This window comes from Methylophaga sp. F7, from assembly GCF_056863975.1.
Genome location: NZ_CM166511.1, coordinates 630,001 through 687,671, shown reverse-complemented (window position 1 = coordinate 687,671; position 57,671 = coordinate 630,001). Strand labels below are relative to the sequence as shown.

Below are 57,671 nucleotides of genomic sequence, written 5' to 3'. Positions count from 1 at the left end.
TTTCGCCAATGCCTGACCTGCTTCCACTGCAGTTGGATCACGATCCAATCCTAATAAACGACCGTTTGCTGAAAGTTGTTGGAGAATGGCACGAGAGTGACCACCACGACCAAAAGTCGCATCCACATAGATACCGTCAGGCTGAATAAACAGTCCCTCGACGGTCTCTTTCAAAAGGACCGGTTGATGTGTTGGGAGTTGGTTTGTCATGACTCCGCCCTATATCGACAGCGTTTCGAGTTCGGCTGGCAGTATTGCGTCAAAGTCTTCCTGAAGACATGCGTCCATCAATGTATTCCAGCTTTGTTCATCCCACAGCTCAAACTTGTTTCCCTGACCAATCATCACGATATTTTTATCTAAACCTGCGAATTCACGTAGTTTTGCCGGCAACAAGATGCGACCGTTGCTATCCATTTCACACTCGGTGGCATAGCCGAGCAGCATGCGTTTGAGGCGACGAACCTGAGGATTCAAACTTGGTAGCGCAGATAGTTTTTGTTCAACCGTTTCCCATTCTGGCAGTGGATAAACCTGTAGACAGTGGTCTGAGTGATCGATGGTGATCACCAAACGGCCCTCGCAGCAGACATCAAGATGCTTACGGAACTTGGCTGGAATGGCCATCCGTCCTTTTGCATCCAGATTGAAAGTTGCTACGCCTCGAAACACTGTTAGTCCTCAAATTGAAGGATCCACAAAGATCCACTTTTCCCCACTTTCCGACACTATAGGAGTGCAACATAACGAAGTCAAGCATCAAAATTAAGAAAATCCTCTTTTTACGACAAGGACTTAGCGCAATTTCATGAAAGTGGGGAGAAAGTGGATCAAGGTGAAAACGAGGACTTATTTCTTATCAAAAAACTGGCATCGGAAGTTAAAGTAGATTCTAGAATAAAGGCAGAATTTGACTCGCAGAAAAAATATTTTCAGATGGGTGAAACAGAAAAAGTTTGAGATGGCCGATAAGCCGGGTTCTGTCGTGGACAATCATTCATCTGGGACAGATGTCACCATCTGCCTCAAGCAACCTACCCGGGAACCATGCGGGCCGCATGTCATGCCGAAGCATTTGTTCCTCTATTTGGTCTTGCTCCTGGTGGGGTTTACCATGCCACTTCTGTTACCAGAAGCGCGGTGCGCTCTTACCGCACCCTTTCACCCTTACCTGAACTTACATTCAGGCGGTTTACTCTCTGTTGCACTGGCCGTGGACTTACGTCCCCCAGGCGTTACCTGGCACCTTACCCTTTGGAGCCCGGACTTTCCTCACTTTTGCAAGCGCGATTGTCTGGCCATCTCAACGCACTATTTTACCGGAGCAGCATTATTTTTGCTGAAGTTTCAACGCCATTTCATAGGCTTTGTTTTTCTTGATACCGAGAATGGAGGCTGTAATGGCAGCAGCCTGTTTTAAAGACACCTCATCTAGCAGGATTTGTAACACTCTGACCTCTTCCGCCTCATCGCTATCGACAACTGCCGCCTGCCCCTCAACCAGCAACACAATCTCGCCTTTTTGGTGATTAGCATCATTGATAACAACGTCCACTAACTCTGCCAAAGGCAAGGTGACAATGGTTTCAAACATTTTGGTCAGCTCACGTGCCAGACAGGCTTTTCGATCGCCACCAAAGACTGTCAACATATCCTGCAAACTGGCTACCATGCGTTTAGGGCTTTCATAAAAAATCAGCGTACGGGGCTCATTTGCCAGACTTTTTAGGGCCTGGAGGCGTGCGGTCGATTTTGGTGGTAAAAAGCCTTCAAAGGCAAAGCGTTCTGCAGATAATCCTGAAGCGGATAACGCAGCGATAACGGCACACGCGCCCGGAATAGGAATTACTTTAATTCCCTGTTCACGCGCCATATTGACCAATCTATAACCAGGATCACTGATTAAGGGTGTGCCGGCATCCGAAATCAGAGCAATTGATTCACCTGCGGCAATGCGTGATAACAATAATTCACTGCGTTGCTGTTCATTGTGTTCATGCAATGAAATAGTGGAGGTTTCAATTCCATGATGCTGCAACAGATATTTGCTATGGCGGGTATCTTCAGCGGCAATCACATCTACTGAGGACAGAACTTCAATAGCGCGCGCTGAAATATCCGCCAGATTTCCAATTGGGGTGGCAACGATATAAAGTGCGGCTGTTGTATCTTTCACGGTAACTATCCTGAAAAAAATATTGATTCTGGTCGTAATATACGCGAACAGGTAAGATGATGCCTTCTCCGAACTAAATTTGATGTAGCTTATGACGCAACGATTTTCCGCCCTGTTTATGTTGTTGGTATTACTGGCTTTAACCGCCTGCCAACCGATATCAATGGATACCAAACCATCAGCCCCAGAGATGACGTCGTTAATTTCTGAAGCAGAAAAACAGGGGGATTATGCGGTTGCTGCAGAAGATTATCTTGCCCAAGCAGCGGAATCTGAAGGTGCACTCAAATCGGCATTTCAATATCGCGCGGCAATGATGCAGTATGAGTTAGGTGAACTGGCTGAAGCAGATGCACTGCTCGCTGAAACCAACCTCGAACAACTTTCCTCACGTGAACAACTCACAGCCAATATGCTGCGCGCAGATATCGCCTTATTGAATCTGGATGGTCAGCAAGCACTAACCCATTTGGACAAGATTGATTTTGACAGTGCCAATGAAGCACAACAAAAACGCATTCTGGAACTGAGAATCACCGCTTACGATTTGACTGAAAACATGCTGGAAAAGGCTCTGGCTCATATCAAGTTAGATCCAATGCTGCCTGAGAGCGAACGGGAAAATAACCATCTCGCGTTGTGGCAGACATTACTGAAAATGACTCCACAGGCATTGGATTTATACAATCCTGGCCAACCACCCGCTGAAGATAGTGGTTGGTTTGCTCTGGCGTATGCCTTTAAGGCTTATGAAAATAATCCCGAAGCCATGGAAGTTGCGATTGAAGACTGGCAATACAGTTATCCAAATCACCCGGCTGATATTGAACAATTAAAAAAATCTATCAAAACGCCTCTTCGCCTTCCTCAACAACTGGATTTGATTGGTATCCTGTTACCTGATTCCGGCCCGGCGGCAAACGCTGCTCAAGCTATTCGTCAGGGCATCATTGCTGCCCATTTCAACGCTCGTTCCAATGTACGTTTGCAATTTTACGATGTTCAAACCGATAACAATGCTAATTCCAATAACGTGATATCACAATACGATAAAGCCGTTGCTGATGGTGCAAATATCGTTATTGGGCCGCTGGATAAAACCTCCGTTGAGTTGCTTGCGGCACATGACACATTAACGATTCCTGTGCTGGCTCTTAACCGAATCAATGAAGATATTGAGCAGAATAATTTTTTCCAGTTTGCTCTGGCGCCTGAAGATGATGCACGAAACCAGGCGGAATATGCCAATAAAATGGGATATAAACGGGCAATTGTCTTAAGTCCCCGCAGTGATTGGGGGGACAGGGTTGCTGAAGCATTTACCAATGAATGGCGCGATTCAGGCGGGCAACTTGTCACTCGTGCTAAATATGATGAAGCAGAAAATGACTATTCTCATATTCTGACACCAATATTGGGAGTAGACAGCAGTGTTCAGCGTTACCAAAACCTGCGTCGCACACTGGGGAAATCCCTGGAATTCGAACCAAGAAGACGTCAGGATGTAGATTTTCTGTTTATGGTGGGCAGGCCTTTAAAAGCACGCCAGCTATTAACCCAGTTACGTTTTCACCGCTCAGGTAAATTGCCAATTCTCGCTACATCCCATGCCTATGGTGGTGAGGCTAATGCACAACAGGATATTGATCTGAATGGGTTAATTTTTACCGATATTCCCTGGATGTTTACCGAGCAATCACAACAGGATCCTGCCTATACTGCTGTGCGTCGACAGGCCTCTGGTGATGTCGGCAGCTTTATCCGTTTAGCAGCATTGGGGGTTGATGCCTATCGCATGATTCCTTTCCTGACAGCGATGAGTGGTTCAGAAGATGAAAAATATAATGGAGCCACAGGGATACTGACTATTAATGAACAGGGTCAGATTGAACGTACTATGTCCTTTGCCACCATACGTAATGGATTGATTGAACCATTAAACATTGAATAAAGCCTATGGCAGAACATCTCCAGTCTGGTAAGCAGGCAGAACAATTAGCCTGTAACTACCTGGAAAAGCAGGGTTTAAAGCTTGTGCAGCGAAATTTTTATTGTCGTCGGGGTGAGATTGATTTGATCATGCAGGATGGACAAACCTTAGTCTTTATTGAGGTGCGTTATCGTCGTAATGGTTATCATGGAAGCGCTCTGGAAAGTATTACAAGCCGTAAACAATCACGTATCATCACCACAGCCCAACATTATCTGATGCAATCGGGATGGGCACACAACTGTCGATTTGATGCCATCGCCATCACCGCAAATCAACCCGATCAAATATTATGGATTCGCGATGCTTTTCAACTAAACTAACAGCATTTTTCAGCACCCACCCAACGAGGAAAATATTCATGTACCAATTCAGACTGGTTTTCTTACTGATACCCATTTTATTGTTGCAAGCCTGTGCAGCAGCAGTTGTGGGCGGTGCAGCTACCACGGCTGCGGTTGCCTATGACCGTCGGACAGCAGGCGCCATCCTTGACGACCAAAGCATCGAAATCAAAGCCAAATATGCCATTTTCCAGGATAAAGATCTCTATAACCAGAGCAATATTAATGTGACCAGTTATAACGGCTTCGTATTGCTCTCCGGCGAAACACCTACTGAATCACTTAAACAAAAAGCTACTACTTTGGTTAAAGATATTCCTAAAGTACGCAAAGTCTACAATGAGCTGGCGATTTCAGGCCCTAGCGCTTTAACTTCCCGTAGCAGCGACAGCTGGATCACCACCAAGTTAAAAACAAAAATGACCCAGGACGAAAATGTTGACCCTTTTTATGTGAAAGTAGTGACAGAAAGAGGCATCGTTTATCTTATGGGTAAACTCACCAAGGCTGAGGCAGATCAGGCTGTAGCCGTTGCTCGCTCTACCAAGGGTGTATTACGCGTAGTAAAAATATTCGAATATATAGATTGATTAATCTGTGTCATCAAAGCCCCTCTCCGAGGGGCTTTTTTTAAAACGGTTTCACTACGGCCAGGATCATTACAGCAATTAAAATCAGTACAGGCATTTCGTTAAACCAGCGATAAAACACGTGACTGTGTTGATTTTTATCCGCGGCAAACTGTTTAAGCATTCGTCCACACATACCATGATATGCAAACAGTAATACCACCAGCGTCAGTTTGGCATGCAACCAGTGCATGGATTTTAATTGCTCCAGCGTGTAATAACTCATCAGCCAGATCCCCAGAACCAAAGCAACAATGGCACTTGGTGTCATGATGCCCCGGTAGAGTTTGCGCTCCATAATTTTAAAACGATCCCTGCCTTCCTGGTCTTCACACATGGCGTGGTACACATACAGCCTTGGTAAATAAAACAATGCGGCAAACCAGGTGACAACCGCCATTAAATGGAACGCTTTTACCCATAACATCTGCTATGACTCCTTATCAAAAAGAATGATAGTATCAGTCATATTAAACTGGAGATCACCGATGTCGGATGAACGAAGATATTTTAGTCGAATCCCTTTTACGGCGAATGCTCATATTTTAACGACTGAGGGTGATATGTATCTGAATTGTCGGGTCATTGATGTGTCACTTAATGGGCTGTTGATTGGCCGGCCAGAAAACTGGGCAGGCAAACTGACAGATCATTTTACCGTTGATTTGTTGCTCGACGAGGCACAGGTGGTGATTAAAATGCAGGCAGAAATGGCGCATATGGATGCCAACAGCATCGGTTTTCATTGCAAACTAATCGACCTTGACAGCATTACCCACCTGAAAAAACTGGTGGAATTAAATCTCGCTGACGAAGGCTTACTGCATCGCGAACTCTCGGCCTTAGTGGATATGCCCGAAAACTGAAGCCGTAATTACAACCAGCCATCTTTCAGTGCGTCAATGGCCTGTTGCAAATGATGTACAGCAATAACTTTAAGCCCTGGAATTGCTTTTCTTGGCGCATTGGCTGCAGGAACAAGTGCCACTTTAAAGCCATGTTTTCCTGCATCACGGATCCGTTCTTCCCCGGCCTGAACTGGCCGAATTTCTCCGGTTAGCCCCACTTCACCAAACACCACCCAGTCCTGCGGTATGGCTTTATTTCGTAAACTGGAAATCACCGCTGTCAGCACTGCCAGATCGGCACCGGTTTCGCTTAATTTCACGCCACCCACAACATTGATAAATACATCCTGATCATGGCAGGTAATACCACCATGTCTGTGTAGAATTGCCAATAACATGGCCAGACGATTTTGTTCCAGGCCGACTGAAACACGTCGTGGATTGCCCAACGGACTTTCATCAACCAGAGCCTGGACTTCAACCAGCATTGGCCGGCTGCCTTCTCGAATCACTGTAATCATACTGCCAGGAACGGCTTTTTCGCCTCGCGACAGAAATATCGCTGAAGGATTACTGACTTCTTTCAGGCCCAGCTCGGTCATGGCAAATACGCCGAGTTCATTGACCGCGCCAAAGCGGTTTTTGACAGCACGTAAAATACGGAACCGTGTCGAACTGTCACCTTCAAAATACAATACGGTATCAACCATATGCTCCAAAACCCTTGGCCCGGCTAAAGCTCCTTGCTTGGTAACATGTCCCACCAGAATCATCGTGATGCCACTGGATTTGGCAAACCTTACCAACTGGGCTGCACTTTCACGCACCTGTGCCACTGTTCCGGGCGCCGATTGCAACAATTCGGTAAATACCGTTTGAATCGAATCAATAACCATCACCTGCGGTTGACGCTGATGAGCAATAGCCATCATTTGTTCGGCATGAGTCTCTGCCAGTAAATCAACCGGGGTTTCCTGCAACTGTAAGCGTTCAGCACGCAAACGAATTTGCTGTAACGATTCTTCCCCACTGATATAAAGCGGATTAATACCACTAAGCTCGGCCATACTAGCCATAGCTTGCAGTAATAGAGTTGACTTACCAATCCCGGGATCGCCACCAATAAGCACGACAGAACCGGTTACCAGCCCTCCACCCAGAACCCGATCCAATTCCGGCAGTCCGGTAGACCAACGCACTGCCTGTTCAGAAGTAATGCTTTTTAATGCCTGTACAGTATTTTGTTGCTGGCCGGCATAACCCGTATGTTTGTTCATTGCCGTGGAAGGTTTGGCGCTACTCTGCACGGATTCTTCAAGACTGTTCCATGCACCGCAATCTGCACAGCGCCCAGCCCATTGTGGGGTCTGAGCGCCACACTCACGGCAGACATACACTCGCTTGGCTTTAGCCATTCAAATATTCCCTTTGAACTCTCGGTGTCACACAGGTTAATAATTCATAGGGTATGGTTCCGGCTTTATCGGCTAACCATTCAACCGCCAACTCGTTGGCCCCCCAGATAATCACCTCATCATCCAGTTGCGCCTGGGGACAATCATTCAGATTGACGCAGACGGTATCCATCGAGACGCGACCAATAATCGGCACATCTTTACCTCGAATCAAGACTTTGCCAAGATTGGATAAATGACGACTGTAGCCATCACCGTAACCAATACTGACCACGCCCATACGCACGGGTTTATCAGCGGTCCACTGACCGCCATAGCCGACTTCATCCCCAGCTTTTAATTGCTGCGTCGCAATCAATTTGGAGATCAATTGCATGACCGGCTTGAGTCCAACATCAGCCCCTGATTTATTGGCAAATGGTGAGGCGCCATACAACATCAGACCGGGCCTTATCCAGTCATAATGCGATTCAGGCAAACTTATAATCGCTGCTGAATTAGCCATACACACTGGCAAGCCTGTTGTTTCAGCCAGATTTTTCATAACCGTTAATTGTTGGATATTACGTGCATCATTTAATACATCCGAGTTGGCAAAATGACTCATTAAACCAAGCTTGCTCACCAGATCTGAACGTTGTTCAAGTGCATCAATAATCTTTATTACGTCCTGTTGCGGTAAACCTAGACGGTGCATACCGGTTTCCAACATCAGCCATAAAAAAGGTAATGGCTGATGGATTTGCGCTTTTAATAAAAACTCAAGATGCTGTTGCTGATGCAAGACCGGCGTCAACTCAAATTCAGCAGCCAACTGCCATTCTTCTAGGGTGCTGACACCTTCAAAAATGGTAATCGGCTGGACAAATCCATGTTTTCGTAACGTTAATGCTTCACTAAATCGGGCCACTGCAAATGCATCACTTTGCATGAGCGCCTGAGCAACCTGAATGACGCCGTGCCCGTAAGCATCAGCTTTAATGACCGACATCACTTTACTGTTTGGGGCGAAATGACGAACTTGTTGCAGATTATGTTTCAGTGCTGCCAGATCGATTCGGGCAAACGGATAGCGACTCACGATTCATTATCACCGTAATCTTGGTAGTACGCAGGGGCAAAGTTTTCAAACCGGGTGTATTTGCCCTGAAAGGTTAATGCCACGGTGCCAATAGGACCGTTACGCTGTTTACTGATGATGATTTCAGCTTTGCCTTTTTCTGCAGAATCTTCGTTATACACTTCATCACGATAGATAAACACAATGATATCGGCATCCTGCTCAATCGCACCTGACTCACGTAGATCCGACATAACCGGACGTTTATTTGGTCGCTGCTCCAGTGAACGGTTTAACTGGGATAACGCAATCACCGGCACATTGAGCTCTTTGGCCAGTGCTTTTAATGAACGGGAAATTTCTGAAATCTCATTGGTACGATTTTCTGCCTGACGACCGTTGGCACTGCCACTCATTAGCTGCAGGTAATCGACAATGATCAAACTCAGGCCATGCTCACGTTTTAAACGTCTCGCCCGGGCTCTCAGTTCAGAGGGAGTCAAACCACCGGTATCATCAATAAACAGCGGAGCTTCATTTAATAACGCTATGGCTGAGGTTAAGCGTGGCCAGTCATCATCGTTTAATCGACCAGTACGTAAACGATGCTGATCGATTCGACCTAGCGAAGACAACATCCGCATTGCTAATGAGTCAGCAGGCATTTCCATACTGAATACGGCAACGGGCTGTTTGCTGTGAATCGCGGCATTTTCAGCAATATTCATTGCAAAGGTGGTTTTACCCATCGACGGTCGACCAGCGATAATGACCAGATCGGCAGGCTGTAAACCAGATGTCTGATCATCAAAATCAATAAAGCCGGTTGGTAAACCGGTGATACCGCTATCCTGTTCAAACAGCGTATCAATTTTATCGACGACCTTACTCAGAACATCTTTGACCTGAATAAAACCCCCGCCACGTTTGGCACCTTTTTCTGCGATTTCAAAAACGCGTCGCTCAGCAGTATCGAGCATTTCTTCGCTATTACGGCCTTCAGGCGTAAATGCCATATTAGCAATATTATTACCAATCTGGATAAGCTGACGCAGAATCGAACGTTCACGAACGATCGAGGCGTAGGCTTTGATATTTGCAGCACTGGGAGTATTGCGCGCTAAGGCACCGAGATAAGCCAATTCACCGACTTTATCCAGTTCACCGCGCTGATTGTGCCATTCTGCCAACGTGATCACGTCTACAGGATTGGCTTGTTCCATTAATTCGGCTATGCCACGGAAAATAAGTTGATGGTCGTGACGATAGAAGTCCTGCTCAACCAGGAGATCAGATACCTGTTCCCAGGCACTGTTATCAAGCATCAAGCCGCCTAAGACCGATTGTTCAGCTTCAACTGAATGCGGCGGGACCTTCAGGGCCTGAGTTGCGCTGTCTTGATAGCTTTCTGGATAAGTTATCTGTTCCACAGCATTCGTCCAAGCTGGTTAAACAAGCATTTGATTCCATATTAGCGAATCACAAAATTACTGGGACATGGAACACCATGTCCCAATTTTTAACTAATTTTTACTGCTCTTGCTCTTTGGCAATCGCTTCTGCTTCTTCACGTGCAGCATCACGTGCTTTACGAGCTTCTTCAGCAGCAGCAATGGCAGCCAGCTCAGCTTCAGAAGTGATATTGACTTTCACACTCACAACAACATCAGCATGCAATTGCACATCAATGTTGTATTCACCAGTGTGGCGTAAAGGTCCTGTTGGTAAACGGACTTCATTACGGTCTACATCAGCGCCTTTTGCATTGACCGCATCAGCGATTTCTGCAGCAGTAACCGAACCGAATAATTTACCTTCAACACCAGCGTTAGCCATGATATCGACTTCACCAGCTGCAACCAGCTTTTTCTCACGTTCCTGAGCTGCAGTAAGTAATTTGGCAGCAGCCGCTTCAAGTTCAGCGCGACGAGCTTCAAATTTTTCTCTGTTGTTTTTGTTGGCAGGCAAAGCCTTACCCGCAGGAACCAGGAAGTTACGACCATAGCCAGCTTTTACACTAACTTCATCACCCAGATTACCCAGCTTTTGAACTTTTTCCAGCAAAATTACTTGCATCGTTCTAACCCTCATTCGCAGTCTCAGACTGCTTATAAAATAACCGCGTTACGCGATTGCGCGTTTGCGAAAATTAAACCATTGTTCCAATATGCCCAGTGTGGCAGTTAAAATCATCATTTGTGGCAGCATTAACACCATCAGCACATACATTACGACTAACCAGGCGACTGACTTTTGTTTCAATCGAACGATTGCATGTGCAACCGCAATACCTTGTAATGCAAAAAGCACTAACAGCACCGGTAAACAATCAACCAGCAACGTCAAAGACCCCGCCATTCCAGTCAGGGAAAGCCCCATCAAGACGGCTGTCACAGTCGCCAGTGTTTTACCCAGAGTAATTTGAGTAAACTCACTGCCAAATGCACCCTCGTTATATAACGAGGCTTGCCATGCACGGCCAATCAAAATGCCCAGAATAATATTGACACTTACTGCTGCGGCAATCAGACCGGTCATCATGCTGGCCATTTGTACCAGAAAGTTTTGCGTTTCTGTGGCGTTCATCTGCCAACCGGATTGTTCAGATAGTAATTGAACAAATGGTGTCAGCATTTCCTGCCACCACAATGCCGGATTAGGCAAAAAGATATGTGATATCAGTACCACCAGAATACCGACTCCGGCCGCAGCCAGAAGCGCCCGTTCCAAAGAACGACTGTATCCCAGCACCAGGGTCACCAGATAAGCCGGTAACCAACTGGTCAGCAATAACGCCAATGCAATCCAGAGTTGTCCGAATAACAGTCCGGCGACGGCAGCAAACACTACCAAGGTTGCGGCCATTACCCGGAGGCCTTCTTGAGGGCCTACACGTAATGTGGCCAGCACAATTACCCCGCTAGCGAGATAATTGAGTGGTGGGAGCAACATTGCAGCGACCGATAGCAAAGCAGCTGCCAAAGCAGCCTGCCAGCGACCTTTCATTGCAAAATCAGCGATTCCCCGCAACATAATATTTTGATCTTAACCTTACAACTGAAAAGCTAAATTACTTGTGCATGTCACAGTAAGGCAGCAATGCCAGAAACCGTGCACGTTTGACACAAGTTGACAGCTGACGCTGGAAACGAGCTTTAGTACCGGTAATACGACTTGGAACGATCTTGCCTGTTTCAGTAACGAAATTCTTAAGCAGGTTTACGTCTTTATAATCGATTTGTTTCACACCTTCAGCGGTGAAACGACAAAATTTTCTACGTCTGAAAAAACGTGCCATCGTGATATCTCCTGATTAGGCTTTTGAAGCGGGTTTTTCGTCGTCTTTGCGCATCATAGGAGAAGCTTCTGTAACAGCTTCGTCCATGCTGACAACAAGGTGACGGATAACGGCATCATTAAAACGGAAAGCAGTTGTGACTTCGTTCAATTGCTCAACATCACATTCAACATTCATCAACACATAATGTGCTTTGTGAACTTTGTTGATTGGATAGGCCAATTGACGGCGGCCCCAGTCTTCCAGACGGTGAACCTGACCACCAGCAGCGGTCAAAGTTTGGGTATAGCGCTCGATCATACCGGGCACTTGTTCGCTCTGATCAGGGTGGACCAGAAACACGATTTCGTAATGTCTCAATTTGAGCTCCTCACGGTTTATACAGCTTGCTGAAAAATTTCAGAAAGCAAGGAGTTTTACCTATCAAAGGCAATCTGGCATTTTACTTTATTTTACTACCTGCTCACAAGCGGCGTTGACGATCCGCTTCAAATAAGCAGACGCCTGCAGCAACAGATACGTTGAGACTCTCGGCGGCTCCCTGCATCGGGATATACATAACCTGATCACAATGATCTCTGGTCAACCTGCGAATACCCTGCCCTTCAGCTCCCAAGATGATCGCTAACGGCCCCTTGAGATCGGCTTGGTAAAGACTTAACTCGCTCTCCCCAGATGTGCCGACCAGCCAGATCCCTCTTTGCTGCAGATCCCTTAATACCCGCGCAAGATTGGTCACCTGAATAAACGGCAGGCGCTCAGCAGCACCACTGGAAATTTTGATTGCTGTCGGCGTTAACCCTGAGGCACGATCTTTGGGTGCAATCACGGCATGCGCTCCGGCCGCCTCCGCGGTACGCAGACATGCGCCCAGATTATGAGGATCCTGGACACCATCCAGAATCAACAAAAACGGTGTTTGCTGTAAATTATCCAGTATTGTGTCTAGATCCGTTTCATCCAACACAGCTAATGGATGACAGCGGGCAACACAGCCCTGATGACGACTTTCCGGCACCATATCATCCAGTTGATGACGTTGGGTTTTATGTAAACGAATCCCCTGATCGCCAGCCAGCTTGTAAATGGTCTCCACACGTTGATCATGGCGTTCGTCAGCCACCCAGATTTCGGCCACACGTGAAACAGGCGACTCAAGAGCCGCCTGTACCGCATGTAAACCAAAAATCAAATCCTGAGATGGTGCCTGATTTCTTTCTGATGTGCCTTTACGGCGTTTGGTAGGCTTCAGCTTCCTGTCCCTCAACAATAGGTTTAACAATAATTTCTACACGACGATTCAACTGTCGCCCGGCTTCGGTATCATTTGTGGCTCGCGGCTCAAGTTCACCACGGCCCATTGGTACCAGACGTTCTTTCAGCACACCTCGTGACGCAAAGTAGTTTGTTACCGATTGCGCCCGGCGTTCAGAAAGTTGCTGATTATAACTTTCTGAACCTTTGCTGTCGGTATGTCCAATGACATGAATTATCGTTTTCGGATAACGCTGCAACACATCAGCGACTTTATTCAGAGTCGGTTCAAAGGCAGGTTTGATGGCTGAGCTGTCAAAGTCAAAAGAGACTTCATTAGAAATATCAATTTTTAAGGATTCATCCTGCAATTGTTGAATTTGCAATTCATTGCGCGCCTGTTCATCGGCCAGCGCCTGATTCATTTCACGCTGCTGATTATCCATATATCGACCAACACCTGCACCTGCCAGAGTACCTACTGCGGCACCGGCAATAACACCACCAGCTCCATCATCAATCGCGTACCCGATTATTGATCCTGCAGCTGCGCCAATGGCAGCGCCACGCTTAGTTCGCATGTTAGGATCATCTGCGGCACAACCAGACATCATGATTGCGGTTGAGATTGCTGAGACTAATAAAACTTTTTTCATTGTTATGACTCCTCACTATTGCGTTGCATTCTAGACCCTACGTCATATGGTGACTATACTTGTTTTTAATCTTTACATACGAGAACCACTGCTCATGGACCGTGACTTTATTGCTGTCAGAATTGCCATCCTAACGGTTTCAGATACCCGGACTGAATCCGATGATGTATCAGGAAAAACCTTAAAAGACCGTTTGCTTGCTGCAGGCCATGAGCTGGCTGACAAAAAGATTGTTACAGATGATATTTATCAGATACGTTCTGTTATTTCGCAATGGATATGTGACGAAAAGGTGGACGTTATTATCACCACTGGTGGCACAGGACTAACGGGTAGAGATGGCACACCGGAAGCTGTCAGTGTTTTATTTGATAAAGAAATCACCGGTTTTGGTGAGCTGTTCCGGCAGATTTCCTATGACATTATTCGCACATCGACTGTGCAATCCAGAGCAATAGCCGGCGTGGCAAATGGCACGTTTATTTTTTGTCTGCCTGGTTCTTCAGGCGCTTGTAAAAACGCTTGGGATGATATTTTACAATACCAACTGGATGTTCGGCATCGTCCCTGCAATTTTGTTGAACTCATCCCACGATTGCGTGAGACATGATTCAACTGCAATTATTTTCTACCGCTGGTTGTCATTTATGCGAATTAGCGGTGGAGCAAGTTCATAACTTACCAGCTGCTGACAACATTCAATTGCAGATTATCGAAATTGGTGATGATGATCAGCTGGTAGAGCAATATGGCATCCGCATCCCGGTGATTAAATTTTCTGACGATAGTGAATTGAACTGGCCCTTCACACAGCAAGATATTCTGCAGAAAATTGCTGCTGCAGATCTGGAACTTTAAGTCGACTCACCGCTCTTAACTTTACTGTAAGTTAATCGCTCCGGAGTCACTTGATGAAAGCGTTAGTCTGGCCTCTTTTGGTTTTCTGGTCTGTTTCGACACCAATAATTGCCGCCGAATTTCCGGCTATCCCGGGCCAACGTTATGACGTGGGAGGTTACCAGTTACACATCAATTGCACTGGCTCAGGAAGTCCAACCGTTCTGGTGGATGTAGGGCTTGGCGATGATTCTACTGACTGGCTGCCAATTCAGCAGGCAATTTCTCAAAATTCCCGGATTTGTATATTTGATCGTGCCGGCTATGGCTGGAGTGATTTTGGTCCTGCGCCCAGAACCAGCAATAGAATTGCACAAGAACTGGAAATCTTATTAGAGGAAGCCGATATACCTGCTCCATATATTCTGGTTGGACATTCATTTGGTGGATACAATATTCGTATCTTTGCCGCTAACAATCCGGATATGGTTGCCGGCATGGTATTGGTTGACGCATCGCATGAAGATCAATACAACCAGTTTAAAATTAAACTGCCTAATAATTTCAATCGCCGCGGTACGATTATGATTTTGCCCAAATCGACTGACAGCATGGCGCATGCCAATAAGCCACCAATGTTACGTGAACGAGCATTTCATGCTGCCCGAGCAGAAATTTCTGCTCTCGAACAAAGCGCAGTTCAAGTTCAACAGAATTCTGCTATGCCTGTCGTGCCGCTGATTGTCATCAGTCGCGGTAAACCTGAATGGTATGGGGATCTGGTAATGCAGCAACGCGAAAAAACCTGGATTAATCTGCAGCAGGATCTCACGCATTTATCGCCCATCAGCCAACATATGTTTGCCCATCAGAGTGGTCATGCGATTCCCCATGAACAACCCGAAATCATCATTGAAGCCATAGAAAAGGTGCTGACCCAGGCGAACGCCCGCAATATCCTTTAAAAACAGTTATACTGAGCGCTTTTTTAGCTGGATAACATGACTGTTCTTTACATTGATTCGGATGCTGCGTTAACACAATTTTGCTCGGAAATTCAGCACAGCAAATGGCTGGCCATTGACACGGAATTCCTTCGCGAAAAAACCTATTATCCCCAGTTGTGCCTGATCCAGATTGCCAATGACGATACCATTGCCTGTGTTGATCCCATCGCTATAAAAGATCTCACTCCTTTGCTGGATTTACTTTATCAACCGGATATAACACTGGTTTTTCATGCAGCCCGGCAGGATCTGGAACTGCTGTATCTGTTAAAAAATTCCCTTCCACCAAATCTGTTTGATACCCAGCTGGCCGCGACTATCCTGGGGGATGGCGATCAGATTGGTTATGGCAACCTGGTTAAACAACGTCTTGACGTCAGCCTTGATAAAGCCCATTCCAGAGCCGACTGGACACAGCGTCCATTAAGTCCTGAACAATTGGAATATGCAGCAGATGATGTACGTTATCTGCGCGAGCTTTATCATCAAATGTCTGCCGATCTGGAAAAACAACAGCGTACGGAATGGCTTAAAGAAGATTTTGCCGCCCTGTCCAATGCAGATAATTACGTTGCTGATCCTGAAACAATCTGGCGCAAAATTCGTGGCGCGGGTAAATTAAAAGGTGTTCAACTGGCCATATTACAGCAACTGGCAGCATGGCGTGAACAGCGCGCAATGGAGCGGGATCGCCCAAGGCGTTGGATTCTCAAAGATGAAGTGATGCTGGATCTGGCAAGATTTGCCCCTGAAAAACCGGAAAAACTCAGTCAAATCCGTGGGCTTGAAGCGCGTGATATTGAACGCAGTGGTCGAGCTATTATTGACGTTATCAGCAAAGCCAAACAAACTCCGCCCGAACAATGGCCAATATTGCTTAAACCTGAACCACTGAGCAATCAGCAGGAAGCTCTGATTGATGCATTGATGGCATTATTACGCAAATTCTGTGATGAGCAATCGATCACTCCAATTGCCGTGGCCAGCCGTAAAGACATTGAAAAGCTGGTACGTGGGGATAAAGATCTTACTTTATTAAATGGCTGGCGATATCAAATCGTTGGCCATCACCTGACTGATTTTATCAGTGGTCATCTGTCAGTTACTGCTGATGCACAACAGATTCATACAAAAGAGGTATAGCAACATGTCGGTACTTATCTGTGGCTCATTTGCCTACGACAATATTATGGTTTTTCCAGACCAATTTAAAAATCACATTCTGCCTGATAAAGTGCATATGTTGAATGTGGCGTTTCTTGTACCTGAATTACGCCGTGAATTTGGTGGTTGTGCCGGTAATATTGCTTTCAATATGAAACTGTTGGGTGATGAGCCAGTACCGATGGGAACAGTGGGCAGCGACTTCGCTACCTATGCGGCCTGGATGGATAAATTTTCGATTATCCGTCGTCATGTGCATGTTAAAGACGATCATTTCACTGCACAGGCTTATATCACTACCGATATTGATGATAATCAGATCACTGCTTTTCATCCCGGGGCAATGAACCTGGCTCATGAAACCAAAATCACCGAAGCGCAAAATATCAAGCTGGGCATTATCGCTCCAGATGGTCGTGATGGCATGATTCAACATGCCCAGCAATTTGCGGATGCCGGCATTCCATTTATTTTTGATCCGGGTCAGGGTTTACCGATGTTTGATGGTGAAGATCTGCTGCAATTTGCCAGACAGGCAACGTATATTGCTTTGAATGATTATGAAGCCCAGTTATTTGAAGATAGAACTGGTCTGCCACCCGAAGAAATAGCCAAACTTGTTGAAGCATTAATCATTACCCGTGGCGCTCAGGGCTCACACATCTACACAGAAGGTAAACGTATAGATATCCCATGTGCTAAAGCTGAAAAAGTTGTAGACCCAACTGGTTGTGGGGATGCTTATCGTGCAGGATTATTACACGGTATTTTGCATGGCAAGGATTGGGAAATGACTGGGCGTATCGCCTCGTTATTGGGCGCCATTAAAATTGAACAACATGGCACGCAGAATCATCAATTTACTAGTCAGAGTTTTGCTGAACGGTTTGAACAGAACTTTGGTATGCAATTAAGTTAAATACATTGTAGCTCTGAGACTGCAATCTGGCAGTTTCAGAGCAAATAATAGCTAAGCTGTAATATAAACGCGGCTAACACGCCAGCGATTACATCATCCAGCATAATGCCAAAACCACCATGTAATTTACGGTCGGCCCATGATATTGGCCATGGCTTCCAGATATCAAAGAATCTGAACAATACAAAGCCCAAAAGCATCCACTGCCAACCTGCTGGCGCGGCAATCATCGTCACCAGATAACCAACAATTTCATCCCATACCACAGCAGAAGGATCGTCCTTTTCAAGCCAATTTACTGCTTGCTGACAAATCCAGATCCCGGCGATAAAAGCAACTACCGTAATGAGTAAATAACTTAACAGCCCGACATCTTGTATCAACCAGTAGATGGGTAATGCGACTAATGTACCCATGGTGCCCGGTGCTTTGGGGGATAATCCCGAACCAAAGCCATAGGCCAGCAAACAGGCTGGTCTTTTGAGCAACTGTGAAAAAGTGACCTTATTATGCGAAGTGGTCATAGCCTGCCTTTATTTCTGAGAATGCCTGCCATTCACCTTGGGCATTCTGATAAAACATACCTACATCTTCAGTGATTTCACCAATCACTTGAATCATCTCAGGAAACTGTTGTTTAAGTTTCGCCACATTGCCCGCCGTCGCGGTAAAGCATAATTCGTAATCATCACCACCCGTCAAAGCCAGTTGCGTTGCCATTTCTGTGGGCAATTTTTTTAAGGCATCAGAAAATGGTAAAGCAGATATATCCAGCTTTGCCCCTTTTCCACTCGCATTAAGTATATGATTCAAATCAGCCAATAAACCATCTGAAATATCAATCGCCGCATGTGCTTTGCCGACCAGTTGCTGACCTATTTGATTACGCGGTGTCGGCATTTCCAACCGTTGTAATAGATATTCAAAATCTGTATCAGTTAACAATCCTGTTTCTAGTTGCCCCAATCTAAACTGCAGCCCTGCGGCGGCATCCCCCAGACATCCGGTTACACAAATCAAATCGGTTGATTCAGCAGCACTACGCTGCAATATATTTTGCTTGGCTACATGCCCATGCACCTGAATGGTAATGGTTAATGGACCACGGGTGGTATCCCCGCCCACCAGCTGGATTTGATATTTTTTAGCGATATATGCCAAGCCGGCTGAAAACTGTTTTAACCAGTCATCATTGATTTCAGGCAAGGTTAAGGCCAGAGTGAACCAGGCAGGTTGAGCACCCATAGCGGCCAGATCACTGAGATTGACAGCCAGAGCTTTGATACCCAGACGATACGGATCAACATCGGCAAAAAAATGTATGCCTTGTACCAAGGTATCAATTGAAACTGCCGTATAGGTATCCTGAGGATTGTTTAAAACGGCACAATCATCACCGATCCCCACAATCACATCTTCGCGATGAGTCGTTAACGCATGGAAATACTGCTGAATCAGTGAAAATTCGGGAGAAGGTTTCATTCAAAAAAAGCCCCGTCTGGATGATTTTATCTTTTCGGGGCAGTTAATCAATTCGCTTTTTTCTGAGCGCGAGCGGCTTTGGCAGCCTGATATTCTGGCTGGCGTAAACGGGCGCCCATTTTATCGAGAACCCCGTTAACGTATTTATGGCCCTGTTCACCCCCAAATGATTTGGCCAGTTCAACGGCTTCATTCAAGACCACGCGATACGGAATATCCGGACGGTGCATATATTCAAAAACGGCCAGACGTAATACTGAAATCTCAACAGGGTCAACAGTGGCTAAACTTCTGTCTACCGCATGGGTCAGTTCGGCATCAATGGTATCGATTTCTTTAGTAACACCTTCCACCAGAAGTTGAAAATAGTTTTTGTCGATTTTATTGGCGTATTCCGCCATGACAAAATCCATCGTGTCTTTTTCAGGAGCCTGATTATTGACCAAAGATTGATAAAGCGCTTGCACGGCAGCACGTCGAGCCTGAGTCCGGGGCAGTCCACCAGCCATTTACTTGGCAGCTCCGATTTGGCGCAACACGTTAACCATTTCAATCATGCCCATCGCTGCTTCAGCACCTTTATTACCGGCTTTAGTGCCAGCACGTTCAATCGCCTGTTCGATGGTATCAACAGTCAACACACCAAAAGCAATTGGAATATCCAATTGCAACGTCAGTTGGCCCAGCCCTTTTGAACATTCCCCAGCGACATATTCAAAATGCGGAGTACCACCACGAATCACCGCACCTAATGCAATGATTGCATCATACTTGCCTGTTTTACCCATACGTTGCACAGCCAGCGGGATTTCAACGGCTCCAGGAACGCGGGCAATTTCAATATCTTTTTCCGCAGCACCATGACGTAATAATGTATCTACTGCACCGGCAATCAGATTATCAACAATAAAATCATTGAAACGGCCTGCAACGATACCTACTCGTATGCCTTTTGCGGAAAAGTCACCTGAAAAGGTTTTGATATTGCTCATATTTCAGAAATGTCCAAAAGAAAAAAAAGATATTGTACTGTGTTTAAAAATGAATGCCTAACAGTCAGTTACAGCCAGCGCTGTTTTTCAGCAGCCGTTTTATTGCCAGTATGCGGTAATCCATCGGCATCAGCTTCAACAACCGTCCATTGATAAGGCGTTTGATCAATTCGCACAGCCGTTAATTGCTCGCCCCAGACCGCGCCACTATCCAATGAAAACACATTGTCATACTGACCGGTGCCCAGTTGTGACCAATGGCCAAAGACTATTTTGTCATTGACGCTGGCGCGATTGGGCATCATAAACCAAGGCTTCTGATCCTCTGGTTTATCCTTGGGCGCGCCTTTGAATTTCAGCGCCAGGCTGCCGTCTTCATTGCAGTATCGCAGACGTGTAAAACAATTGGTAATGAAGCGTAATCTATCCCAGCCGGTTAACTCAGCAGACCAGCGCTTGGGTTTGTTGCCATACATATGTTTAAAAAATTCACGCCAGTCGTCTGATTGAAGCACCGATTCGACTTCAGCGGCTCTTTCCAATGCCTCATCGATGCTCCACTCAGGAGGTAAGCCAGCATGCACCATTGAAAACTGTAATTCCCTATCATGATAAAACAAGGGTTGTTGGCGTAACCAGTTAATCAATTCATCACTGTCTTCAGCGGTCAAAACCGGTTCAATGGTATCCAGCCGATGAGTGAATTCATTATTTCCCGCAGCGTGGGCCAGCATATGCAAATCATGGTTGCCCAATACGACTTTTGCTGACTGCTCACCTAACTGTCGCACAAACCTGAGGGTGTCTAACGATTTTGGACCACGATTAACCAGGTCACCAGCTAACCAGATTTGATCCTGCTGCGGATCAAATCTCACAACCTCAAGTAATTTGATCAGCTCATCAAAACATCCCTGAACATCACCAATTGCATAGACAGCCATAGGATTAACGAATTAACGGCGACGGTATAACGGAACAGGTCTGAGCACTGTTGCCTGATAACTGTCACTGAAATCATCGAATGCCGCCAGGGCTTGCGTCAGATGGTCAGGGTTGGCCAGTTCAAAACTGTTGATACCGCATTGCGACATATAAAACAGCTGGTCGTATAGCACATCACCCTGGGCACGGATTTCACCTTTAAACTGGTACCTGTCACGCAACAGACGGGCGTAGGAATAGCAACGTCCATCAGTAAATGCTGGAAATAACAGTACAATCAGTTGAAAACGAGCCAAATCCGGCACAATTTCCTCAAGTGGGTCGTCGCCGGAAAGCCGAATGCCCAGACCACCTTCATGCTGGCTCAACGTTTCGTGCTGTTCCTGCCAACGGGTTATTGAAACCGTAATGTTGCCAGCAACCAATGCAGCTTCATCATCAAGATGCTGCCAATTGTCGTCAACGATCTCGCGATCTTTAATGATCTTCTGCATAAACACGCTCCTTGAAAGGATCTACGCCAACACGTCGTACCGTCGCGAGGAAGCTCTCATCTTCATGGCGCAGATCGATATAAGCATCCAATAAATGGGCAACAGTATCGACCACATCCGCTTTTGGAATCGCCCGGCCCAGACGCTCACCAAGTGACGCATCTGCTTCTGAACTTCCACCCAGAGTAAACTGATACCACTCTTCGCCTTTCTTATCGACGCCCAGAATACCTATATGCCCCACGCTTTGATGGGCACAGCCATTCATGCAGCCAGAAAACTTGATTTTGATATCACCCAGATCATGCAGATAATCCAAATCATCAAACCGTTGAGCAATCCCTTTGGATAACGGGATTGAAGTCGCATTGGCCAGACCACAATAATCCAGTCCTGGACAGCAGATAATATCGGTCAGAGTATTAATATTTGGTGTAGCCAAATCCTCTGCATTGAGGCGCAGCCATAAGGCATACAAATCCGCTTGTTTCACATCGGCAAACACCAGGTTTTGAGTGTGAGTGGAACGCACTTCACTAAAGCTGAATTCATCCGCTAAATCTGCTACTACTTCAAGTTGTTCGGAAGTAATATCACCTGGAGCCTGGCCCGGTTTTTTCAATGAAACATAGACCGCACTGTAACCTGGAACTTTATGGTCGGCAGTATTTTGTTTAACCCAAAGGGCAAATTCTTTATCTTGCGCGACTAAATCAGCAAAACTGCTATCAGAATCAGCCGCATCCCGTTCATAAGCCGGCTCAGTAAAATACTGTTTTACCCGTTCAATTTCTTTTGTATCCAGTTTTAACTGATCGCGAATATGTACCCACTCAGCCTCGACCAATTCGCGGATGTGGTTAATACCATGTTCCCGAACCGTGATCTTGATACGGGCTTTATATTTATTATCACGACGACCTAGGCGGTTATAAACACGCACTATGGCTTCGAGATATGACAATAGATCCTGTTTTTCCAGGAAAGGACGAATCTGTTCACCAATGATTGGTGTACGACCTAAACCACCGCCTACAAGGACTTCGAAGCCAACGTCGCCTTCGTGATTTTTTACCAGATGCAAACCGATATCATGCAACTTGGTTGCTGCACGATCTTCTTTTGAGCCTACAACAGCAATTTTAAATTTGCGCGGTAAATAAGCAAACTCAGGGTGGAAGGTAGACCATTGGCGAATCATCTCAGCCCATGGGCGTGGATCTTCTATTTCATTGGCATTCACCCCGGCGAGCTGATCCGAAGTGGTATTACGAATACAATTACCACTGCTTTGAATGGCATGCATCTGGACCGTCGCCAGCTCCGCCAGAATATCTGGCACATCTTCCAGTTTGGGCCAGTTCATTTGAAAATTCTGTCGTGTAGTGAAATGCACAAAGCCTTTATCATAACGGCGTGCAACTTCTGCAATTTTACGAACCTGACGGGATGACATCATGCCGTAAGGAACAGCGACTCGCAGCATCGGAGCATGGATTTGAATATACAAACCATTCATCAGGCGTAACGGACGGAATTGCTCTTCAGTCAATTCACCGGCAAGAAAACGACGGGTCTGATCGCGAAATTGAGCTACCCGCTGATCTATCATCGTTTGATCATACTTATCGTACTGATACATTTATGGTCTCTAAACGGTTTCAATGGACCGCACATTATAACGATGACGACATATAACAGGAAATTATAAATGGCTATATCGTTATTAATTGCCGCCCAAAAAGCCACTAAAGCTAACCAAGTCAGTCCATGATTCATCGACGATAACAATAGCTTGGGAGGATGAATATATCTGAAAACCGATACCTTCTGCGATAAAAGCTTCGCTTCCAGACCGGTCGGACTGATGGGGATTTGCCGACACCACAGATTTGAGATGTGCCATATTACGCAAAAAAACTTACTGCACTGTAAGCAACGCAACCAGATAAAATGGTTACGGCGAATATTGGGTGTCAATTGCACCTTTCTGCTAAACAACAGCCAGTAAACTATTGGATTGAGCTATTGGCGGAGCAAATCGATAATGTCTAAACCAAAGCGTATGCAACAACGAGTGTGGATCATATTTGGCTTTGCCATTCTGATCTTTATGGGCAGTTTTTATGAGCCCGCACCGCAGAATAATCCCCCCGCAACGGCCAGTAATATTGAACAGCTCATTGAACAACGGCAAAGTGATGTTCAAATTGAGGTGTCGGGTACAGTCACCCGGCTACTTTCCGACGACAACGACGGTAGTCGACATCAACGTTTTATTATTGAATTAGCCAGCGGACAAACCCTGTTAATTGTTCACAATATCGATTTGGCACCCAGAATTGACGATATCAGAGAAGGTGATGAAGTCCGTGTTTACGGTGAATATATCTGGAATGATAAGGGCGGCTTAATTCACTGGACCCATCATGATCCGGCCAACCGTCATCCGCATGGCTGGATAAGACATCAGGACAGGCTCTATCAGTAAGGCTATGGAAAACAATCAAATTCTGGAACTAGCCACCAGCTTTCCACCAATTATTGGCACAACACCGAAAATCCTTATTCTCGGTTCCATGCCAGGGCTGGAATCATTAAAACAGCAGCGTTATTACGCCCATCCACGCAATGCGTTCTGGCCAATCATTACGTCGCTTTATGGTCACTCGGAGAAGTTAGACTATTCACAACGCTGTGAGTTATTAAAACAGCAGCAGATTGCTGTGTGGGATGTGTTGAAAAGTTGTTATCGACCGGGGAGCCTGGATCAAAATATTGAAACGCAGTCAATGATTGCTAATGATTTTGTGGCTTTTCTGCAGCTTCATCCATCAGTAACACAAATCTTTTTTAATGGTGGTAAAGCAGAACAGGTCTTCAAACGCTATGTGGCAAAACAACTGGAAGCTGCGAGAATTTCACCGTTATTCCACAGGCTACCCTCCACCAGTCCTGCCCATGCCGCTATGAACTATGAAACAAAACAACGGATTTGGCATCAGGCCTTATCAGGGGCTATTACCCCTTCATAGCCGCCAACAGTGGTGGATATGAAAGATCAGCAAGCCCTAGCGCCACCAATCGGATGATACTGTTGCTAAAGATTCAAAACTTGGCCTGGCAAAATAAAATCCCTGGAATAGTTCAATTCCCATCTCTTGCAAAACGTGCAGTTCATCTGCAGATTCGATACCTTCCGCAATCACGGTAATATCTAAATCATCGCAAACCGCAATAATACCGCGAGTAATGGTCTGCCGGACTTTATCGTTATGAATATTGCGCACCAGGGCCATATCCAGCTTCACCAGATCGGTCTGCATATCTGCCAGCAGGTTCAAACCTGCATAACCGGCGCCAAAATCATCTATCGCCGTGATAAAGCCCTGTTGCTGATAAGACTGGATAATATCCTGCAGATGAGCGTGATCATTTATCTGCTCACCTTCAGTTACTTCAAAAATAATCTGTTCGATGGGAAAATTGTAAATTTCAGCTGCTTCCAGCGTTGTCCTTATACACAGTTCGGGTTTATAAACCGCATTGGGCATAAAGTTGATGCTGAGTTTGCTCTGAATATTGAGCTCTGCTGCAAGTTTGATGGCTTTGACCCGACAGGCCTGGTCAAAACGATAGCGATTATCTTGATTAACGTTCTCAAAAACCTGACCGGCCCCCTGTCCTTCCAAGCCTCGAACAAGAGCCTCCTGTGCATAAACCGTTTGGCTGGTTGTATTGACTATCGGCTGGAATGCCATCGAAAAATCGAAGCCCAATAAACCACTGTTTAAACACTCACCACAACCTATCTTTCGAAAATCTGCTTGTTCTTTCATTATTCACCAATCCCGGTTCCGCAGAATGTAACCTAAATCACTGACTGCTACTCAAACCGGTTCACATTATTCGCAAAAAATTTACAAAGTAACTTTAACAATCCTGTACAAGATTGCAAAAATGAAGGAAGGCTTCAATAACATAAAGCAAACCGCATCCATGTAACGGAAAAATTTAACGGGATTTGAATGATTCAAAAGCGGGAGTTTTAGTAATTGTTGCAGAACAATTGATCATAAAATCAGGCCGCAAGCACGGCCTGATTTATTTGGATTTTACTTCAGCAGATCACTGATATCTTTGGCATCCCAATGCGGGAAGTGCTTACGGATTAAGGCGTTCAATTCAACCTCGAATGCAGTGATATCAGTTGAAGTTGCAGTATCATTGGTGATGCCGCTAATGGCTTCAGTAATCATGCCAGCGCCAATCGTAACATTAGTCAGACGATCAATAATAATAAATGCACCGGTGGTACGATTACGTTTATATGCATCAAACACAACAGGTTTATTTAATGAAAATTCACATAAACCGATTTCATTGAGTTTCAGCTCAGTCACAACATTATGCGCCAGCGTATTTACATCAATCTGATGATCAATTTGTGTCATGACACCTGTACTGTCAGAAACGCCGACCTTGATGTTAAATTGTTTATTAGCCACCAGTGGTTGCTCTGTCATCCATACAACCATGGCTTTAAAACGACTGGATACATGTGGCTGATGATCACGATGCACAATCATATCGCCACGACTGACATCCACTTCATCCTGCAGGGTAACGGTAATTGATTCACCCGGTACGGCATGATCCAGTTCACCGTCGTAAGTGACCAATGCTTTTACTTTGCTTTCTCTACCCGAAGGCAATACTGTGATTTCATCTCCCGGCTTAAGGATACCGGCTGATAAAGTGCCACAGTAGCCACGGAAATTCAGATTCGGTCGGTTGACATATTGCACCGGGAAACGCGCGTCTTCGGTATTGGCATCTTTCCCAATCTCGATATTTTCCAGCAGCTCCATCATGGTGCTGCCCTGATACCAAGACATGTTTTCACTTCTGTTTACTACATTATCACCGTTCAAGGCAGACATCGGTACAAAGTGAATATCTTCAATTTCCAGTTCACGGGCAAATTCGCTATACGCTTTGCGAATATCGTTAAACACCTGTTCGCTGAAATCCATCAAATCCATTTTATTAATGGCCACGATGATATGTTTAATACCCAACAATGAAGCAATAAAACTGTGGCGGCGGGTCTGCGTCTGCATACCATAACGGGCATCAATCAGAATAACCGCCAACTGACAGGTTGACGCACCGGTGGCCATATTACGGGTATATTGTTCATGCCCTGGTGTATCGGCAATGATAAATTTACGTTTGGTCGTAGAGAAATAACGATACGCTACGTCAATGGTAATACCCTGCTCACGTTCGGCCTGTAAACCATCTACCAATAAAGCCAGATCAACCTGATTTCCTGTGGTTCCGGATTTGACACTGTCACGTGTCACTGCTTCCAGCTGATCTTCATAAATCATTTTGGAATCGTGCAACAATCGCCCAATCAGCGTGCTTTTACCGTCATCCACATTACCGCAGGTCAAAAAACGCAGCAGTTCCTTGTTTTCGTGTTGTTTGAGATAGGCTTCGATATCGGTCGCAATCAGCGCATCAGTTTCATATGTCATGTTGAGTGCCTGGTTTAATTATCTTTACGGGTCAAGATGCCAATCAATTTGAGCATCGTATTCAATTCTATTTATTGGTTAGAAAGGAACTTAATAATCCTTTCACCAACAAAATCAGAAATAACCTTCCTGTTTCTTTTTCTCCATCGAGCCGGCTTCATCATGATCGATGGCCCGTCCTTGACGTTCAGAAGTTGTTGTCAGTAGCATTTCCTGAATGATTTCTGGCAAGGTATCGGCATCGGATTTCACCGCACCGGTCAGTGGATAACAGCCCAGTGTGCGGAAACGGACTTTTTCCATCCGGATTTTTTCACCTTCCGGGATACGCATACGGTCATCATCGACCATGATGGTCAGGCCATTGTAATTGACCACTGGACGCTCGGCGGCGTAATACAGCGGTACAATCGGTATCTGTTCCAGATAGATGTATTGCCAGATATCCAGCTCTGTCCAGTTCGACAGCGGGAAAACACGAATGCTTTCACCTTTATTAACTCTGCTGTTGTAAATGTTCCATAGCTCAGGGCGTTGTGCTTTAGGATCCCAGCGATGGTTTTTATCGCGAAATGAATATACACGCTCTTTGGCACGAGACTTTTCTTCATCTCGTCGAGCACCACCAAAAGCCGCATCAAAGCCATGTTTACTCAGCGCCTGTTTCAAAGCATCCGTTTTCATGATGTCTGTATAGCGAGGATGGTCGAATGGGTTGATACCCGCTTCAACACCTTCCTGATTGGTATGTACGATAAGGTCCAATCCCAGCTCTTTTGCGCGCTGATCACGGAACCTGACCATTTCCTGAAACTTCCAGGTGGTATCAATATGCATCAACGGAAATGGCGGCTTGCCTGGATAAAATGCTTTCATGGCCAGATGCAGCATGACAGCAGAATCCTTACCAATTGAATATAGCATGACCGGATTTTCAAACTCAGCGGCCACTTCACGCATAATATGAATACTTTCGGCTTCGAGCTGTTTTAAGTGTGTCAGTTGTTTTTCAGTCATAATTTTTCTCTGTTACTTAGCCTTTACGTGTAAGCCACATTCTTTGGTTTCAGGATTTTCCCACCACCAGCGACCAGCCCGGATATCTTCGCCTGGGGTAATCGCTCTGGTACATGGCGCACAGCCAATACTGGCATATCCCTGATTATGTAATTCATTAAATGGAACATCAAAAGCGCGGATATATTTCCATACTTCGCCATTTGACCAGTCCGTCAGTGGACTGAATTTCTGTAACTCATGGTCTGCATCCCATTCAGATACCGGTAACTCATTTCGAGTAACCGACTGTGAGCGACGCATTCCCGTCAGCCAGGCCTTTTTACCAGCCAAAGCACGATTTAACGGTGCAACTTTGCGTATTCCACAGCATTGTTTTCGCAGGTCGACACTGTCATAAAATGCGTTTGGTCCATTATGTGTCACAAACTGTTCAATACTCAGGGTATCGGGATAATAAACCTCAACCTCAAGCTGATAGTGCTTTTTAGCCTGCTGCATTAAATCATAGGTTTCTTTGGGCAGTCGACCTGTATCCAAAGTGAAGATGCCGATTTGCGGTGCAAATTTGGCAATCAAATCCATTAACACCATATCTTCAGCGCCATAACTGGTCGCCAAGACTGCAGGGCTATAATCAGCCTCAATCTGCTCCAGCAACTGTTTTACAGCATCAATTTTCAGTTGAAGCTTTTCATTAATTTCTGTCATTTTGAATTACTTTTTCATTCGTTTAGTTTGTTAAAGCAAACATTTGATCCCAACCATTAATAAAATGATTGCCAGCAACGGCCGTAAAATCTTATCTGAGATTCTCACCCCCAGATGTGAGCCAATATAAATGCCTGGTAACGATCCCATCAGCAAATAAGATAATAATGACCAATCTACCGTGCCCACTGCAGAATGGCCTAATCCGGCCACTGCCGTTAAAGGAACAGCATGTGCGATATCGGTTGCCACAATTTCGACACCACGCATCTTCGGATAAAGAAATAATAAAACAACCGCTCCCAATGCGCCGGCCCCTACCGAAGATAATGTCACCATCACCCCTAACAAAGCACCGATAATGACGGTTGCCGGCGCCTTCAAGGCTTCATCCTGTCGTAAACGATATAGATAATTCACTAAAGGATGCCCCTGACGTGCTTTCATTATCCCGGCCAGCCAGTTTTTCAGCAGTAATGCACTAGACGTTAAAATCAAAGCGATGCCCAGAGCAACCGTTATCAGATCATTGTGCTTACCTTCATGAACACCGGTTGCACTGAGAAACCATAAAGTCAGCAAGGTAGCTGGTAGACTCCCTGCAGCAAGCCGCCAGACCACACGCCAATGCACCACGCCATGACGCCAATAAGCCCAGATACCACCTGCTTTAGTTACTGCCGCAAACAATAAATCTGTCCCTACAGCGATTGCAGGTTGGATACCATACCCAAAAATCAGAATTGGGGTCATCAACGATCCGCCACCAACGCCTGTCATCCCGACCATAATGCCTACGCCCAGGCCTGCCAGCAAATAACCCCATTCCATTAATAAATTGACCTTTACCCTGCTTAGTTTGCAGCAAGTTTACCAGTTGGCAATATTCAATCAATGAATATTATTTTCTATCTATATAACTTATGAGAATATAAAGAAATCCTTGCCATTTGAACTGAGAGCCAATCTTTAACATAGCCTTAACCTAAATTGACTGACACTGCTAATTGTTCACATTTCTTTCACGGTGTATAGACGAAGCTCTAACTCCAACTCCACTCTGGGATGAGAGGCTGAAGATGACAACTTATAGAATCTTGTTAGTTATGACAGCAGCATGTTCTGCATTGATAACATCTTTTTTTATTAATCCTGCCGATTCAAACCGGGTGTTTGAGCCTGCACAGATTATTTTTCCACCGGCTTCGATTCAAGCGCCGGAAACCTCTGATAATGAGGTTATAGAAAATGCAGATCCACTCACTTTGGCCATAAAAGTGTGTTTTCAAGATAAATGTGAATACCTGGCACAGTCTGAGATGCAAAATATTTTAACCCGGGAAGGTGAATCTATGGCTGAAAGCGAACAGTATCAAACAACTGTGCCTTTCCAGCTTCCTCAGCAAGGTGTTCCAATCATTGAAATGTAAAACGTAACGCACCATAACTGGTCTTTTATCACTAAAAACTTATATATTTACTCTTACTAATAATAATTACGGATATAGCGGATGAAGTTGCAACAATTGAAATATGTTCGCGAAGTGGCTCGTCGTGGCCTCAGTATCTCTGCAGCGGCTCAGGCACTGCATGCTTCTCAGCCAGGTGTAAGTAACCAGATTCAGTTACTGGAAGATGAGCTGGGGCTGCTAATCTTCGAACGACATGGGAAACGTTTATCGGCTATCACACCGCTGGGAGAATCCGTTATTGCCATGGCTGAGCGGGTGTTACAGGAAGTAGACAATTTACGTGAACAGGCGGCTGACAGTCGTCATGAGAAAAAAGGCACACTTTCAATCGGCACCACACACACTCAGGCACGTTATGCTCTGCCAAAAGCTATCAAGGCCTTTTCAGAACAATATCCCGACGTGCACTTAAATATGGTGCAAGGTACTCCACCTGAAGTTGCTGAAATGGCGGCCACCGGTAAAGTGGACCTGGCGATAGCAACCGAGGGATTATCAAAATTTGATAATCTGGCGATTTTGCCCTGCTACGAATGGAATCGTACCGTGATTACGCCACCGGGGCATCCGCTTTTGAATGAAAAAAAACTCACTCTTGAGGCTATTTCACAATATCCAATACTGACCTACGTAATGGGCTTTACCGGTCGCGCGCAACAGGATCAGTCTTTTATTGAACGTGGTCTTAAACCTAACGTTATTTTTACCGCCACTGATGCTGATGTAATTAAAACCTATGTTGAATTGGGCCTTGGTATTGGCATTATAGCCAGCATGGCATTTGATCCAGTAAAAGATGCTCCTTTACAGGCATTGGATGCCAGTGGTTTATTTAAACCAAGTACGACCCACATGGGAATTCGTAAAGGCAGTTATCTTCGCGGTTACAGTTATGCTTTTATTGAGTTTTTTGCTCCCCATCTGCAACGCTCAACTATTCAGAACGCGATCGCTTTGTGAATTTTTCCCTTTAGCATTTCGGAAGGTGATGGTAGTTTAATTGGGCTAAATGTTGGCATTACAAATGAAATATAAGAAGGAAATATGATGAAAGCTGTATTGAAAGTTCTGGTAACAGGCTTATTCCTGTTACCTGCGCTGGTATTTGCTCATGGCGCTTCACGTCTGCAAGTTGAAGAAACGGTGTTGATTAATGCTGATGCTGAAACGGTGTGGAACATGGTTAAAGATTTCGACAGCCTGCATAAATGGCACCCAGCCATTATTTCTACTAAAGCAGAAGGTGGGAATGAACCTGGCGCGACACGCGTTTTAACCCTTAAAAATGATTCAACCATCACTGAAACGTTGAAAAAGTTTGACGAAGAATCCATGAGCTTTATGTATCAGATTGATGAAATGAGTTCGGTTGGACAGGTTGATATTGAAGGCGAAATGCATGATATCCCTGCAGTGCCTGTCAGTAAGTATAAAGCCTGGTTAACTGTAGAAGCTGAAGGCGACCAAACCAAGGTCACCTGGTTGGCCAAATTTTTCCGTGGCTATACCGGCAAACATCATGAGCCTAAAGAATTAAATGACGAAACGGCTACCAATGCTATTGAAGGTATTTTCCGTTCAGGCCTAGACACTTTAAAAGCCAAAATTGAAAATTAAGTCAGTAGTAACTTGAACTTTAAGGCGTCTTCGGACGCCTTTTTTTGTATCATCTGAACAATCAAAGATGGGAAAACATCACTTTTTTCTGTATATTTCACCTACTTGCTAATACAAGCCTCGGGGTGGTCGAAAGGCCTGAGATTCACCAGTTGGTGAAGACCCGATGAACCTGATCCAGATAATACTGGCGTAGGGACAGGCGGCAAACCCTTCTTGCTAGATCAATGCAAATGGCGTGATCCCCTGTTCTTTTTAAGAATTTAAAAAGGATAGTCATGAAACTCACCCTGCTTTCCATCGCAGTCACCAGCGCATTATTTTCTCCCGGCGCAGTTGCACAAACCGAGACCGATAGCACTGATTTACCGTCCATGCTGGTCAGTGCAGATTTTCGTCCTGCAGAAGCCCAGGATATTCCCGTCAGTCTGACAACATTCGATGAGGAAATCATTGAATCACGTGGTGCCCAGCACATTGAAGATGTTCTCAATCTTGCACCCAATGTAAATCTTTCCAGCGGCGCTTCCCGTGGTCAGTTTTTTCAGATCCGTGGTATTGGTGAACGCAGTGAGTTTCTTGCTCCCCTAAACCCATCGGTAGGACTTTATATTGATGGTATCGATTTTAGTCGCAGTGGCGGCGCAGCCACACTATTTGATATTGAGAAAGTAGAAGTATTACGTGGACCTCAGGGTACGTTGTATGGAGCCAATGCATTAGCCGGTGTTATCAATATGCAAAGCAAACAGGCCACCAATGATCTGGATATGAATTTTCAGTCAACCGTAGGCAATTACGATACCCGAAGTGTCGGTGTAGCAGTAGGCGGTCCATTAATTAAAGACACTTTACTGGGGCGAATAGCTGTGCATACCCATCGTTCAGATGGCTACATGGATAATGATTTTCTAGGTCGTGACAATACGCAAAATCAGGATGAAATGACTGCCCGCGGACATTTGAAATGGCTGGTCAATAATGACCTGACCATTGATCTGAATTTGCTGCATTTAAATATCGACAATGGTTACGACGCATTCACGCTTGATAACAGCCGTAACAGTCTTTCAGATGAGCCTGGCAATGACAAACAGCATACCAATGCATTTGCACTCAAATCCGACTGGCGAGCAAGCAGTAAAGTGCAATTACAATCTACTTTGACCTATTCCAAATCTGATTTGGAATATAGCTATGATGATGACTGGTCGTATAAAGGTCAGTTTGATCCCAGTTTATTTCCTTACAGTGGTTTTGATCAGTACAAACGCGAACGGGAAAACTACTCTATAGAATTCAGAGCCCTTTCCAATGAAGAGGGTCGTATTTTTGCTGATACAACTGATTGGTCAGTAGGTATTTATCTGGCCGATCAACGCCAAGATCTCAAGCGCAAATACTTCGATAACGATACACCTGATGTCTACCCTCTAAATAACACTTATGAAACATCTAACAGTGCCATTTTTGGGCAATTAGATACCGCTTTAACGGAAAAACTGACCCTGATAACTGGCTTACGTGCTGAACATTGGGACGCTGATTATGACGATTCGCAAGGATTGGATCTGGATGACAGCGATGTGTTATTCGGGGGAAAGTCGGTTTGAATTATCAGTTCCGTCCACAACACCTTTTATACACATCATTATCCCGTGGCTACAAAGCTGGGGGGGTTAACACGGAAGCAGATCTGGCGCCAGGCTTACGCAAATTCAATAATGAATATTTATGGAACCTTGAAGCCGGTATGAAATCACTATGGCTGAATGGAAGCTTGGTGACCGATATCACGGCATTTTATGGTTTGCGAAAAGATGCCCAGGTAAAAACCTCTGTAGGTGTGCCACGCGACAGTGGTGGTACCCGTTTTATTGATTATCAGGATAATGCAGCGAAAGGCCGCAATATGGGGATTGAAGCAAGTGTTGATTGGTTGATCAATGAACGCTTAAGAACCTTTGCGGCAGTAGGTCTGTTGCATGCGACATTTGACGAATATGACAACCCTGAACTGGATGAGTCTGGATTAAATATTCAGGGCAGGAGGCAAGCTCATGCTCCTGCCTACACATTTAGTATTGGCAGTGAAGTCTATCTGACCCCACAATGGAATCTTCGCGCCAATGTTGAGGGCAAGGATGAGTTCTATTACTCCAACAGCCATAATGCGAAATCCAGTTCTTACGCCATTACCAATGCAAGTTTGCAGTACCAGCAGCAAAACTGGACATTTACCCTGTGGGGTCGCAATCTGTTTGATAAAGACTATTACACTCGCGGCTTTTTCTTTGGTATCGATCCATCAGCTGGCTATGAAGATCGAGTTTATACCCAATATGCTGATCCCCGTACTTTCGGTATGACTGTATCTTACGACTACTAATTTAACTGAGGTGCTTTAGTGCCCCTCCTTTCTTAAGGAAACTATCATGCGAATTTCTGTAGATATCAGCCTTTATCCGCTGACAGAGCAATTTGTTAAACCAATTCTGGCGTTTATTGCCAAGTTGGAAAACAATCCAAAATTGATCGTGCACCGTAATACATTGAGCACGCAGATTTTTGGCGAGTATCGTGATGTGATGGATGCGATGGACAGTGAAATTGAAGCGGTGTTTGCCCAGATGCCGCATAGCGTTTTTGTATTAAAACTGATCGGTAACGATCGTCATCAAGTCAAAGACTAATGTCTGAATCAGGCTGGTGGAATATTACGCTAGCTGGGCTGGCGTCAATGAGTGGCTGGGAAGTATTTGCCGCTCTGCTGGGAATTGGCTATATCCTGTTTGCTGCCCGAGAATCACAATGGTGCTGGCCATTAGCGTTTATCAGTACCATTATTTACACCATCCTGTTTTGGGAAAACCAGTTGCCAATGCAGGCCCTGCTAAACCTGTATTACATTGGTATGGCGATCTATGGCTTTATTCTCTGGCATCGTCATGAAAATCAGACCGCAGAACTGAATATTCACAGCTGGCCATGGCAATATCATCTGATCTTTATTGCCACTGGTGGATTTCTCAGTTTAGTGTTTGGCTATTACCTATCGGCTCATGCTACTCAATATCCCTATCTGGATGCATTTGTGATGGTGTTTTCGGTGATGAATACGTTATTGATGGCACGTAAAGTATTGGAAAACTGGTTATATTGGCAAGTTATCAACAGCTCAGCCATTGTGCTTTATGCATTAACCGGCTTTTACGCCACTATCGTGATGTTCAGTATTTATCTGTTTCTCGCTATGGCGGGGTATTTCAAATGGCGTAAGTTATTAGCAGCCCAACACCAGACTCGAACGGCTTAACTAAACCGTTCGGGATGGTTGAGCCAGGAATTCAAATCTGTCTCACCTAAAACATTCATCAAAAATAGTAATAATCGATAAGGCAACCGAACATTCGTCAGATCTGGGATGACCTGATAATTCTGATATTCAGCAGCAAACTGTTCTGCCTGTGATTGATCCAGCAAATATTCGAGCAAAACAAATTCTAACGTTCTTGGACCATAGACAATCGCATCCAGATCAACCAGTGCAGAAAGCTTATCTTGCTGCATCAAAAACTGATCCCACCGTAAATCGGGCATGATGGGCACAAATGTGTTTTCACATAGTAGTTCGGCCTGCTTCAAGGCCTGTTGTAAAACAGTTTGTTCAATTGAATCAGATTGTTGCTGCAAGGTTATTTTCAGACGCCGCGGCCAATCTTCTGCTGTATATTCTGGCTGTTGCAGACTCCCCCATCGTGGATGCTGCTGCTGATGCATCAAACCGATATGGTTAGCCAATGATTTAATCGTCAACGCTGTTACGGAAGATGGATCCACATCTTCACCAGGTAACCAACGAGCCAGCACGAATTCCGCTGCCATCGAATTAATCAGTGACGGGATGACCAAAGGACTAATAGTGGAAATACGTTGATAAACTTCTGCAATATTCCCCAATGATGTCGGAAAATTGATGGCAAACAGGCTATTCATTTTTTGCCAGAAAGCCGACTGCTCGATATTGGCATGATCACACAGCTTCAAAACCATCGGTCCATCGACGGTTTCACAAAACCAGAGTTGATGACTACTATCGCTAAACTGGGCAGGTATTCTACTTGGCGGCTTTTGCAGGTCCGGCAAGGCTTTTTGCTGCTGTTGTGAAAGCGATGGGTAGTTTACCAAGGCAACACTTCACCATTCATATGCCAGAAAGTACCGCTATTATCAATATTCAACTCTGCCATCCGATCCAGCAAGCCTTTTGCTGATTCATCCGCATCAATCAGACCACCATGTCCGGTCATATCAGTTCTGACCCAGCCCGGATGCAATATAGCCACCGCAATACCTTTGGGTTTCAAATCAATAGATAACGATTTGCCTGCAGCATTAACAGCAGCTTTGGACATGCGATACGCATAACTACCACCGGAGTCATTATCGGCGATAGATCCCATACGGCTGGTAATTATGCCTACCTTGCTACCCTGGGACATATGCTCAACTAACGCCTGAGTGGTTAACAAAGGACCAAGACTGTTGACTTCAAACATGCTTTTAAAACTATCAATGGCATTGGAGTCGATATCATTAAGCCCGAGACCTGCCGCGATACCGGCATTGTTAATCAACCAGTCGATCTTACGATCGCCAAGTTTTTCGGAAAGCGCTTTAAGACTTATAGGGTCGCTGACTTCTACATCTTCAATAATCTCTACATCCAGTTCAGCTAAAGCTGGAGAGCGATGGCGACAGGTCGCAATCACATCAAAGCCACGTTCTTTTAATTGCCGGCATAACTCAAACCCGATACCTCGGTTGCTACCGGTGACAAGTGCGGTTTGTGACATATCCTGCTCCTTAATTATGCTTATGAAGGTTTTTCATTGTAGTCGTTGAGGGTGACAACACAACGCCTGCTTCGGTGACAATAGCGTTTATCAGCTCTGCCGGTGTGACATCAAAGGCCGGATTCGACACCTTCACCCCATCCGGCGCAATTTGCTGGTTGGCAATATGAGTCACTTCCCTTGATGGCCGTTGCTCGATTTCGATTTGTTTTCCGGTTTCAATTTGCCAATCAATAGTTGATAACGGTGCGACTACCATAAATTTTACCTGGTGGTATTTTGCTAATACGGCTAATGAGTATGTACCGATTTTATTCGCCACATCCCCATTGGCAGCAATTCGATCTGCACCAACAATAACCCAATGGATATTACCAGAAGCCATTAATGAAGCCGCAGTGTCATCTGCCTGCAAAGTCGCGGGAATTTTGCCCTGCATTAATTCCCAGGCAGTTAAGCGCGCACCTTGCAACCAAGGACGAGTTTCATCCACATAGACGTGTTTTATTTTGCCATCTGAATACCCCTGACTTATTACACCTAATGCAGTCCCCACTCCGCCAGTCGCCAATGCACCAGCATTACAATGGGTTAATACCATACTGTCGGGAGCAATCAAATCCGCTCCCAGTTTCCCCATGGTTTGGTTGGCCGCAATATCCTGCTGATGAATGCGGAGAGCGGCTTCCAATAAGGCAGTTTCTGGAGAATAGGTTTCGGGCAAGTTGAGATAAATCGCTGTCATTTGTTCGATTGCCCATGACAGATTTACCGCTGTAGGACGCGATGCTGCGAGTTTGGCCAGAGGCTCATACATTGCCTGCTTCCAGTATACACCCGCCTTATTCCAAGCATCCCGGGCAGCTAAAACCACGGCATAAGCTGCTGTTATGCCAATTGCCGGTGCGCCTCTCACCACCATTTCACGTATAGCATCACTCACCTCACTTGCATGTTCGTATTTTAGCCAGAGTTGCTGTGTTGGAAGTAAACGCTGATCCAGCAAATGCAGCTGTTGGTCTTGCCATTTGATGGGTTGAATCATTTCACTGGTGCTTTGCACTGTGTTCTCCTGCCGATGGCGGTTATAATCGAACGCTATGAAAAACGTCGATCTGATCATTAATGCCCGCTGGTGTCTGCCGATGACGGCAGAACAACTCATTCTCGAAAATCATTCTATTGTTATCAATGAGGGCAATATTGTAGCGCTATTACCGCAAAATCAGGCGGAACAGCTTTATCAAGCTACTCAGACACAAGATATGGCTGAACATTGCGTGATGCCGGGATTAATTAACAATCATGGCCATACCGCTATGACATTATTCCGCGGTTTAGCTGATGATCTACCTCTGATGACCTGGCTAAATAATCATATCTGGCCCGCTGAGCAACAATTTGTTGGTGATGCTTTTGTAGAATCCGGTTCTGCTCTGGCTATCGCCGAAATGATTCGTGGTGGTACCACCTGTTTCAGTGATATGTACTTCTTTCCCGAAGCAACTGCCCGGGTGGTTGATAGCAGCGGTATCCGTGCCAGCCTCGGAATGGTTGTTCTTGAGTTTCCCACAAACTGGGCAAAAGATGTAAATGAGTACTTACATAAAGGCCAGGCCCTACATGATAAGTATCGGCACCATCCGCGTATAACCACCAACTATGCACCACATGCCCCTTACACGGTTTCAGACCAAACCCTGCAAGCCATTATCATTAATGCCGAAGAACTGGATTTGCCAATCCAGATGCATATTCATGAGACCGCTGCTGAGGTATCAGACAGTGTGGCCCAGTATGGTAAACGTCCATTGGCAAGGTTAAAAGATTTAGGCCTGCTTTCCCCACGTTTGATTGCGGTACATATGACGCAGTTGACGGAAGAAGAAATGGACTGGTGCGCCGAAGCGGGTGTTCACATTGTGCATTGTCCAGAATCTAATATGAAACTTGCCAGTGGATTTTCTCCAATCGCCGAGCTCATCAAGCGTGGTGTCAATGTCAGCATCGGTACTGATGGCGCGGCATCTAATAACGATCTGGATATGTTTGCCGAAATGCGTCAGGCCGCGATGTTAGCAAAAGGTGTGGCAGGTGATCCCAGTGTGGTGCCTGCATATCAGGCATTACAGATGGCCACCATTAATGCTGCTAAATCCCTTGGCATTGATTCCGTCACCGGTTCACTTGAAATAGGTAAAGCCGCTGATATTATCGCTATCGATCTCAGCGACATAGAAACACAACCTTTTTATGATCTACCGTCACAATTGGTTTATGCCACTGGGCGCGATAAAGTTTCTGATGTCTGGGTAGCTGGAAAACAATTATTAAAACAACGCCAGCTCACCACATTAAATGCACAACATGTCTCTGCCCAGGCCCAACAATGGGCAAAAAAAATAAGGTCTGTCTCATGACAAAACATAACGTCGATCCAGCAGAAGTCGCTAAATTCGATGCACTGGCATCGAGCTGGTGGGATCCGGAAGGACAATCCAAACCGCTGCATGAAATTAATCCGCTGCGGCTCGCGTTTATTAATGAAAGAGCTCAGTTGAAGAATACCAAGGCAGTAGATGTAGGTTGTGGCGGTGGTATTCTCACTGAAGCCTTGGTCAAAAGCGGTGCTGAAACTTTTGGCATTGATATGGGCGAAATGCCACTCAATGTCGCTAAACTGCATGCGCTGGAAGCTGGCCTGAAAATCAAATACGAACTGACGACCGCTGAAGCCATGGCGGAAAAACATCCGGATGAATTTGATGTCGTAACCTGTATGGAAATGCTGGAACATGTGCCCGATCCACAGGCGATTATTAATGCCTGTGCGACAATGGCAAAACCGGGTGGTGATGTGTTTTTCTCCACCTTGAATCGCAATCCAAAAGCCTATCTATTAGCGATTGTCGGTGCTGAATATATTGCCAAAATGCTGCCCAAAGGCACCCACGATTACGCACGTTTTATTCGACCGGCGGAACTGGCACGTTGTTGTCGCGAGGCTGGTTTGCATGTATATGACATCACCGGTATCAGCTACAATCCGCTGACACGTCGTTATAAACTCAGCAGAGATGTTGATGTTAATTATCTTGTACATTGTCGACGGATCTGATGTTTATTTCTCCCTTTAATGTCGTGCTGTTTGATTTGGATGGCACATTGGTCGATACGGCACCTGATCTGGGCTATGCATTAAATACCTTATTAGAACAAGAAGGTCATCAGCCGCTGGATCATGCACGAATTCGTCCTGTGGCCAGCCATGGTAGTGCCGGTCTATTAAAACTGGGATTTGGCATTGAAAAAGAAGATCCTGTTTATCCGGCCCTACAACAGCGATTTTTAAGTCTTTATGCAGAAAATATCGCCCGCGAATCCGCTTTATTTATCGGCATGCAACAAGTACTTGATGGTCTTGCAGCCAATGAGATTCGTTGGGGAGTGGTTACCAACAAACCGTCCTTCCTGACAATGCCACTCATGGAAGCATTGCAATTAACCGATTCTGCCGCGTGCATTGTTAGCGCCGATACCACACCCTATAGCAAGCCGCATCCAGCGCCAATGTTACATGCCTGTGAGCTGCTGGATGCCAAGCCTGTGGATTGTATTTATATTGGTGATGCAGAACGTGATATTCAGGCAGCACATAATGCCCAAATGCGTTCCGTCGTCGCTTTATATGGTTATATTTCCGAAACTGATGAGCCGGAGTCCTGGCAGGCAGACTGTCTGATTAATCATCCACATGAGATTTTACAATGGATTTAAGTCCCGAGTTTTTTTTGCAACACCAGGACTTATTGATCGTTTTGTTGGTTGGTATTTTGCTGGGCATTGTTATCGGTCTGTTTATTCGCAGTGGCAAAATTCGCACACTGGAAAAAAACAATGCTGAGCTGGATCTGACATTACAGCTGGAGCAAAAAAACAAACGGCAAATGGACGAGCTTCTATCTCAAACCCGTGAGCAATTAGCCAATACTTTTAATCAACTTTCCAATGAAGCGTTAACACGAAATAACACCAGCTTTTTGCGACTGGCTGAAGAAAATCTGAAACGTTTCCAAAGTGAAGCTAAAGCGGATTTGGGGTCGAAAGAAAAAGCCATTGAGCAAATGCTTAAACCAATCAATGAAGCATTGCAGCAGACCAGCAAGCAAATTCAGGAAATTGAAAAGGATCGCAAAGAGGCTTACGGCAGCCTGAATACAACCATTACCCAAATGAACCTGAGTCAACAACAGTTGCAGCAGGAAACTCAAAATCTGGTGCAGGCACTACGCCGCCCAGAAGTCCGCGGCCAATGGGGAGAAATGACCCTAAAACGTCTGGCAGAGCTTAGTGGAATGGTGGCACATTGTGATTTTTACGAGCAGACACATACTACCACTGAAACAGGTAGTATCCGGCCCGATATGATTGTTCGCCTACCGGAAAAACGCGAAATCATTGTCGATGCTAAAACACCGCTGGATGCTTATTTATCGGCTATCCAGGCCAAAGATGATATGACCCGTAAACTGGAATTAAAGCGTCACGCTCAAATCATTCGCGGCAGGATTAAAGAACTGTCCCGCAAAAATTACTGGGCGGAATATTCTCAGTCTCCCGAATTTGTCGTGTTATTTATTCCTGGCGAACAATTCCTCTCGGCAGCATTGGAAGTGGATCCTGCCCTATTGGAAGACAGTATGAGTCAGAATATTATTCTGGCCACCCCCACCAACTTCATTGCCTTATTACGAGCCGTTTCCTATGGCTGGAAACAACAGGCATTGGCAGAAAATGCTGAAATCATTCGCGAACTTGGCGAAACACTTTATAAACGATTGGCTACTTTTGGTAATCATTTAAGCAAGCTGGGTAACAGTCTTGGCCAAAGCGTCAATCATTTCAATAGTGCTGTCGGCTCACTTGAGCGTCAGGTATTGCCGGGCGCGCGCAAGTTCATCGAGATGGGTATCAGTACCAAGAGTCAGATCACTGACTTACCTCCTCTCGAGCAGCAGCCACGCCAGGTGCAAGACAAAAACGATGCCGACTGATCGACAAGTTCAAGCCGCCTACCACTATTGCCAACAATTCGCGCGCGGTCACTACGAAAATTTCCCTGTTGCCTCACTTCTATTGCCAAAAAAACTGCGATTGCCGGTAGCGGCAATCTATACCTTTGCAAGACAAGCCGATGATATTGCTGACGAAGGGGATGCGACGGCAACGACAAGACTGCAACAGCTGGATGAATTCCATCGAGAACTTCAAGCAATAGCAAACCAAAATCTGACCACTGTTGCCCCGCTTTGGATAGCGCTGGCTGATAGCATTCAGCAGCATGACTTGCCTGTTTTACTATTTGCAGATCTGCTGAAAGCTTTTCGACAGGATGTCAGCGTGAAACGATATGCGAATTTGGCAGAGGTGCTTGAATATTGTCGTTATTCAGCTAATCCGGTAGGCCGTTTGGTATTACATCTCAATAACAGTCTTACCGACTCACAGTTGCATCAATCAGATTGCATCTGCACAGCGTTACAGTTGATCAATTTTTTCCAGGATATCGAGCAGGATTATCTGGAGAAAAATCGTATCTATTTACCGCAAGATCGTCTTGAAGCCGCAGGCATTGATGATTCACAACTGCTTGCCGGAGATACAAGAAAATTGTCTGTAGTTCTGCGCCCTCTTTATCAATATACGATGCAATTGATGCAAGAAGGGTATCAGCTTGGTATGACATTAACCGGCCGCCTCGGCTGGGAGATTCGTGCCATGACATTGGGTGGCATAGAAGTTCTATCATTGTTAATTCAGCAGCCAGACAATGAACTGCTTAGCCGACCAAGATTAACCAAACGGCAACATCTCTGCGTCCTAATAAACGCCTTATCAAAGCGTCGTTATCTTGCTCGCACGAACTGCTTGCTGCAGCAAAAGCATCTTCCTTTTTAACAACAAAAGCTTGCACCAGACTTTGAAAATCTTCTAATTAACTGCTCTGTTAGTTCTTATGCCTCGCACAAATTCATTAATTGTCATTACCGAGGGAATAAGGAATTAATATGCCTGCAAAAAAAGCATCTTCTTTCGCTAGCTTTATACTGTTCCTGCCGCTGAATACAAACCAGAGCTGAAACCTCTCTCGGCATTACAAAGCAAGTAGAAGCGCTTCAGCAGCAATTCAAAGCAGCTTAGAGCTGTCAAAAGGCCGAACAAAGTGCAGAACAAGCAGAAGTTTCAGTGGTCAATGAAAATTGGTGGTGCTATGCGTGCTAATTACGTTATCAGTGATTATCCCAGAAATGACTCTGGTGCTGCCTCGCGTGCTGGTGAAGATGGAGGATATATTAAGGTGGCAGACACCCATTATTCAGCGAACGATGAATACCGAAATATGCTCATGCTCTGCCAGATGGCTGGCATTGGCATGGAACAGATGATTCATGAAACCCGGAACATGTGATGCCATGACTACCAGGTCAGCACCGACTTCATTACCGACTTTTTCCAGCGCCCGATCCAGTTCTGCCACTGGATCATTGCAAGTCACGGCTTTTGACTCCATCGGATAACCACATTGTTCAGTGTGTGACTGGGTGAACTGATCCAGTTTCTGTGCGAACTCCTCCGGATTGTGAGCAACGCTGCTCGGGGCGGAGCTTACTACCCCAACTAGTATGACTTTAGAGTGGTATAGCTTACCAATATCAGCAGCGGTTCTGATTGCTTTTTCCATGGTGGCGGCATGTTCCAGATCTACCGGAACCATAATAGTTGAATACATGACTTTATCTCCTGCTCTGTCATTGAGAATCAAAGTAAAATTAAATTCCATTGTAATCCCCCCAATAAATAATTGAGTTCAAAAGTAGAATTTTCTCGTAAACTAAAGCGCAGGAGATTCTGCATGAAGACATCAAAATTTACAGATAGCCAGATCATGGCGATCCTCAAACAAAACGAAGCAGGGATAAGTGTTCAAGATCTTTGTCGAGAGCACAGCATCAGTAGTGCCACCTTTTACAAATGGCGAGCGAAGTATGGCGGCATGGACACCGCAATGATAAAGCGCCTCAAAGAGCTTGAAGATGAAAATCGCCGTTTGAAGAAAATGTATGCTGAGGAATGCTTGAAATCGCAGATCCGCCAGGAGGCACTTGAGGGAAAGTGGTAAAGCCATCTCTGCGTAAAGAGATGGCGCAGCAGGTCGTCGCCAAACTCGGCCTTAGTATTCGCCTTGCCTGTGAGATCTTCGGGATCAGTGAAACCTGTTATCGCCACCAAGCCAAGCTATCCAACGAAAATGCCGTTATTGCTGATTGGCTATTACGTTTAACCACTGCTAATAAACGCTGGGGCTTTGGTTTGTGTTTCGATCATTTACGTAATGTTAAAAAATTTAGCTGGAACCATAAACGTGTTTATCGCTTATACCGTGAGTTAGAACTGAACTTACGCATTAAGCCCCGGCGGCGGATTAAACGGGATAAACCTGATGCACTGAGCGTTCCGACTGGCATGAACCAGGTATGGTCGATGGATTTTATGTCTGACGCACTGGATAACGGTCGTAAGTTTCGTACATTCAACGTCATTGATGACTATAACCGCGAAGGCTTGTGTATTGATGTGGACTTTTCTATGCCGAGCCAGCGAGTTATTCGGTCATTAGAACAGGTCATGGAGTGGCGTGGTAAGCCTGCTGCAATACGATGTGATAATGGTCCGGAAAACATCAGTCAGGTGCTGATTGATTGGGCAAATAACCAGAAGATCACCCTGATGTATATCCAGCCGGGTAAGCCAACACAGAATGCTTACGTCGAACGCTTTAACCGAACCGTACGTCACGAATGGCTTGAATTACATTTATTTGAGTCTGTTGAACAGGCACAGCTGCTCGCCACACAATGGCTTTGGACATACAATAATGAACGGCCAAACTCAGCAATTGGTCGCGTACCGCCAAGGTAGTTGCTGAGTCCAGCTTAACCCTCTACTTTTAATTGCGGTTATTAATGGGGGGATTACACCATCTTTAGCTTTTCTTTGACACTTTGACACCAAACTAAGGTTTAAAAGAGACTTTGTCCAATAAGACATTATCTGTTTAGAAATTGATCATGTTCAAAAAGTCCGATGCTCCAATTTTAAATGGGGCAAATTCTGGCCGCTGACTCTAGCAAGAAATACAACAGGCTGCCTCAGGTCTTGTCCTGCGAAGGCTCTTGTTTCAAACCGTACATCAAGTGATGACGACGACAAGAGGGTAAAGCGACTCTTTTTTGACAGGGATGATGACACGAGGATTGTGATCTTATAAATCTGCAACAGTTTGCACAGTTCAAGGTCGCTACTGTAGAGTTGATGTGAATTCACAGCTGTTTAAAGCAAGCGTGCAATCCATCATTAGCCACAATAGATAAGAATTCGATAGATGACCTTACTTACCTGCCGTCCCCCTGTTCGGGAAGAATTAAATTCAATCTCATCACTAAAAAAATGGGCTCATATCCCCTTTTTGAGTTTTCTTCTTTTCACTTCTGGAGCCGCTTTTGCTGCTAGCGAGGCAGAACTCAAAGAGCGTATTCAACAGCTAGAAGCCGAATTAAACTCGGTCAATGCTGAACTTGAAAGCATTCAAACCGAAAATAAAAATTTGGCGGAAACTAATGCCAAGCTCACCGATGCTGATGCGCCCATTAAGATAGGCAATTGGACAGTGGGCGGTGCTATTCGTGCCTTGTACACAGTAGGTGATTACACCGCCAATGATAGCGGTGCTCCTGGTCGAGCCTGGGAAGATGAAGGTAATGTTGGCCTAGATACGCTGCGTGCAAATTTAGATTATAACAACGGACCTTACTCGGCTAAAATCGAGTATCGTTGGTATGATGGCTATAATTTCTTGCATACTGGTTGGGTGGGTTACAGCCCGGACGACCATAGTCAGATTCAACTGGGCGTTAATCGTGTGCCCTTCGGTCCCGGTGCATATGGTATCTCACAGGCTTGGTTATTTGACCAACACTACTACCTTGGCCTGTCGGATGATATGGACCTAGGGATTAAATACAGTACGCAACACGGTAAGTGGGCGTGGGATGTGGCCTATTACTCCAGTGACGAAGGCCATTATGCCGGTGCCAGTCGTGATAGCGCCCGCTATTCATATGATGTCGTCGATGAATCCGGTAATGGTTATGAAGAACGCAATCAAATCAATGTTCGGGGGATCTATTCGTTTAACAGCAGTGATGACAGCTCAACCGACCTAGGTTTCTCGCTTCAAGCAGGTGAACTCAAGAGCCGCGGGGTACAATCCGACGGTAACCACTACGCCGCCTCGGTACATATGGTCAATCAATGGGGCAACCTTAAGTTGGCTACACAACTGACACGCTACGAATTCGATGTCGACGTTGACCAGGCACTGGGTACAGATGATCTGGTGCAATTTGGTGCCTATGACTTCCCAAGTACAGCGGCTGCCAAAGGGTGGATACCTGCTGTTTCTTTAAGCTATTACCAACCTACCAATAACATTTCTTGGCTGGACTACGTTCTGCCTTATCTGGAATACAGTTCTATCGTGAAAGATCAGAGCGGATTCAACGACAGTGAAATGATCGTTGCCGGTGTGGCTCTGGCTCGCGGTGGTTGGTATATCTACAACGAAGTTGGCTTTTCCAACGGCAACGAGTTTGTCGGTGGTGATGCAGCCTTCGGCGATCGCCTCGGTGCCAACACCGACGACGAGTGGCAGACCCGCTTCCTGATCAATTTTGGCTATTACTTCTAAACCCCAATTTCTTAATGAGGATCGCCAACAGGCGGTGCTGAATTCTTGTAGTGTGCTTACACTTATACAAAAACTCTTAAATAAAAGGATAGCAACGTGAGTAGTCAATCCGATAACTCCGCTGAACCTGAATCAGCAGGTGTACGCGCACCCAATGGCGCTACCAATTTGATCGATACCGATTATCAGATTGGACAAGATAACTACCGAGCCAAACATTTCGGAATCACTGTTGATCTTCATGGTGTCGTTTTTATCTTCTCGGCAATTGTTGTGTTGGCTTTTGTCTTCCTGTCGCTAGCCTTACCCGAACAATCCACTACGATCTTTGAGGCTAGTAAAAACTGGATCAATACGCACATGACATGGTTTTTCCTGTTGTCTGCCAACATATTCGTTGTCTTATGCCTGGGCTTGATTATTTCACCATTGGGTCGTATTCGCATCGGCGGGGTTGAAGCCAAGCCAGACTTTTCTCGGCTTTCTTGGTTTTCTATGCTGTTTGCAGCTGGCATGGGTATTGGACTAGTTTTCTACGGTGTATCGGAGCCGCTGTCTCACTATAACAGCGCTTTTGGTGGAACCAGCGTGGGCACTGATGGTCTGAGAACCGATTGGGCACCACTCGGTGGCGCAGCCGGCGACCCTGAGGCTGCAAGAAAACTGGGCATGGCCGCTACTATTTTTCACTGGGGTCTGCACCCTTGGGCTATTTATGCCATTGTGGCGCTGTCACTGGCGATTTTTTCATTCAATAAAGGCTTACCACTCACGGTCCGTTCTATCTTCTACCCTATATTAGGAGAGAGAATTTGGGGCTGGCCTGGTCACCTTATCGATATTTTGGCGGTATTTGCCACACTCTTCGGTCTGGCAACCTCATTGGGGCTTGGTGCGCAACAAGCGGCCTCAGGGTTAGATCATCTGTTTGGCGTAGGCGATGGAAACGTAGTACTGGTTCTACTAATCGCAGCCATCACCGCAATCGCCATTGTCTCAATTTTGGCTGGTGTCGACAAAGGTGTAAAACGGCTATCAGAAATTAACATGGTACTGGCATTTGTACTGCTCATGTTTGTGGTTTTTGTTGGTCCCACCTTACTTATATTTTCAAACTTTTTTTCTAACTTAAGCAGCTATTTAACTGAACTTCCTGCATTGTCGAATCCCTTTGGTCGCGAAGATGCTAACTTTAGCCAAGGTTGGACGACATTTTACTGGGCATGGTGGATCAGCTGGTCCCCTTTTGTGGGCATGTTTATTGCCAGAGTGAGCCGTGGTCGTACAGTGCGTGATTTTTTAATCTCTGTAATGTTGATTCCATCTCTTGTCTCGGTTTTCTGGATGACCGCATTCGGCACAAATGCGATCACGCAACTGCAATCTGGCTTTGACGGTGTTGTTTCAGCAGATCTGCCGCTAAAACTTTTTGTGATGCTGGAACAGCTTCCTCTCACTGAAATCACGTCGTTTATCGGCATAATCTTGGTCATTGTGTTCTTTATCACATCTTCAGACTCTGGCTCTTTGGTTATCGATACCATTACCGCCGGTGGCAAAATCGACGCACCTAAACCGCAGCGCGTATTCTGGGGCGTTATCGAAGGCGCTATTGCTGTCGCCTTGTTGCTGGGTGGTGGACTCGCTGCACTGCAAGCGGCATCCATCTCTGCAGGCCTTCCTTTCACAATCGTCTTACTGGTAGGTTGTTATGCCATTGTTCGCGGTTTAATGACCGAGCCCAGGTAGCCTGAACAATTCACTCCCACAATTGACCAATGGCCGTTGTGGGAGAGTAATGCCTGGCCACCTGAGCTAAAAACAGCTCAGCCGTGGCCATGGCATCTACCTTGGCATGGTGAGCTGAATATGTTGGCAAACCATACCGCTGACGGCTATCATCGAGTCGAATTGACACAGGCTGTATACCCAACCTTTCTTTCAACTGGTTTTTCCAACCTCTGCGCTCCCAACGCGCTTCGATTGCCATGGTATCAATTAATGGGAATAAACAATGTTCTCCCCATAATTTATGGCAGGCCAAGTCCAGAAAAGGTCGCTCTATGTGTTGGTAATGAACAACCACTATACAACCACTCAATCTTTCCAGTAGCTCATCTAACACCTGTTCTAACGGCGGTGCAGTGGCCACCTGAGAGTGAGTAATACGATGAAAGGCAATAGACTCTTCAGACAGGTTACACTTCGGCTTCACCACCTGATAATAACCATCTGATGGTCGAATACTTCGCAAGGTAAAAGGCACTAGACCAAAGCTGACTATTTCGTTGTATCGTGGGTCTAATCCAGTTGTTTCAAAATCCAGAGCCATAAACGACACTTCTGACAGCGGCACCTCGGGATCCGTCAACGGCATTTGATAAAAGCGTTGTAGTATAGGATTCGCACAGGCTATCGCCTGCTGCGCTTGATAACGCTGCCACTCATCAATCACACTCTGTTGCGATCGTTTTTTAAACATTCACTATGCCGAGTATGGGTAACGATAAGGAAGAAAATTCTGTGCATTATTGACCACCTGGAAAGCCTCTTTCAAATTGTGACGCTCTGCTGTGTCAATATTTTCTGGTTCAATAGCGTTGTCTATCGCCTGATCATTTCGTAGTTCAAACGCTTGATGACGCATGCGCACTAAAGCAATAAACTCCAGCGCATACTGTAGTTTATCGACCTGGCCAGCAGGTAAAATGTTTGCCTGCTCAATATCCCGCAAACGTTCAGCGCTGTTCTGAGCTTTCGAGCCAACCGCTAACGCATGCACACGAATCACATCCGTTATAGGAGCCAAACCTCGACCCTTGATATTAATTACCTTGTGCTGACGACCATCGGTTTCCATTACAAAGGTACGAAAGAAACCCAAAGGTGGTCTTCGATTCGAGGCATTACGTGCCATTGCACCCAAAAAACGTGGATTATAACGCGCTTTGGTTGCAATCATATCTTGCAGGTTTTCCACTAAATATTCTTCACCATACACAGCATCCAGGTCGAAAAAAATACAGCTGTGTAAAAGCCGTTGAGGATCGGGATCGGCAATCCACTCATCGAAATAGCGTCGCCATTGCGCGAGGGGTTGCCGCCATTGCTCATTGGTGGCCATAATCCCGCCTTTACAGTATTCGTAGCCACAGGCATCCAAACCATCGCTGACTTTTTTCGCCAACATTTTAAAGTATTCATCGTGATGCTCCGGATCGAAACTATCATGCAATACAAGCGCATTATCCTGATCCGTTATTACTGATTGCTCGTGGCGAGCCAGAGAACCATGCACCATAAAGCAATAAGGTATAGGCGCTGGTCCTAACTCATCTTCAGCCAGCTCGATCAAACGCCGCATCAGGCTACGGCCGATACTGGACATTGCGTCGCCAATCATCTTTGCGTTAGATCCATCATCTACCAGGCGTATGAAAGCGGCGCGTATTTCTGGAATCAACCGTGACAAATCACGCACAGAGTTCCGGCTAAAAATATTACTGGCCAAATACAGGCTACTATTGGTTTCGTAACGAACGATATCAGACAGATGCAAAACACCAACCGGGCGACGTCGATGCAGCACTGGTAACCGCTGAATATGATTACGCAACATCATCAACATGGCTTCGTTGACCGATTCATCAGACTGAATAGTAATTAAGCGGCCATCACTAAGTTGACCTACTGGCCTATCCGTTTGAACTCCGGCAGCAACAACCTGAGACCTTAAATCTTCATCGGTAACCATGCCTTTCAGCCGCCAGAGTCCACCATCATCACCTCTAAAGACACCATCACTATCTTCCTCATCTGCGGGCTCAATTAAAAGTACTGAAGAAACCACATTTTCTGTCATCAGGCGAGCAGCCTCCTGAATCGACACTGTGATTTCCACCATCAGGGGCAAACGACTGATCAACTTTCGTACCCGCGTCGTCATCATGTCATTTTCACGCAGGCTCTCGTCTATCGTGCTTTTTAAGCGTGAACCAGAGAGCTCAACGAAATCAGCAAAGCTATCATTGTCACATAGGCGATCAAAAATAGTCTTGGGGATTTGATAAAGCAAGGTATCCTCTATGGCCTTTACTGGAAAGCGGACCTTACCTTGTCGCAAAAGACCAAATTGACCAAAAATATCCCCTTCTTCCAAACGGTTATAGAGCTCACCATTATAGTGATAGGTCTCGACAGCGCCGCTGCGAATATATGAGAGTGCATCGATAGACTGCCCCCTGTTGAGGATCATCGAGCCTGCCTTAAAATAGGTAATCTCAATATTGCCCACAACATCATCTAACAAGTCATCCAGCAATTTATCAAATGGGGGATGTAAACTCAGGTGGTCGCGTATTTCTCGAAGTTCTGCTTCCATGAAAATCTCTAATAAACAGTGATAATGGTCGATTAACCACAGCGATATGTAAACTATAAGTATAGGTCAAGTAAATCAGGTCGCCGCTCAGTAGAAAAACCTGAGCCTATACCCGCAGGGTGGGCGATAAACCGTCACTATTTTGTTGAGGCCTTTGGCTATGATAGACGATCATTTAGCTAATTACAGTATGCTTGGCCTCAACAAAAGATTAACAGCAATTTAATAAATTGCCTTTCAGTACACTGGTATCTGGGATAGCCACAATGTTTGTCGTGACATTTTTTGTAACTTCATAGGATTCCGGCTCATTAGTTATTGATATCATCATTTACGGTGATTATCTCCCCGTACGACTACGCATATTCTGGGCTTTATCCAAAGGTCTTGTTCTTGTTATTGCAGTATTACTGATGGTAGGTGGCTAGGTGGCGTTTCAAACCGCCTACATTATGGGCTTCTTTCCCTTTAGCATGCTCATGTAGATGATGTTTTACGTTTTGTATAAGGGATTAAAAATGAGGGGATAAAGCGTCGTATTATGGATATGCGCCTGCCACCACTTTAATTCTTATCAGAAAGTTGAGGACTAACCATCAGTATCAGCTATTGGTAATACGATCAATTTTTATCTGCCAACGTTTTAGTCAATAAGCTGGGCATTTCTCAAAAAAAATGTCTGAAAACTTCATGTCTTTACTCTTTAACCATATAGAATGAAATACGGTTATTGATGGTAACGCAGTGCAATATCTTCAATACAAGTGAAAATATTGTGACTGCTGCAAAAGCACTTTTATGTTAACGTCTCATTTCTTTCTATACTGATTCTAAAATCCTTTTGAACCCGATATATTTATTTGCCCCTCTGGTTATTTTGTTGCTTTGTGTTTCTTTACTTAGTTTATCAAGTAAAGAAATATGGTGGGTTCGTGTACATGATTTTCCGCGAATGCAATATTTTGTATCCGCGATTCTATTGTTGATTGGCGAAATCCTCTTCATGGATTATGCAAATCTATGTTTCTGGTTACTGCTCTTACCCACATTATTTGTTATTGCTTTTCAGTTATGGTGGATACTGCCTTACACTAAGTTTTATTCACAAGAAGTATGTGAGGCTTCTACTCTGGACTCTGAAAACAGTATAAAAATCATGACTGCAAATGTTCTGATGACTAACAGAAAAGCGGAGAAGCTGATTGAATTAATACAGAATAATAATCCAGATATTTTAGTTACCCTAGAAACAGACCAATGGTGGGAAACCCAACTCAAACCAATTGAAGATGATTATCCTTATCGAATGAGCTGTCCTCAGGAAAACTTGTATGGTATGCATGTCTATTCTAGATACCTGTTATCGGAGTCGACAACTGAGTTTCTGGTGCAAGATGATATTCCATCAATGCACACATTGTTAACCTTGCCATCAGGCCAAAATATTCGTGTACATTTTCTGCATCCGGCTCCACCCAGTCCGACAGAAAATGAAGAGTCTTCTAAGCGTGATGCCGAGCTAATTATGGTTGCCAAAAGCTTAGCAGACGCTGAATTACCAATAATCGTTACCGGTGATCTCAATGACGTCGCCTGGTCCAACACAACCAGGTTATTCCGCAAAATCAGTAAATTATTAGATCCACGCATTGGTAGAGGTATGTTTAATACCTTTCATGCTGATTATTGGTTTATGCGTTGGCCGTTAGATCATTTATTTCATAGTGCGCATTTTACGCTTTATGATATCCGTCGTTTATCCCATTTTGGCTCTGATCATTTTGCTTTGTTTACACAATTAAACTTTGTTCATTCTGATACCATCAAATCACAGCCCGAAGTTAAGGCTGATAACGATGATAAAAGATTTGCAAGAGAAAAACTGACCTCAGAAGAGGTGAGTGAAAGCGATGTACCTACTCCAAGTTAGCGTAGTGCATATTTGTATTTAATAATTTACTTTAAGGAATTCCATTTTGAATTTTCATAAATGGCTATCAGCAGGACTCATTTTAATTTTTGGTATGTTGTCGGGATGTGGGCACTATAAGCATGGACACATGCCACCAGGCCATGACCCAGCCGGTCCGGGAAACAGCGAAAACGCTCCAGGACACAATAAAGATAAAAAATATTAATTTAAATATGGTTGAACCATTATTACTAATGATTAGATCTAATATTGAAGCGATTTCTATTTAACTATTTGAAGTCACGATACATTCTTTTGAATATAAAAGGGCTCGCCTAAAATAACTGCCTTTCATCTTGTCAGGATACAATCAACAGTGACCTAATTTAGGGGGCCCCACTTTCATACATCTGCGTGTCCATGAATGACTTATACCAACCGAGAAGCTTGGTGGTTATGTCGACCTACTCTGATGAAGTGCATCCCTGCATCTCGCTCTTCGAGCACCTATCGGCATCCTTTGTCGCTGCTGGCGATTATGTCACCTGCTTTGTGCTCAGACTCATGTGCAATGATTACAATCTGGCTAGACAAAAAAATACCCGGGCCTCTATGAGGAGAACCGGGTATTTTTTGTATTAAAGCCTGGCAGTTATTCACAGGGATGTGATGTATGCCGATAACGCAGGAGCAGTTATCGGTGACCTACTTTATCAACCACCGCCCTGTGGCTGCCCCCTTCGGGCTCGCTTCGCTCATGCAAAAACGCTTATCTCCCTGGATGGAGTGTATGCAGAAGCAATGCTGGGAGCATTTCCTGTCCTGGCGTTTTTGTTATTTACAGGGAAGTAATATCTGTCGGTTTTGCAGGAGCAAAAACTGACTACTCCGTTCAAGTAGGTCACATTGTCTCAACTACAGATAATAAAAAAGGCCACCTGAAGAAGTAGTTTTGTGCTTTGACCTACTTTGACTGAGCCCAGCCATGGACTCAGCCCTTCGGACGCCTGGCGGCGTCCATTATCGCTTATCTCCATGGATGGAGTGTATGCAAAGCCATGTCTGGAACCTGGCTTGTCCCGGCGATAATGTCACATGGGGAGTCACATGCTCAGGCAGGATAATGCAAACCTTCAAGCCAAAAAAAGAGCCCATCCGATTGGATGGGCTCTTTTTTTGTATTAAAGCCTGGCAGTGACCTACTTTCACATGGGAACTCCCACACTATCATCGGCGCTGAGCTGTTTCACTTCTGTGTTCGGGATGGGAACAGGTGGTGCCAACTCGCTATGGCCGCCAGGCATAACTTGGTGCTTACTTTACAGGCAAGCTAATTCGGGAAGTAAAGGTTTTCTCGCTTATGCGCACCCAACTTACTTGGGGTTATATGGTCAAGCCTCACGGGCAATTAGTATTGGTTAGCTTCATACATTACTGCACTTCCACACCCAACCTATCAACGTAGTGGTCTTCTACGGCCCTTCAGGAGCTTAAAGCTCGGGGAAATCTAATCTTGAGGGGGGCTTCCCGCTTAGATGCTTTCAGCGGTTATCCCGTCCGTACATAGCTACCGGGCAATGCCATTGGCATGACAACCCGAACACCAGGGGTACGTCCACTCCGGTCCTCTCGTACTAGGAGCAGCTCCTCTCAAATTTCCAACGCCCACGGCAGATAGGGACCGAACTGTCTCACGACGTTCTAAACCCAGCTCGCGTACCACTTTAAATGGCGAACAGCCATACCCTTGGGACCGGCTACAGCCCCAGGATGTGATGAGCCGACATCGAGGTGCCAAACACCGCCGTCGATGTGAACTCTTGGGCGGTATCAGCCTGTTATCCCCGGAGTACCTTTTATCCGTTGAGCGATGGCCCTTCCATTCAGAACCACCGGATCACTATGACCTACTTTCGTACCTGCTCGACGTGTCTGTCTCGCAGTCAAGCACACTTTTGCCATTGCACTAACCGTATGATGTCCGACCATACTTAGTGTACCTTCGTGCTCCTCCGTTACTCTTTGGGAGGAGACCGCCCCAGTCAAACTACCCACCATACACTGTCCCTAGTCCCGATAAGGGACCGAGGTTAGAACTCCAAACATACCAGGCTGGTATTTCAAGGTTGACTCCACAAGAACTGGCGTCCTCGCTTCAATGTCTCCCAGCTATCCTACACAAGTAGGTTCAAAGTTCAGTGCAAAGCTGTAGTAAAGGTTCACGGGGTCTTTCCGTCTAGCCGCGGGTATACGGCATCTTAACCGCAATTTCAATTTCACTGAGTCTCGGGTGGAGACAGTGTGGCCATCGTTACGCCATTCGTGCAGGTCGGAACTTACCCGACAAGGAATTTCGCTACCTTAGGACCGTTATAGTTACGGCCGCCGTTTACCGGGGCTTCGATCAAGAGCTTCTTCCGAAGAATAACCCCATCAATTAACCTTCCGGCACCGGGCAGGCGTCACACCCTATACGTCCACTTTCGTGTTTGCAGAGTGCTGTGTTTTTAATAAACAGTCGCAGCCACCAGTTCACTGCAACCCTCTTCAGCTCCACGAGCAAGTCGCTTCACCTAACAAGGGCACACCTTCTCCCGAAGTTACGGTGCTATTTTGCCTAGTTCCTTCACCCGAGTTCTCTCAAGCGCCTTAGAATTCTCATCCCATCCACCTGTGTCGGTTTGGGGTACGGTCGTTTGTTACCTGAAGCTTAGAGACTTTTCCTGGAAGCCTGGTATCAGTTACTTCGTCTCCATTGAGACTCGTCATCATGCCTCAGCTTAGCTCTACGGATTTTCCTATAAAGCACGCCTACACACTTAAACCAACATATCCAACAGTTGGCTAACCTAACCTTCTCCGTCATCCCATCGCAGTAACAACCGGTACAGGAATATTAACCTGTTTTCCATCGACTACGCATTTCTGCCTCGCCTTAGGGACCGACTCACCCTGCTCCGATTAGCGTTGAGCAGGAAACCTTGGATTTTCGGCGAGGGGGCCTCTCACCCCCTTTATCGTTACTCATGTCAGCATTCGCACTTGTGATATCTCCAGCAAGCTTCTCAACTCACCTTCACAGACTTACACAACGCTCCTCTACCATGCCGTACAAAGTACGGCATCCATAGCTTCGGTATATGGCTTAAGCCCCGGTACATCTTCCGCGCAGGCCGACTCGACTAGTGAGCTATTACGCTTTCTTTAAAGGGTGGCTGCTTCTAAGCCAACCTCCTAGCTGTCTGTGCCTTCCCACCTCGTTTTCCACTGAGCCATAATTTTGGGACCTTAGCTGATGGTCTGGGTTGTTTCCCTTTCCACGACGGACGTTATCACCCGCCGTGTGTCTCCCATGATTGCACTTCTCGGTATTCGGAGTTTGCATGGGGTTGGTAAGTCGGGATGACCCCCTAGCCCAAACAGTGCTCTACCCCCAAGAGTGATACATGAGGCGCTACCTAAATAGCTTTCGAGGAGAACCAGCTATCTCCTGGCTTGATTAGCCTTTCACTCCGATCCACAGTTCATCCCCGCATTTTTCAACATACGTGGGTTCGGCCCTCCAGTTAGTGTTACCCAACCTTCAGCCTGACCATGGATAGATCGCCAGGTTTCGGGTCTAATCCATGCAACTAGTCGCCCTATTAAGACTCGGTTTCCCTTCGCCTCCCCTATTCGGTTAAGCTCGCTACATAAATTAAGTCGCTGACCCATTATACAAAAGGTACGCAGTCACAGAACAAGTCTGCTCCTACTGCTTGTACGCACACGGTTTCAGGTTCTATTTCACTCCCCTAAACGGGGTTCTTTTCGCCTTTCCCTCACGGTACTAGTTCACTATCGGTCGATAAGGAGTATTTAGCCTTGGAGGATGGTCCCCCCATGTTCAGACAAGGTTTCTCGTGCCCCGCCCTACTTGTCGCAAGCTTAGTACCTTTAACGCCTTTTCGTGTACGGGGCTATCACCCTGTATCGCTAAGCTTTCCAGCTTGTTCCACTAAAACGTTAAATATTACTTGCAGGCTGTTTCCCGTTCGCTCGCCGCTACTAGGGAAATCTCGGTTGATTTCTTTTCCTCCGGCTACTTAGATGTTTCAGTTCGCCGGGTTCGCCTCATTAACCTATGTATTCAGTTAATGATACATACCCTAAAGTATGTGGGTTGCCCCATTCGGAGATCGTAGGCTCAAAGCTCGTTTATCAGCTCCCCTACGCTTTTCGCAGATTACTACGTCCTTCATCGCCTCTTATCGCCAAGGCATCCACCATGTGCGCTTATTCACTTGACCATATAACCCGAAATAAATTGGGCTATATGTATTTGCTACATAAGTTTCTTTACGTGCATTATTGCCGTGTCTCACGACAACACAATAATGCGCCTTGTTTACTTTACTTCCCGTTTTGTTAAAGAGCAGTGTATTAAACACTTTATAATCAACTTAACTATAAGTTCACTATGAAGTATCAATTCACCAGACAGAGATTGGTTTCGCGTTTAAAAAGGTTGGTGGAGCTACGCGGGATCGAACCGCGGACCTCCTGCGTGCAAGGCAGGCGCTCTCCCAGCTGAGCTATAGCCCCTTTCGGCTTTCTCGGTTCCACTTTTACCCCCAAAAGGGCTTTTTCGCAGCTTGGTCGATTTCATTGCCGAAGTTGACGCTAGCCAATGAGGTAATTAAATCGGGCAAAATGCGGAAAAGTGGTGGGTCTGGGAAGATTTGAACTTCCGACCTCACCCTTATCAGGGGTGCGCTCTAACCAACTGAGCTACAGACCCAGATCTCTGTCTGTTCAGTATCAAGTAATTTGTGTGAGTACTCACGCCTTCTATCTCGTCT

Annotated in this window: 58 protein-coding genes, 2 tRNA genes, 2 rRNA genes, 1 other RNA gene and 1 riboswitch (1 of these 64 running past the window's edge); of the genes, 27 read left to right on the top strand and 36 right to left on the bottom strand. The window is 45.5% G+C overall.

The annotated features are described in order from the left end of the window. The 4 genes from rsmH to rsmI form a co-directional block, all read right to left on the bottom strand. Nucleotides 1-210, bottom strand: partial view of a 16S rRNA (cytosine(1402)-N(4))-methyltransferase RsmH gene (gene rsmH, locus AC08OG_RS03570; RefSeq protein WP_292357827.1) — the 5' end (the start) only. Its footprint begins 729 nt before the window's first position; only the first 210 of its 939 coding nucleotides appear in the window; it begins with the start codon at nt 208-210; its stop codon lies beyond the left edge, outside the window. 9 nt (nt 211-219) lie between these two features. Continuing rightward, the gene (gene mraZ, locus AC08OG_RS03565; RefSeq protein WP_292357825.1) at nt 220-672 is read right to left on the bottom strand and encodes a division/cell wall cluster transcriptional repressor MraZ; all 453 of its coding nucleotides are present in this window, start codon (nt 670-672) and stop codon (nt 220-222) included. Nucleotides 673-953: 281 nt separating this feature from the next. Next, an RNA gene (gene rnpB / locus AC08OG_RS03560) (RNase P RNA component class A) lies at nt 954-1,306 on the bottom strand. A 24-nt stretch (nt 1,307-1,330) separates the two neighbouring features. Continuing rightward, nucleotides 1,331-2,176, bottom strand: coding sequence for a 16S rRNA (cytidine(1402)-2'-O)-methyltransferase (gene rsmI / locus AC08OG_RS03555; RefSeq protein WP_292357823.1), 846 nt, complete (start codon nt 2,174-2,176; stop codon nt 1,331-1,333). A 91-nt stretch (nt 2,177-2,267) separates the two neighbouring features. Here rsmI and AC08OG_RS03550 point away from each other — a divergent pair, with 91 nt between their 5' ends. From AC08OG_RS03550 to AC08OG_RS03540, 3 genes are read left to right on the top strand one after another with little or no spacing between them, the layout of a single operon-like run. Then, entirely contained in the window at nt 2,268-4,127 is a 1,860-nt protein-coding gene (locus AC08OG_RS03550; protein WP_292357821.1) for a penicillin-binding protein activator, read from the top strand. Between the two features lie 5 nt (nt 4,128-4,132). Further along, complete coding sequence (locus AC08OG_RS03545) at nt 4,133-4,489, top strand: YraN family protein (protein WP_292357820.1); 357 nt, start codon at nt 4,133-4,135, stop codon at nt 4,487-4,489. Nucleotides 4,490-4,527: 38 nt separating this feature from the next. Next, the gene (locus tag AC08OG_RS03540) at nt 4,528-5,100 is read left to right on the top strand and encodes a BON domain-containing protein (RefSeq protein ID WP_292357818.1); all 573 of its coding nucleotides are present in this window, start codon (nt 4,528-4,530) and stop codon (nt 5,098-5,100) included. A 40-nt stretch (nt 5,101-5,140) separates the two neighbouring features. On the opposite strand, the gene hemJ is transcribed toward AC08OG_RS03540, so the two are convergent. Further along, complete coding sequence (hemJ, locus tag AC08OG_RS03535; RefSeq protein ID WP_292357816.1) at nt 5,141-5,566, bottom strand: protoporphyrinogen oxidase HemJ; 426 nt, start codon at nt 5,564-5,566, stop codon at nt 5,141-5,143. 61 nt (nt 5,567-5,627) lie between these two features. Here hemJ and AC08OG_RS03530 point away from each other — a divergent pair, with 61 nt between their 5' ends. After that, nucleotides 5,628-6,005, top strand: a complete 378-nt coding sequence (locus AC08OG_RS03530) for a PilZ domain-containing protein (RefSeq protein WP_292357815.1) — start codon at nt 5,628-5,630, stop codon at nt 6,003-6,005. 8 nt (nt 6,006-6,013) lie between these two features. On the opposite strand, the gene radA is transcribed toward AC08OG_RS03530, so the two are convergent. The 9 genes from radA to AC08OG_RS03485 form a co-directional block, all read right to left on the bottom strand. Then, complete coding sequence (gene radA, locus AC08OG_RS03525; protein WP_292357813.1) at nt 6,014-7,402, bottom strand: DNA repair protein RadA; 1,389 nt, start codon at nt 7,400-7,402, stop codon at nt 6,014-6,016. Continuing rightward, the gene (gene alr, locus AC08OG_RS03520) at nt 7,395-8,483 is read right to left on the bottom strand and encodes an alanine racemase (RefSeq protein ID WP_292357811.1); all 1,089 of its coding nucleotides are present in this window, start codon (nt 8,481-8,483) and stop codon (nt 7,395-7,397) included. Before alr ends, radA begins: the two co-directional genes overlap by 8 nt. Then, a complete protein-coding gene (gene dnaB, locus AC08OG_RS03515) occupies nt 8,480-9,892 on the bottom strand; it encodes a replicative DNA helicase (RefSeq protein ID WP_014706209.1) in 1,413 nt (470 codons plus the stop codon). The genes alr and dnaB overlap by 4 nt, the downstream gene beginning before the upstream one ends. Before the next feature lie 100 nt (nt 9,893-9,992). Further along, nucleotides 9,993-10,538: a 50S ribosomal protein L9 gene (gene rplI / locus AC08OG_RS03510; protein ID WP_349676187.1), complete on the bottom strand. Its 546-nt coding sequence runs from the start codon at nt 10,536-10,538 to the stop codon at nt 9,993-9,995. 48 nt (nt 10,539-10,586) lie between these two features. Beyond that, the gene (locus tag AC08OG_RS03505) at nt 10,587-11,495 is read right to left on the bottom strand and encodes a YybS family protein (RefSeq protein WP_292357808.1); all 909 of its coding nucleotides are present in this window, start codon (nt 11,493-11,495) and stop codon (nt 10,587-10,589) included. A gap of 37 nt (nt 11,496-11,532) precedes the next feature. Further along, the gene (gene rpsR / locus AC08OG_RS03500; RefSeq protein WP_292357806.1) at nt 11,533-11,760 is read right to left on the bottom strand and encodes a 30S ribosomal protein S18; all 228 of its coding nucleotides are present in this window, start codon (nt 11,758-11,760) and stop codon (nt 11,533-11,535) included. 15 nt (nt 11,761-11,775) lie between these two features. Beyond that, nucleotides 11,776-12,120: a 30S ribosomal protein S6 gene (gene rpsF, locus AC08OG_RS03495; protein ID WP_292357805.1), complete on the bottom strand. Its 345-nt coding sequence runs from the start codon at nt 12,118-12,120 to the stop codon at nt 11,776-11,778. 103 nt (nt 12,121-12,223) lie between these two features. Beyond that, nucleotides 12,224-12,952 carry a 23S rRNA (guanosine(2251)-2'-O)-methyltransferase RlmB gene (gene rlmB / locus AC08OG_RS03490; protein ID WP_292358134.1) on the bottom strand — a complete coding sequence of 243 codons (729 nt, stop codon included), beginning with the start codon at nt 12,950-12,952 and terminating at the stop codon, nt 12,224-12,226. Between the two features lie 37 nt (nt 12,953-12,989). Beyond that, the gene (locus AC08OG_RS03485; protein WP_292357804.1) at nt 12,990-13,670 is read right to left on the bottom strand and encodes a YiaD family glycine zipper/OmpA-like lipoprotein; all 681 of its coding nucleotides are present in this window, start codon (nt 13,668-13,670) and stop codon (nt 12,990-12,992) included. Between the two features lie 94 nt (nt 13,671-13,764). Between AC08OG_RS03485 and moaB the strand changes: the two genes are divergently transcribed. From moaB to AC08OG_RS03460, 5 genes are read left to right on the top strand one after another with little or no spacing between them, the layout of a single operon-like run. Then, nucleotides 13,765-14,280: a molybdenum cofactor biosynthesis protein B gene (gene moaB, locus AC08OG_RS03480; protein ID WP_292357802.1), complete on the top strand. Its 516-nt coding sequence runs from the start codon at nt 13,765-13,767 to the stop codon at nt 14,278-14,280. Continuing rightward, nucleotides 14,277-14,528 carry a glutaredoxin family protein gene (locus AC08OG_RS03475; protein WP_292357801.1) on the top strand — a complete coding sequence of 84 codons (252 nt, stop codon included), beginning with the start codon at nt 14,277-14,279 and terminating at the stop codon, nt 14,526-14,528. Before moaB ends, AC08OG_RS03475 begins: the two co-directional genes overlap by 4 nt. Before the next feature lie 53 nt (nt 14,529-14,581). Then, complete coding sequence (locus AC08OG_RS03470; protein WP_292357799.1) at nt 14,582-15,472, top strand: alpha/beta fold hydrolase; 891 nt, start codon at nt 14,582-14,584, stop codon at nt 15,470-15,472. A gap of 36 nt (nt 15,473-15,508) precedes the next feature. Then, on the top strand, nt 15,509-16,657 hold the full coding sequence (gene rnd, locus AC08OG_RS03465) for a ribonuclease D (protein ID WP_292357797.1): 1,149 nt from the start codon (nt 15,509-15,511) through the stop codon (nt 16,655-16,657). Nucleotides 16,658-16,661: 4 nt separating this feature from the next. Further along, nucleotides 16,662-17,597 (top strand): carbohydrate kinase family protein, encoded by a 936-nt coding sequence (locus AC08OG_RS03460; protein WP_292357795.1) that lies wholly within the window; start codon nt 16,662-16,664, stop codon nt 17,595-17,597. Nucleotides 17,598-17,632: 35 nt separating this feature from the next. Here AC08OG_RS03460 and AC08OG_RS03455 read toward each other — a convergent pair whose 3' ends face one another. The 7 genes from AC08OG_RS03455 to AC08OG_RS03425 form a co-directional block, all read right to left on the bottom strand. Then, nucleotides 17,633-18,121, bottom strand: a complete 489-nt coding sequence (locus tag AC08OG_RS03455) for a phosphatidylglycerophosphatase A family protein (RefSeq protein WP_292357793.1) — start codon at nt 18,119-18,121, stop codon at nt 17,633-17,635. Further along, nucleotides 18,105-19,079: a thiamine-phosphate kinase gene (gene thiL, locus AC08OG_RS03450; protein WP_292357791.1), complete on the bottom strand. Its 975-nt coding sequence runs from the start codon at nt 19,077-19,079 to the stop codon at nt 18,105-18,107. The genes AC08OG_RS03455 and thiL overlap by 17 nt, the downstream gene beginning before the upstream one ends. Before the next feature lie 47 nt (nt 19,080-19,126). Further along, nucleotides 19,127-19,588 (bottom strand): transcription antitermination factor NusB, encoded by a 462-nt coding sequence (nusB, locus tag AC08OG_RS03445; RefSeq protein ID WP_292357789.1) that lies wholly within the window; start codon nt 19,586-19,588, stop codon nt 19,127-19,129. Beyond that, on the bottom strand, nt 19,589-20,071 hold the full coding sequence (ribH, locus tag AC08OG_RS03440; protein WP_292357787.1) for a 6,7-dimethyl-8-ribityllumazine synthase: 483 nt from the start codon (nt 20,069-20,071) through the stop codon (nt 19,589-19,591). Between the two features lie 68 nt (nt 20,072-20,139). After that, the gene (locus tag AC08OG_RS03435) at nt 20,140-21,015 is read right to left on the bottom strand and encodes a symmetrical bis(5'-nucleosyl)-tetraphosphatase (protein ID WP_439503806.1); all 876 of its coding nucleotides are present in this window, start codon (nt 21,013-21,015) and stop codon (nt 20,140-20,142) included. Between the two features lie 12 nt (nt 21,016-21,027). Beyond that, nucleotides 21,028-21,510, bottom strand: coding sequence for a DUF934 domain-containing protein (locus AC08OG_RS03430; protein ID WP_292357783.1), 483 nt, complete (start codon nt 21,508-21,510; stop codon nt 21,028-21,030). Continuing rightward, nucleotides 21,494-23,152: a nitrite/sulfite reductase gene (locus tag AC08OG_RS03425; RefSeq protein ID WP_292357781.1), complete on the bottom strand. Its 1,659-nt coding sequence runs from the start codon at nt 23,150-23,152 to the stop codon at nt 21,494-21,496. Before AC08OG_RS03425 ends, AC08OG_RS03430 begins: the two co-directional genes overlap by 17 nt. Nucleotides 23,153-23,557: 405 nt before the next feature. Here AC08OG_RS03425 and AC08OG_RS03420 point away from each other — a divergent pair, with 405 nt between their 5' ends. Together AC08OG_RS03420 and AC08OG_RS03415 are read left to right on the top strand one after the other, a co-directional pair. Continuing rightward, entirely contained in the window at nt 23,558-24,001 is a 444-nt protein-coding gene (locus AC08OG_RS03420) for a DUF3465 domain-containing protein (protein WP_292357780.1), read from the top strand. A 4-nt stretch (nt 24,002-24,005) separates the two neighbouring features. Then, nucleotides 24,006-24,545, top strand: a complete 540-nt coding sequence (locus tag AC08OG_RS03415; RefSeq protein ID WP_292357779.1) for a DNA-deoxyinosine glycosylase — start codon at nt 24,006-24,008, stop codon at nt 24,543-24,545. Nucleotides 24,546-24,581: 36 nt separating this feature from the next. Here AC08OG_RS03415 and AC08OG_RS03410 read toward each other — a convergent pair whose 3' ends face one another. The 5 genes from AC08OG_RS03410 to AC08OG_RS03390 form a co-directional block, all read right to left on the bottom strand. After that, nucleotides 24,582-25,349: an EAL domain-containing protein gene (locus AC08OG_RS03410; protein ID WP_292357778.1), complete on the bottom strand. Its 768-nt coding sequence runs from the start codon at nt 25,347-25,349 to the stop codon at nt 24,582-24,584. A 276-nt stretch (nt 25,350-25,625) separates the two neighbouring features. After that, a complete protein-coding gene (gene cysN, locus AC08OG_RS03405) occupies nt 25,626-27,056 on the bottom strand; it encodes a sulfate adenylyltransferase subunit CysN (RefSeq protein ID WP_292357776.1) in 1,431 nt (476 codons plus the stop codon). Between the two features lie 114 nt (nt 27,057-27,170). Continuing rightward, on the bottom strand, nt 27,171-28,073 hold the full coding sequence (gene cysD, locus AC08OG_RS03400) for a sulfate adenylyltransferase subunit CysD (RefSeq protein WP_292357774.1): 903 nt from the start codon (nt 28,071-28,073) through the stop codon (nt 27,171-27,173). A 12-nt stretch (nt 28,074-28,085) separates the two neighbouring features. After that, nucleotides 28,086-28,784 (bottom strand): phosphoadenylyl-sulfate reductase, encoded by a 699-nt coding sequence (locus AC08OG_RS03395; RefSeq protein ID WP_292357773.1) that lies wholly within the window; start codon nt 28,782-28,784, stop codon nt 28,086-28,088. Between the two features lie 30 nt (nt 28,785-28,814). Beyond that, nucleotides 28,815-29,615 carry a sulfite exporter TauE/SafE family protein gene (locus AC08OG_RS03390; RefSeq protein ID WP_292357771.1) on the bottom strand — a complete coding sequence of 267 codons (801 nt, stop codon included), beginning with the start codon at nt 29,613-29,615 and terminating at the stop codon, nt 28,815-28,817. Between the two features lie 248 nt (nt 29,616-29,863). On the opposite strand from AC08OG_RS03390, the gene AC08OG_RS03385 reads away from it, so the two are divergent. From AC08OG_RS03385 to pnuC, 7 genes are all read left to right on the top strand, one after another. Further along, on the top strand, nt 29,864-30,214 hold the full coding sequence (locus tag AC08OG_RS03385; RefSeq protein WP_292357769.1) for a hypothetical protein: 351 nt from the start codon (nt 29,864-29,866) through the stop codon (nt 30,212-30,214). 81 nt (nt 30,215-30,295) lie between these two features. Further along, a complete protein-coding gene (gene cysB / locus AC08OG_RS03380) occupies nt 30,296-31,216 on the top strand; it encodes an HTH-type transcriptional regulator CysB (protein ID WP_292357767.1) in 921 nt (306 codons plus the stop codon). 84 nt (nt 31,217-31,300) lie between these two features. Beyond that, entirely contained in the window at nt 31,301-31,873 is a 573-nt protein-coding gene (locus AC08OG_RS03375) for an SRPBCC family protein (protein WP_292411293.1), read from the top strand. Nucleotides 31,874-31,984: 111 nt separating this feature from the next. Beyond that, nucleotides 31,985-32,090, top strand: a riboswitch (TPP riboswitch). Nucleotides 32,091-32,151: 61 nt separating this feature from the next. Beyond that, the gene (locus tag AC08OG_RS03370; protein WP_482930038.1) at nt 32,152-33,486 is read left to right on the top strand and encodes a TonB-dependent receptor; all 1,335 of its coding nucleotides are present in this window, start codon (nt 32,152-32,154) and stop codon (nt 33,484-33,486) included. Beyond that, entirely contained in the window at nt 33,483-34,262 is a 780-nt protein-coding gene (locus AC08OG_RS03365) for a hypothetical protein (RefSeq protein WP_482930037.1), read from the top strand. The genes AC08OG_RS03370 and AC08OG_RS03365 overlap by 4 nt, the downstream gene beginning before the upstream one ends. A 46-nt stretch (nt 34,263-34,308) precedes the next feature. Then, nucleotides 34,309-34,566: a YkoF family thiamine/hydroxymethylpyrimidine-binding protein gene (locus AC08OG_RS03360; RefSeq protein WP_292357760.1), complete on the top strand. Its 258-nt coding sequence runs from the start codon at nt 34,309-34,311 to the stop codon at nt 34,564-34,566. Next, complete coding sequence (gene pnuC / locus AC08OG_RS03355; protein ID WP_292357758.1) at nt 34,566-35,189, top strand: nicotinamide riboside transporter PnuC; 624 nt, start codon at nt 34,566-34,568, stop codon at nt 35,187-35,189. Before AC08OG_RS03360 ends, pnuC begins: the two co-directional genes overlap by 1 nt. Here pnuC and AC08OG_RS03350 read toward each other — a convergent pair. Genes AC08OG_RS03350 through mtnA form a run of 3 tightly spaced genes read right to left on the bottom strand, consistent with a single transcriptional unit; the run spans nt 35,186 to nt 37,792 of the window. Beyond that, entirely contained in the window at nt 35,186-36,061 is an 876-nt protein-coding gene (locus AC08OG_RS03350; protein WP_292357756.1) for a phosphotransferase, read from the bottom strand. The two genes, pnuC and AC08OG_RS03350, sit on opposite strands and share 4 nt — an antisense overlap. Further along, nucleotides 36,055-36,729, bottom strand: coding sequence for an SDR family oxidoreductase (locus AC08OG_RS03345; protein ID WP_292357754.1), 675 nt, complete (start codon nt 36,727-36,729; stop codon nt 36,055-36,057). Before AC08OG_RS03345 ends, AC08OG_RS03350 begins: the two co-directional genes overlap by 7 nt. Nucleotides 36,730-36,739: 10 nt before the next feature. Next, on the bottom strand, nt 36,740-37,792 hold the full coding sequence (mtnA, locus tag AC08OG_RS03340) for an S-methyl-5-thioribose-1-phosphate isomerase (protein ID WP_318988454.1): 1,053 nt from the start codon (nt 37,790-37,792) through the stop codon (nt 36,740-36,742). A gap of 37 nt (nt 37,793-37,829) precedes the next feature. On the opposite strand from mtnA, the gene AC08OG_RS03335 reads away from it, so the two are divergent. The 5 genes from AC08OG_RS03335 to hpnC are packed head-to-tail and all read left to right on the top strand — an operon-like array spanning nt 37,830 to nt 42,687. After that, nucleotides 37,830-39,149: a TRZ/ATZ family hydrolase gene (locus AC08OG_RS03335; protein ID WP_292357750.1), complete on the top strand. Its 1,320-nt coding sequence runs from the start codon at nt 37,830-37,832 to the stop codon at nt 39,147-39,149. Then, entirely contained in the window at nt 39,146-39,847 is a 702-nt protein-coding gene (gene ubiG / locus AC08OG_RS03330) for a bifunctional 2-polyprenyl-6-hydroxyphenol methylase/3-demethylubiquinol 3-O-methyltransferase UbiG (RefSeq protein ID WP_292357749.1), read from the top strand. The genes AC08OG_RS03335 and ubiG overlap by 4 nt, the downstream gene beginning before the upstream one ends. After that, nucleotides 39,847-40,506 carry an HAD family hydrolase gene (locus tag AC08OG_RS03325; RefSeq protein ID WP_292357747.1) on the top strand — a complete coding sequence of 220 codons (660 nt, stop codon included), beginning with the start codon at nt 39,847-39,849 and terminating at the stop codon, nt 40,504-40,506. The genes ubiG and AC08OG_RS03325 overlap by 1 nt, the downstream gene beginning before the upstream one ends. Continuing rightward, entirely contained in the window at nt 40,497-41,783 is a 1,287-nt protein-coding gene (locus AC08OG_RS03320; RefSeq protein ID WP_292357745.1) for a DNA recombination protein RmuC, read from the top strand. Before AC08OG_RS03325 ends, AC08OG_RS03320 begins: the two co-directional genes overlap by 10 nt. Then, nucleotides 41,773-42,687, top strand: coding sequence for a squalene synthase HpnC (hpnC, locus tag AC08OG_RS03315; RefSeq protein WP_292357743.1), 915 nt, complete (start codon nt 41,773-41,775; stop codon nt 42,685-42,687). Before AC08OG_RS03320 ends, hpnC begins: the two co-directional genes overlap by 11 nt. Before the next feature lie 418 nt (nt 42,688-43,105). Here hpnC and AC08OG_RS03310 read toward each other — a convergent pair whose 3' ends face one another. Next, on the bottom strand, nt 43,106-43,519 hold the full coding sequence (locus tag AC08OG_RS03310) for a universal stress protein (protein WP_292404086.1): 414 nt from the start codon (nt 43,517-43,519) through the stop codon (nt 43,106-43,108). Nucleotides 43,520-43,642: 123 nt separating this feature from the next. Here AC08OG_RS03310 and AC08OG_RS03305 point away from each other — a divergent pair. From AC08OG_RS03305 to AC08OG_RS03295, 3 genes are all read left to right on the top strand, one after another. Further along, a protein-coding gene (locus tag AC08OG_RS03305) for an IS3 family transposase (protein ID WP_292357739.1) occupies nt 43,643-44,709 on the top strand; the annotation gives its coding sequence in 2 pieces (ribosomal slippage) (nt 43,643-43,898 and nt 43,898-44,709; 1,068 coding nt in all). A gap of 463 nt (nt 44,710-45,172) precedes the next feature. Beyond that, the gene (locus AC08OG_RS03300; protein ID WP_292357737.1) at nt 45,173-46,537 is read left to right on the top strand and encodes a coiled-coil domain-containing protein; all 1,365 of its coding nucleotides are present in this window, start codon (nt 45,173-45,175) and stop codon (nt 46,535-46,537) included. A gap of 96 nt (nt 46,538-46,633) precedes the next feature. Further along, the gene (locus AC08OG_RS03295; protein WP_292357735.1) at nt 46,634-48,286 is read left to right on the top strand and encodes a BCCT family transporter; all 1,653 of its coding nucleotides are present in this window, start codon (nt 46,634-46,636) and stop codon (nt 48,284-48,286) included. A gap of 10 nt (nt 48,287-48,296) precedes the next feature. Here the strand turns inward: AC08OG_RS03295 and AC08OG_RS03290 are convergent, their stop codons facing one another. Together AC08OG_RS03290 and AC08OG_RS03285 are read right to left on the bottom strand one after the other, a co-directional pair. Next, nucleotides 48,297-49,019, bottom strand: coding sequence for a 3'-5' exonuclease (locus AC08OG_RS03290; RefSeq protein WP_292357733.1), 723 nt, complete (start codon nt 49,017-49,019; stop codon nt 48,297-48,299). A gap of 3 nt (nt 49,020-49,022) precedes the next feature. After that, nucleotides 49,023-50,918 (bottom strand): DUF294 nucleotidyltransferase-like domain-containing protein, encoded by a 1,896-nt coding sequence (locus tag AC08OG_RS03285; RefSeq protein WP_292357731.1) that lies wholly within the window; start codon nt 50,916-50,918, stop codon nt 49,023-49,025. Between the two features lie 982 nt (nt 50,919-51,900). Between AC08OG_RS03285 and AC08OG_RS03280 the strand changes: the two genes are divergently transcribed. Beyond that, complete coding sequence (locus AC08OG_RS03280) at nt 51,901-52,848, top strand: endonuclease/exonuclease/phosphatase family protein (protein WP_482930036.1); 948 nt, start codon at nt 51,901-51,903, stop codon at nt 52,846-52,848. Between the two features lie 1,168 nt (nt 52,849-54,016). Here the strand turns inward: AC08OG_RS03280 and rrf are convergent. The 4 genes from rrf to AC08OG_RS03260 all read right to left on the bottom strand — a co-directional run bounded on the left by rrf (nt 54,017) and on the right by AC08OG_RS03260 (nt 57,610). Next, nucleotides 54,017-54,131, bottom strand: a 5S ribosomal RNA gene (gene rrf / locus AC08OG_RS03275). 86 nt (nt 54,132-54,217) lie between these two features. Then, nucleotides 54,218-57,119 (bottom strand): 23S ribosomal RNA (locus AC08OG_RS03270). Nucleotides 57,120-57,338: 219 nt separating this feature from the next. Further along, nucleotides 57,339-57,414: transfer RNA gene (locus AC08OG_RS03265), tRNA-Ala, on the bottom strand. A 119-nt stretch (nt 57,415-57,533) separates the two neighbouring features. Then, a tRNA-Ile gene (locus AC08OG_RS03260) sits at nt 57,534-57,610 on the bottom strand. Nucleotides 57,611-57,671 lie beyond the last annotated feature (61 nt).

What these genes read in the sequence shown, in the direction of transcription:
- rplI (WP_349676187.1), bottom strand. Translation starts at nt 10,538, where the DNA reads ATGCAAGTAATTTTGCTGGAAAAAGTTCAAAAGCTGGGTAATCTGGGT.
- hpnC (WP_292357743.1), top strand. Translation starts at nt 41,773, where the DNA reads ATGCCGACTGATCGACAAGTTCAAGCCGCCTACCACTATTGCCAACAA.
- AC08OG_RS03545 (WP_292357820.1), top strand. Translation starts at nt 4,133, where the DNA reads ATGGCAGAACATCTCCAGTCTGGTAAGCAGGCAGAACAATTAGCCTGT.
- AC08OG_RS03410 (WP_292357778.1), bottom strand. Translation starts at nt 25,349, where the DNA reads ATGAAAGAACAAGCAGATTTTCGAAAGATAGGTTGTGGTGAGTGTTTA.
- AC08OG_RS03430 (WP_292357783.1), bottom strand. Translation starts at nt 21,510, where the DNA reads ATGCAGAAGATCATTAAAGATCGCGAGATCGTTGACGACAATTGGCAG.
- AC08OG_RS03485 (WP_292357804.1), bottom strand. Translation starts at nt 13,670, where the DNA reads ATGAAAAAAGTTTTATTAGTCTCAGCAATCTCAACCGCAATCATGATG.
- rpsR (WP_292357806.1), bottom strand. Translation starts at nt 11,760, where the DNA reads ATGGCACGTTTTTTCAGACGTAGAAAATTTTGTCGTTTCACCGCTGAA.
- ubiG (WP_292357749.1), top strand. Translation starts at nt 39,146, where the DNA reads ATGACAAAACATAACGTCGATCCAGCAGAAGTCGCTAAATTCGATGCA.
- AC08OG_RS03360 (WP_292357760.1), top strand. Translation starts at nt 34,309, where the DNA reads ATGCGAATTTCTGTAGATATCAGCCTTTATCCGCTGACAGAGCAATTT.
- radA (WP_292357813.1), bottom strand. Translation starts at nt 7,402, where the DNA reads ATGGCTAAAGCCAAGCGAGTGTATGTCTGCCGTGAGTGTGGCGCTCAG.
- AC08OG_RS03290 (WP_292357733.1), bottom strand. Translation starts at nt 49,019, where the DNA reads ATGTTTAAAAAACGATCGCAACAGAGTGTGATTGATGAGTGGCAGCGT.
- AC08OG_RS03395 (WP_292357773.1), bottom strand. Translation starts at nt 28,784, where the DNA reads ATGACAGAAATTAATGAAAAGCTTCAACTGAAAATTGATGCTGTAAAA.
- AC08OG_RS03435 (WP_439503806.1), bottom strand. Translation starts at nt 21,015, where the DNA reads ATGGCTGTCTATGCAATTGGTGATGTTCAGGGATGTTTTGATGAGCTG.
- AC08OG_RS03320 (WP_292357745.1), top strand. Translation starts at nt 40,497, where the DNA reads ATGGATTTAAGTCCCGAGTTTTTTTTGCAACACCAGGACTTATTGATC.
- cysD (WP_292357774.1), bottom strand. Translation starts at nt 28,073, where the DNA reads ATGACTGAAAAACAACTGACACACTTAAAACAGCTCGAAGCCGAAAGT.
- nusB (WP_292357789.1), bottom strand. Translation starts at nt 19,588, where the DNA reads ATGGCTGGTGGACTGCCCCGGACTCAGGCTCGACGTGCTGCCGTGCAA.
- AC08OG_RS03345 (WP_292357754.1), bottom strand. Translation starts at nt 36,729, where the DNA reads ATGTCACAAACCGCACTTGTCACCGGTAGCAACCGAGGTATCGGGTTT.
- AC08OG_RS03310 (WP_292404086.1), bottom strand. Translation starts at nt 43,519, where the DNA reads ATGTATTCAACTATTATGGTTCCGGTAGATCTGGAACATGCCGCCACC.
- AC08OG_RS03505 (WP_292357808.1), bottom strand. Translation starts at nt 11,495, where the DNA reads ATGTTGCGGGGAATCGCTGATTTTGCAATGAAAGGTCGCTGGCAGGCT.
- cysN (WP_292357776.1), bottom strand. Translation starts at nt 27,056, where the DNA reads ATGACATATGAAACTGATGCGCTGATTGCGACCGATATCGAAGCCTAT.
- cysB (WP_292357767.1), top strand. Translation starts at nt 30,296, where the DNA reads ATGAAGTTGCAACAATTGAAATATGTTCGCGAAGTGGCTCGTCGTGGC.
- AC08OG_RS03475 (WP_292357801.1), top strand. Translation starts at nt 14,277, where the DNA reads ATGATTCAACTGCAATTATTTTCTACCGCTGGTTGTCATTTATGCGAA.
- AC08OG_RS03530 (WP_292357815.1), top strand. Translation starts at nt 5,628, where the DNA reads ATGTCGGATGAACGAAGATATTTTAGTCGAATCCCTTTTACGGCGAAT.
- AC08OG_RS03285 (WP_292357731.1), bottom strand. Translation starts at nt 50,918, where the DNA reads ATGGAAGCAGAACTTCGAGAAATACGCGACCACCTGAGTTTACATCCC.
- AC08OG_RS03375 (WP_292411293.1), top strand. Translation starts at nt 31,301, where the DNA reads ATGATGAAAGCTGTATTGAAAGTTCTGGTAACAGGCTTATTCCTGTTA.
- AC08OG_RS03420 (WP_292357780.1), top strand. Translation starts at nt 23,558, where the DNA reads ATGTCTAAACCAAAGCGTATGCAACAACGAGTGTGGATCATATTTGGC.
- AC08OG_RS03370 (WP_482930038.1), top strand. Translation starts at nt 32,152, where the DNA reads ATGAAACTCACCCTGCTTTCCATCGCAGTCACCAGCGCATTATTTTCT.
- AC08OG_RS03300 (WP_292357737.1), top strand. Translation starts at nt 45,173, where the DNA reads ATGACCTTACTTACCTGCCGTCCCCCTGTTCGGGAAGAATTAAATTCA.
- AC08OG_RS03385 (WP_292357769.1), top strand. Translation starts at nt 29,864, where the DNA reads ATGACAACTTATAGAATCTTGTTAGTTATGACAGCAGCATGTTCTGCA.
- AC08OG_RS03460 (WP_292357795.1), top strand. Translation starts at nt 16,662, where the DNA reads ATGTCGGTACTTATCTGTGGCTCATTTGCCTACGACAATATTATGGTT.
- thiL (WP_292357791.1), bottom strand. Translation starts at nt 19,079, where the DNA reads ATGAAACCTTCTCCCGAATTTTCACTGATTCAGCAGTATTTCCATGCG.
- hemJ (WP_292357816.1), bottom strand. Translation starts at nt 5,566, where the DNA reads ATGTTATGGGTAAAAGCGTTCCATTTAATGGCGGTTGTCACCTGGTTT.
- moaB (WP_292357802.1), top strand. Translation starts at nt 13,765, where the DNA reads ATGGACCGTGACTTTATTGCTGTCAGAATTGCCATCCTAACGGTTTCA.
- AC08OG_RS03325 (WP_292357747.1), top strand. Translation starts at nt 39,847, where the DNA reads ATGTTTATTTCTCCCTTTAATGTCGTGCTGTTTGATTTGGATGGCACA.
- AC08OG_RS03415 (WP_292357779.1), top strand. Translation starts at nt 24,006, where the DNA reads ATGGAAAACAATCAAATTCTGGAACTAGCCACCAGCTTTCCACCAATT.
- AC08OG_RS03455 (WP_292357793.1), bottom strand. Translation starts at nt 18,121, where the DNA reads ATGACCACTTCGCATAATAAGGTCACTTTTTCACAGTTGCTCAAAAGA.
- ribH (WP_292357787.1), bottom strand. Translation starts at nt 20,071, where the DNA reads ATGAGCAATATCAAAACCTTTTCAGGTGACTTTTCCGCAAAAGGCATA.
- AC08OG_RS03550 (WP_292357821.1), top strand. Translation starts at nt 2,268, where the DNA reads ATGACGCAACGATTTTCCGCCCTGTTTATGTTGTTGGTATTACTGGCT.
- pnuC (WP_292357758.1), top strand. Translation starts at nt 34,566, where the DNA reads ATGTCTGAATCAGGCTGGTGGAATATTACGCTAGCTGGGCTGGCGTCA.
- AC08OG_RS03335 (WP_292357750.1), top strand. Translation starts at nt 37,830, where the DNA reads ATGAAAAACGTCGATCTGATCATTAATGCCCGCTGGTGTCTGCCGATG.
- AC08OG_RS03540 (WP_292357818.1), top strand. Translation starts at nt 4,528, where the DNA reads ATGTACCAATTCAGACTGGTTTTCTTACTGATACCCATTTTATTGTTG.
- AC08OG_RS03425 (WP_292357781.1), bottom strand. Translation starts at nt 23,152, where the DNA reads ATGTATCAGTACGATAAGTATGATCAAACGATGATAGATCAGCGGGTA.
- rnd (WP_292357797.1), top strand. Translation starts at nt 15,509, where the DNA reads ATGACTGTTCTTTACATTGATTCGGATGCTGCGTTAACACAATTTTGC.
- AC08OG_RS03390 (WP_292357771.1), bottom strand. Translation starts at nt 29,615, where the DNA reads ATGGAATGGGGTTATTTGCTGGCAGGCCTGGGCGTAGGCATTATGGTC.
- AC08OG_RS03470 (WP_292357799.1), top strand. Translation starts at nt 14,582, where the DNA reads ATGAAAGCGTTAGTCTGGCCTCTTTTGGTTTTCTGGTCTGTTTCGACA.